The sequence below is a fragment of the uncultured Cyclobacterium sp. genome (assembly GCF_963977555.1).
In the GTDB taxonomy this organism is placed as follows: domain Bacteria; phylum Bacteroidota; class Bacteroidia; order Cytophagales; family Cyclobacteriaceae; genus Cyclobacterium.
In genome coordinates this window covers 57,672-115,342 of the sequence record NZ_CAXBPD010000020.1, presented here as the reverse complement: position 1 = coordinate 115,342, position 57,671 = coordinate 57,672, and the positions used below count along the sequence as shown (strand labels likewise).

Here is a 57,671-nt window from a genome sequence, read left to right as displayed (position 1 = left end):
TTGGTAGAATTCACCCACTCATTACCCATTATGGAAAGAAGCTGAAAGATTGGGAGTTGTTTTCAATTATTATATTCTGCCCCATCAAAAGCCAATGCTGGAAGACATGGCTGAAAGGTTTCCAGGCGTAAAAATTGTTATAGACCATGCTGGTAAAGCAGACTTAAAAGCTGCAAATTGCTGGGAGGAGTTTAGAAAGCATTTTAAATTGAAACGTTTTCCTCAGGTTTGGATAAGCAATTCTGAACCTTATGAGATGTCGGAAATAAAAGAATACCCCTATGAGGACACGCTCCCATTTTACAAGACCATCTATGTCCTGAACAGCTTATTTGAGGCACAGGTTATCCAAGTGGGAATTACCAATGGAAAAGGAACTAGAGTTTGTAGAAAAATATTTCTCCTTTTACACGGAAGATGACAAAGACTTATTAATTGGAAAAAATGCACTAAAAATCTGGAATATCCAAATAGGGTTTGACACCGAGAATATAGCTAACCATCCATGGTGTGTTTCCTCATGAAAGCGAATTTTTACCGGTGCTTGAGCAGAATCAAAGGCAGAGGAGCCAAAACGGTGGCTGAGAGCAGCCGACGCTTTAACGGTGGCTGAGCGGAGCCGAAGCCTTAGTTACACGATTGCAAGTTGAAAGGAATTATAAATTCCAGAAGACAGGAAAGTTTAATTGCATTACGCCTTGGCAGGGAGCTGAAACCTAATTTCAAGATCGCGTATACATTTTATGTTTTTATAATTTTCTCAAAGAGAAAGGAAAGCTATTTACGGTCAAAGTTAACCTATAAAAGTATTATTTTTTATTTACATTACAAATCAATAATTTTAATCTGAAAGAATAACAAATTATGAAACAATTTGTACTCACCATTTGCTTTTTTATATTAAGCCAGACACTATTTTCTTATTCTCCCAACTGCAGAGACTTAAAAAAATGGATTTCTATCGCAGATGAAATTTTACCGGAAGAAAAAAACAAGGTACGCCTAGAAAAAGATTTTGTTCGGGTTTATGCCATTGCCTACCACGATGTATATTTCAAACCCATATTTGGTAAATCGTATGCGCAAATGTCCTCAGAGGAAAAAGAAGCTATATATAAAAAACTAAACAAATGCGCTAAAGACATCTGGGTAATACATGGCTTATCGAAAGGATTTAGGCACAATGTTCAATACAAGAATCTCTGGTATTCATCCATAGTAGGGATCAATAGGATGACAATCGAACAACATCGCCAATGGCAACAAAAGAGACAAGCTCGATTAGATAGAACGCTCAACCCAACTCCAGAAGATCTTAAGAAATACCGAGATCGAAAGAATTTGCAACGTCATATAAATAAAATTAGAGCTCAAGAAGAGGCCGATAAAAGAGCTAAGGCCCGAGCTAATGTCCCGATTGAAACCCTACGCAAAGAAGCACATCAAATGGAAAGTGTGCTTAACCCAGTCAAACACCTTGATGCACCAAATTTTGAATTCAAAGGCTACAAAAACTCGAAATTTCTAAAACAAATTTACAATGGGGAATTCACTAACCTTAACATTTCTTCTCTCGGGGAAATGTTCAATCTTTCTCTTGATGAATCCTTGGAACTAACACGAACCATTCAGAAACGAGTAGATTGGCTATATTCTTATTTGAATTACTTTTCTGATATTTGCGCCCAAAACAATCCTGAGAATTTCACGGAATTTTCTCCACAGTATATATATACAGATACAGACATAAATGGAAGGCAAACTGAACGTATAGGAAGCAAAAAAACCTACTATATCAAAGCCCAATTTTATAAAATATTTAAAGATATGGATGAAAATCAAGCTGCTGATCAAGGCCTTGGGTTTTTGACCCGTATCGACAGAACTGACGAAATTTTAAAAGAAATGCCCGAAGATTTGAAAAGATTATTTACAGAATTTGGTTGTGACCACCCCATCCTTCAAAAACTAGAAGTCAATTTATTTTTGGCAGTTAAGGGAAAATCTCCTCTTCAAAAATTGATCCCACTTATGGATTAAAACGAAAGTCCTAATTTGTAAATAAAGTAAATTAACCACAGGAAGGAATAAGAATGTTTTTTGGTAACTTACTCTATGGAAAAGTCAAAATGGTAAAAATAGACACGGTGACTGAGCAAAGCCAAAACGGTGGCTAAGCGGAGCCGAAGCCTTAGTTTCGGTGTCGTAATCGATTGGCGCACGTCAATGGAATTACAAAGCCCACGAGATAATAAGTTGTAATTTGCAATTACAACTAGAAGAACCTTATCTACGACATTATCGTAGATAAGGTCAATTTTTTTATTCTTTAAGGTAGGTCAAACGGATTTTGCCTTCTATTTTTCCCTCAGGAGTATCCATTGAAACTTTATGAACTGTAACCAAACGGGTATTTGTAACTTCTTCAATAAGGTATTCCTCCTTATTACCATCTTGATCGTTAAGCACCAGATTTTGTCCCTCATAATTCCAGTTTCCTTTGCCGTTCATGGTTTGGGTGGCATCCAAAATACGGTAGGTTTTATTTTCATTCAGAATCAATTTACCATCCATATGGAGTTTTTCACCACCTTCCACTAAAGCTTTTAAGTAGGGACCCTCTTCTAATGTAAATTCAAAATCAGAACCTACCCAGGTACCTATCACATTTTTTGACTGCTCTGCGGTATTCATTGAAAATAATCCGAGCATCAATATCAATAGAGGAACACTCATAAAATACCTCCATTTTTCTAAATTTGTCGATTTGCATTTGTTCATCATAATTATTCGATTTTTGATTTGAAATTGATTAAAACTATTTATTACTAAATTATGCTTGTTTTGAATTAAATTGTTCACCAGTATTTTACCGTAAATTTTAGGACTGTTTGTATGAATCACTTTATTATCTGCCTGGTATTCATGAACTTCTCTTAAAGAAAGTTCAACTAAGTAAACAAATGGATTAATCCACAGTAAGGATTTTACAAAATGTAAGAAGAGTAAATCCCAGGAATGCCCCTGGCGAACATGCTCTGATTCATGCAAAAGAATTTGTTGATGACCAGTGCTTTTAAGGTCAAAAGCGGGCATCAGGATCTTATTGAATATAGAAGAGGGATTAAAGTAAGGAAAGACATAAACCTTTATCCCTCTAAATGATTGAACTTTTGCACGTTTAATCTTCCTGAATACCAAATATATACCAACACCAAAAATTAAAAGTTTTGCCAGGGCTACACTAACATAGAGATATCCAAATGCCTGAGATATTGAAGTTATTGGTAAAGAACTTGATCCTTGAACAATGTTTTCAACAGGATTATTAGACAAGATATAAGCTTGTATGGGAACTGTTTCGTATAAGGCTAGATCTATTTCTAACAAGGGAAATAGCAGGGACAAAACCATTCCTGCTAACAGGAATATCCGGTTCCACCCAAAAAAAGTAAGGTTCCTGAGAAAAAGCCAATATACCAGCCAAACAAGGGACAAGCATATGCTTGCTTCCAAAAGAAAATTCCAAAATGGGCTCATAATTTGCCTCCCTTCTCTATTAATTTGTTTACTTCTTCCAATTCTTTACTGGTCAGTTTCTTTTCCTTTACCAGAAAAGACAAAACATTATCAACCGAACCCTCGAAAAAATCTTTAATGATGTTATTAAATTTTTTCTTTTTATACTCCGACTCCAAAACTTTTACAAAATACTCATGGGTTTTACCATAGGTCTTATGTCCAAGGTAATCCTTTTTCTCCAGTGATTTTATGGTAGAGGCCAATGTGGTGTATGGTGGTTTAGGTTCAGGCAATTGATCCAGAATATCCCGGACAATCCCCTTTTTAATCTTCCAAAATACGCGCATGGCCTGTTCCTCCTGTGGTATCAAATCTTCCATATTTCGAATATAATTTGTTAAAATTAGAAAACCTACGATTTCATCATTTTATTACGATATAGTCGTAGGTTTTTCATTTTTTACTCTTGCAAGATAAACCTACCTCCTCTATTAGCTGTTCATTTCGGAGAATTTGAGGACATAAATTTTAATTTGGGGTATAAGAGGGAGAAACTTATAAAACCTGCTGACTAGATTTGGATGAAATTTGTTAGCATTGTTACGTATAAAAAGCGGCAACACCTAGAAATAAAATCATTGCTATCTAGTTTAAACATTAAATCCTGTCAATAAAGATTGTTTAAAAAGATATTCAAATGATCTTTACATAATGCTTTAGATTCAAAACTTCTTTAAAAAAATAAAAACCAAAGTTCCAATTATCTATTGACTCTTGGACAACTAATGAAGGTATCCATAAAATATAGGATGAAAATGGGGCAGGGAAATCAACGCTTTTCAAAACAATAGTAGGCATCCAAACTATTCAAGGGAAAAAATTCTATTAGAGAAAACAGATTTTAAAAAGGATCTGTTAACATTCCGCAAAAAGGTCAATTATGCTGAAGTAGATCCCCTTTACCCAGAATTACTAAGTTTGAGTGAGCTTATCTTTTTTGTAAGCAAAGCAAAAAATGCATTATCGGATCGAATTGAATATTTGAAATCGGTCTTCGAGGTTGGTAATTTTATGAAACAACTGGTTACTATCGCCAAAACTTCAGCTTTCTGATCATAATTGGTTTTCCAATCTAAATGGAATTATAATTCACATAGAAGAAAAGATATATTAGCAAATTAAATTTAGAGGGGGCCGAATTGTCTTAAATCCGATAAATAATACCTTTGATAACAAAAATCTTCACCACGAAGCGAATCTCCCTTCATGGTGAAGTCAAAAAATTTAGGTAAAAGATACTTTCACTATTTCAAATCCCCCAACAAATCCAACAATTGCGCGGTGATCTTGTCTGAAGCCACTTCTTCTACCCTATTGGTGGACAACCATGTTTCGTAACCACCCAATTTATGTTGTGCCGGAGTGGGCAAGTAGCCATAAAGGCCATTGGCCAGGGCTATGGTAAAATGGTCTTTCATTGGGCTTTTTTCTTTCAATTCTAAGCCTATCTCTACAAAGGTTTCAAAAGGAATGGCTCCTATACTCAAATCCCCAATTTTAAAACCTTGTATGATTACATCAATGTCATCCGGAAAAGTTTCCATCTGCTTGATCCTTGCAGCATAGGTTTTTTCAAGACTATGTCTGCCCTCTACAGATTCCGGTCTGGCAATTACTTCTTCAACAAATTTTGCCAATTCAGGGCTTGGCTTTCTTACTTTTAAGTTTAAATAGGCTTGTTTAGCACCCAAAGGCACCCAATCTTCATAGTTGATGTCATGGTATCCTTTCATTACTGCCTTGGCCACATCATCTGCTACCAGTTTCATTTTACCATAAGGTGGATGGTCCACTCTAGGCCCCCTGAAGTTGATGTTGTTAATGTCTCCTGAAGTGCCATTTGACATCATGGCGACAAAGCCAGGATTTTGACGATCTGCCCCAAGCAATTCCTGCATTTTGTCAGCAAACATCCCAAAATAATCAGCAGATATTTCACCATTAGGAACACCACCTACGTAATGAAGGGAGTAATTGGCAAGAAGTGCCAAAGGCCTTCCATCAATGGCTTGGATGGAAAGGTAAGATACTTCAGGATCCGTAGGGCCGGCAGGTTCCAAAAGGTTTGGGTTCCCTACGCCTGGATTCATTTTGGCAATATCAGTACCACCCAATGGATTTGGATTCGGTGTACCTGGTTTCAATTTCCATCTTCTGTTGAACACATGCTGGGGTACATCCACGGATCCCCAACCAATTCTGGCCGGTTCCAAATTTCTTAAGGCTACCTGAACTCCATCTGCTATTCTGCTCGCCATAAATGCTTGGTAGTCATCCAAAGGAGCACCTTTATGCCACTCTCTCCCTTTATCGCCTTCTCCACGGGCACTCGTGGCAGAATGGGTATGAGTTGAGGCTATCATTACATTTGAAGCTGGTATTCCTGTCGCTTCCTCAATGGTTTCTTTGGCTGTATCAAAAACATCCTGATCGACGCCCACATTATCTACCGTTACTATAACCAGTTTGGTTTCTCCATCATCTAGTACTACACTTCTGGCATACAGTTCGTCATGAATGTAATCTGCAGGGGGAGAATTCCACCCACCGATAATTGGACCCCCTAGTTTTGGGGTAATGTTACTTTTATGGGCGCCGGCTTGAAAAAACCTGTTTCCCTGGGAATAAGCAGGGATGCTAATCAGGTAGGCCAAAGCGACCATGCAGACGGTTATTCCGTGATTCCTAAGCTCCCTTCGGAACAGCATAATTTTTTTTGATAACATCATTTTCATAGTTTTAAATAATTATGAGGGGTCAACTTGTTTGTATGCTTCTAAAACTGCTAGTTCTCCAGCTTTCCCGGGTTTACTGGAACCATGTTCCAGACCTAAAAACCCACGGTAACCTTTGTCCCAAATATGTTGCAATAAATTTTTGTAATTGATTTCACCCGACATGGGCTCAAAACGGCCTGGGGTATCTCCTATTTGAAAATAAGCAATTTGATCCCAAGCGTAGTCAATGCTGGGCATGAGGTTTCCTTCCTGTATTTGCACATGGTAAACATCGCAGAGGAGTTTGACACTCGGACTGTCTACCGCCTTGGCCATGGCATAAGACTGAGGCAGTGAATGCAAAAACATGCCCGGATGGTTTATTTTATGATTCATGGTTTCCATCACCATCACCAATCCATGAGGTTCATAGATTTCTGCAATCCGCTTTAAAAGTTCTGTTGCATTGGCCAATTGAAAATCCCAAGGCAACTTTGGATCTGCCATTCCCAAAACATTGTGAATAAACTTGGTATTCATTCGCTTGGCCACTTCCACAGAGGCCTTAACCTCTTTAAGCACATTGTCTCTGATACTTTCATTCCTTCCTGCAAAAGTCACTTGCTTAAAATCCATGGTACCTACAAATTGGCCAAATTCCATCCCCAGTTTTTGAAGAGTATCGCTGATACGTTTTTGTTCTTCTAATGGGCGTCTTTGCAAAAAAGTACATTCCCAAGCGTGAAAACCATTGTCATGTCCCCATCGAATCTGATTTTCAGGGGCTTTCCCGGCTATTTCAGCAAACAACCCGAAATCAGGTGAAAATTTCATATTAAAAGGGCTGGCCTTTGCTACTGCCTCTCTCCCTAATGGCAAACTAAGCCCAGCAAAAGTAGCGGCACCTGCAACAAGGCTATTCTTAAAAAAAATTCTCCGTTTCATAGTATTGGTTTATTTTGGGTTTAAATCAAGGAGTCAGGTTGCCAAAATACTGGACAGCATGCTTGACATCTTCAAGATTGTCCTCCATTTTGTGTTCACACTCTGCATAAATCTCACCATCAAACTGCTGCCTTTTAAGCTCTTTGACTACTCCTTCGAAATCAATAATTCCTTCACCTACCATCACATCTTTGGCAGATTGTTTGGCAGCATCCAGGTCCTTGAGGTGTATGCTAATAAGGTGGCCCTCCAGCTTTTTAAGGCTTTCTATTGGGTTTAGCCCACTTCTAGTCCAATGTCCTAAATCCCCACAAGCACCAAAATTAGGATGGTTTTTAATGGCTGACAGAACAGAATCTGGATGCCAATAAATGGAACCGGCTTCTTTGGAATGCTGGTGTAGGGCGATCTTGACCTTATACTCTCCGGCAAGCTGGTCAACCATGTCCCAATTTTCTCTTTTTGGTTCCGCTACCAGGTACTGGATTTTTAAAGATTTGGCCAGCTCAAAAGCCTTTTGCCAACTTTCCTTGTCATTCGCTTTGCCAACGTACATGGATTTCATTTTCAATCCATTGGCTTTCAAAAGTTTCCTTACCGCCTTTGCATCTGAAGGGCTGAGGTCCGACATGGTTTTTTCACCAAAATCCCCACCAAGCTTATGAAAATCAAAGCCCTCAACGTAATTTACGCCGGTGGTTTTCGCTTTTTCCAAAGTGACTGGAAAAGGGAACCTATTAAAGGAGTACAAAGCAACCCCAATGTTCCAATCACTTTTTTTAAGGGACAATTCATGTGCAGGCTTTTTTACCATACTTGCCAAACCAAGCAACAATACAGGCAAAGCGATAAACACCCAATATTTTTTAAACATAGTTTTCTATTTTGCTAATGATGAATTATTTTTTATTCTGAATTGCGTATAAAGGCCATTAAGTCAGCAATTTTTTGCTGGTCAAGCTGTCCTGCCAAGCCCGGCATGAGTGACATATTCATTCCCTTAATGGATTCAATATCTTGTCTGTTAATTGATTTTTCAATTCCCGGCGAAGTTCTGAGACTAATGGCCGCTGAGGTTTCATTCATGATCATGCCTTGAATTGTCTCACCATCACTAAGGGTTACTTCCCATAAATCAAAACCCGGGGCAATCGACAAATTGGGATCTAAAATATTTGCCATAAGGTCTTTAGGATGCCAGTTGTGCAAGGTGCCCAGGTCTGGGCCAAAGGCCACACCGCTCTTCCCTCTAAATTGATGGCATAGGGCACAATTTTCTAGGTATACTGATTTCCCAGCAATGGGGTCTCCATTTATTTCCAAGGCCTTCTGGTAGTTTTTATTGATCTCCTCTCCTTCATCTTTGGTCAATAATTCCCTGGCAAAATTTCGGGTTGGCTCGTCACCATTGTTCATTAGTTGCACCCGCATTTTCCAGCCTATTGCTTCCGTTGGAATTTTTCCTGACTGAATGGAAGTTAACAATAGTTTAACCCGATCTACATCACTCATGAAAGTAGTTAAAGCGACCTCCCTAATTTCATGCGTTAAAGAACTCCATTTAGTAAGCACATATTCTTGCACCACTGTTCCTTCTATATTTCCTAGCGCTTGCATGGCTGCTATTTGTAGAACAATGGGTTCAGTAGTAGCTATCATACCTTTCAACTGCTCCGCATATGGGGCAACATCACCTTTTGGAAGAAACCTGAGCACCTCTGCTCTTCTTTCCTCAGGAATCGATTGATCTGTGGCGATGGCCATGGCTTTTTCCATGCTGGCTTTTAGCAAGACTTCGTCCTTAAAGTCCATAGTTTGGATCAGGTTTAAGGCAGCCTTTCTTAGCTTGACATCCTGATGCTCAAAAAAGGCAAACACAATTTTATCCAGGTAAGGAGAAAGCGCTTCTTCATTCTTTTCGTTCCGCTTAATCCCAGCAGCTATTCCCTCCAGGACAGGTGCTTCCCAGCCTTTACCACCTGATAAATTGAGGGCAGATTGAAGCAATTTTTCTGCTTCATCTTCATTTTCGTTTGCTGTAATCATGGCTGTTAATCTGCGAATCAAACTGCCATAAGCAGGCACATCCTTGTCAAAACGCTTAAGTACCGTTTGGAGCAATGGTGTAGTTTTGGAAGAAGAGGCAGACAATGCTGCAATTTGTACCCATTCATCTGACAAGTCTCGAAACAGCAATTCTTCCGCTACTTGCGCCGCTTCAGGTGTCTCTATAAATCCTAGCGTACAGAGCAGTTGAAACCTTACCCTGGCATTTGGATCCGCCTTTAATTTAAGCAATTCGGCTATCAATTCACTCGATTCACTTAGATGCATTTCGGCCAGTTTAATGGCATTTTCCCTGACCCCAGCTTCTGGGTCACCAAGCGCATTGATAATAAGATCGGTGCTCAACCCTTTTAGGCCTTCTAAAGTCCATAAAGCATGCAATCTTCCTTCAGCAGAAGCTTGGTTAATGGCCATTTCTTCCAAATCCGGAAATACTTCTTGACTTTGGGCAGTGACGAGTAGTCGCTGAGCATTGTTTCTCCACCAGTTGTTTTTACTAGCAAGGTGTTTGACCCATTCTTGAGGGCTTTCGTCCCCAAAAGTTAATCCTGAAGTCCAATCTGCCTTCCCTGTTCCTTCAGGAGTAATTCTATAGATTCTTCCCATACCTACCCCATCAGATAATCCACCAGCAGCGACGGCTTCATCAGACATCCACTCAGGATGCTCTATTATCCTGCGGTAATAATCCAGCACATACAAAGCTCCATCAGGTCCCACATACATGTTTACTGGTCTGGACCAGGAATCTTTGGAAGCCAGAAACTCCTTGTTATCACTTAGCCTTTCTGCAACGAAAGTGGCTCCTTTTTCCTTTAAAATATCCACATGAACCAGGTTACTTACAGATTCGGCAACAAATACAGCCTTGTCAAATGGGGCTGGAAAAGCTCCACCTAGGTAGGCCGTCAAGCCGCTAGAAGAAGTAGTCAGCCCAACCGGAGTAAAAAGTTGTCGATCCGGGTTGGTCGTTATTTGAAAAACTTCTGCCTCTTTACCATGGTCAGAAATAGATTCACTTGCGTTGGAAACTATTAATCCGGGATTTCTAGAAAGGTATGGCGCAGCGATCACCTCATGGTATATATGGTTTTGATTGTGGGTCAATAAATACCTACCCCAACGGTCATAAGTATGACCAAACTGAGACCGGGTGGATGCCAATTCAGCCACTTGAATGTCTGGTCTGAATCGAACTGAATGTCCATTGGCATTTTTAGGTAACTCAGTGCTTCCTTGACTGTTTGGGAAAACAATTGTGGTTCCTTTGTCCCCAAACTCTTCCTCATATTTTCTGGTACCAATATGGCCTAGATGAGACAGATGTATCCAGTTGTCTAATCCATATACCGGATTGTTTACATTGACATGGGGATTTGAAAGGGAAAACCCAGTCATCATGACCTCTCTAACATCTGCTACTCCGTCTCCGTCAGTATCTTCCAGATACAAAACGTCTGGTGCATCAGTAATTAATACCCCATTTTTCCATCTTAAAATACCATTCGGCAAAACCAGGTTGTCTGCGAAAATGGTGCTTTTATCCATTACCCCATCATCATCTGAATCTGACAGCAATTTGATCCTGCCCGTACCGCTTTTGTCTATCGGGTAACCGGGCATTTCCACCACATACAATCGCCCAAATTCATCAATTTCCATGTCCACCGGATCACTGACCAGAGGTTCATTGGCAATTAATTCCATTTGGAAACCTGGTGCGAGCTCGAAAGAGGCAACACCATCCTCTGGGGCAACCGATCCATGGGTAGAAGGTCCGCTACTGGTTCCTCCACATGCTTGTAAAAAGATGGCCGAGAGGCAAGAAAAAATAACATGGTAACTAAATCTTGTGTTTTTCATTCTATTGTTTTACTAAATTCTCCATTACGCTTTTTGCTATACTATTGGAGCTACAATTTTTTCTTTAAGCGAACAGCATTCTCCTCATCCCAAAACCTATCCATAATCGCCAGGGTTCTATCCACGAGCACCTGCCCCCCTTCTGCACCTACTACATTGCTTTGGCAAACGGCACTGTAGCCACCACCTGCAATGGCTTTGTCTGTAGGTAAATACGTTCCTGGACCTGCTAACTGAACCACGAAAGTTTGTACAGCCTTGCTCCTGGCTTGAATGCGAATACCGTAATCAGTAAACAACTCAAATTGATTGGTAGCGATGGCTGCATCACCGATTCGTAATACGTGTATCTCTGAAGTGTAGGTAGCTTCTGGGTTTTTCTGCTGTGCCTTATACCTTTTTAAAACATCTCCAAACCAAGTCATTTTGGCGTAAAGCAACCTTGCTTTGTCCGGATCTGCGGCTATTTGTTCCTGACAATCTTTGACTACCTTTTCTGATTCTATGTATTCTTCTTTTGTAATGATACGCATTGGTAGTTCCAGGTTTTCCATTTCATGGTGAAAAACCACGTTGCTATGACGGTCATTTTTCACGATTTCATAGGTGTTTTCCACTGCCCTTATGATTCGTTCGGCAATGTCATCCATTCGTGTCTTTTGGGAGAGCTCTTGCATTCTAGCCAATCCAGCTTTTCTGTACATGCTGTGCGGCGATTGATCACCTGCAGCACCAATCCAACCTAAAACACTCACATTCTCTCCGAAACGGTCTTTTAATTTCTCTCTAACTGGATGCCAATAGTCAGCATTTACTGTGGTCTTGTGTTCAAACTCCTGCGCGGGACAAGCCACATCCACACTCATGGCTAATAACTCATCCGCTTCATTCCAAAAGAATAAGGCGTTTATATCATGGTCTTCATAGCCTTCAAGGTTTTGAAATTCCTCCTTGTTGGTGTTTCCATACATTACACTTGTTCCATCTTTGTAAACCGTACGTCTATTGTATCCTACGGCAGCACGTTCCATGCCCCAAGTAACACTTCCTTTGCCACGGTTCGCCCAAGCTTCCTCGATGGCATCGGCGACATTGCTAACAAACAGCGCCCTGTAGTCCTTCACTATGGTGACTCCCTCTTTGGGAATTGGATAGATAAAAGAGGATTCTTCCAGATCATCCTCCAAAACGGGCGCGGTATGGGTATGTGTGGCACTAACAATGATTTTATTTACATTAAAGCCAGGAATTCGCTTGGCTACCTCGTCTCTAAGTTCCTTACGCAAACGGGCGGAAATATACACCAGGTCACAAGAAACAAATACAGCCGTATCCAATCCAGTTTGACCCTCCCTTGACTCGATGGCTACTATTCCAGCATACAGAGGGGTATCCGCTGTCTCTGCAATTCTCATGTGAAACTGCCCCATTAGCGCCACAGGTAATTTGGGGCTAATGTCTGCTGTAGCTGCTCCCAGGTACAAATCATTGGCCTGCAAAGGCACATTTAACCAAAAGGCCAGTGCCAGTAACATACATAATCTCACCATACTTTTATTGTTAGTCATTTGCTTTATTTGTCCCATAATTGATCAATCACTTCCAATGTTCTGTCAACCAAAACCTGTCCTCCATGAGGTCCTACTATATTGCTGTGAATAATGGCACTATAAGCCCCACCATTTACGGCACGCTGCGTCGGTAGATAAGAGCCCCAATCAGAGCTACCTGCAAGCTGTATTACAAAGGTTTGTAATGCTTTGCTTCTGGCCATTATCCGTATGCCAAAATCCGAAAACAGTTCAAATTCATTGGTACAAATGGCAATGTCTCCCAACCTGATCACATGCAGGTCCATAGGATACATTGGCTTGGGGTTTTCCAATTGCTGCTCGTAGCGTTTTACTGTTCTATCTTGCCAGTTCATCATCCGATAAAGCGCATCTGCTGCCTTTGGATCCTCAGCTATTTGGTCTTTTGCATTTTGAACAAATGCTTTGGCTTCTAAATAGTTTTTTTCGGTTACCCACCTTTCCGGCAGAAGCAATTCTTCCACATGGTGCTCAAAAATTAGCTCCGAATGCCTTTCTGCAGCCACTGCAGCAAAAGATTCATCTACGGCAAGGTTTATCCGCCGCGCCAGCTCATCTACCCGACTTAGGTTTCTTAGGTTACGCATCCTGTCATCTGCGGCCTTGCGGTACCTCATGTGGGGAGTAATATCTCCGGCAGCAGCTGCCCAACCTAAAACATTGACATCTTCGCCATATTTTGCTTTGATACCTTCTCTCACCGGATGCCAGTAATCTGCATTGACAGCATATCGCCCCTCTACTTCTTGTGAAGGACTGGCAATTCCTACAACTACCGTCGTTAGCTTTCCTTTTTCATCCCAAAAAAAGAGTGTATTGACATTGTGGTCTTCTGAACCTTCAAAACTTCTAAATTCGGGTAAATCTGTTTTACTGCTCATACCGGATGTGCCATCGGAATAAACAATTCGGCGGTTATAACCTGCCACAGCATACCCCATTCCCCAAGCCACAGAGCCTGGAGCTCTGTCTTCCCAAGCCTCAACAATGGCCCTACTTACTTTATCCACGAAAAAATCTCGATAGTCTTTAACCTGAGTCACCCCATTTTTTGGAATCAGGTATTCACCTTCCAAAGCCAATACAGGGGCTGTATGTGTATGGGTTGCATTTAGAAAAATTTTGTTTTCGTCTATATCCGGCAATTGCTTTTTGACCGCCTGCCTCACGAGCGCTACCAAATCAGTGGGGATATAAAGGGCGTCACAAGAAACCATAATGGCAAGATCTCCTTCTGCCCCTCTGGTTTCTAAAACCATAGCAGTAGCAATCAAAGGGGTTTCGGCAATTTCAGCAATCCGCAGATGGAACTGCCCCGTAACTGCTACAGGCAATTGCGGGCTGATGTCTACCGTACGAGACCCTATAAAAAGCTGCGAAGCCACAACAGAGGCAGCTTGTAAAAGGAATAAACAGGCTACTGTTACTAATTTTTTTAAAATTTTATTTACCATTTTACCGCAATTGAATTGTGAAGCATCTTGATCTCAATGAGTTTGTCAATTATTCTGGCCAAAGTTTATTGATCATTGCTACAGACCAATTTACTAAAAGCTGTCCTCCTTCAGGCCCTACTTCATTACTCTCTACAATCGCTGAATAATGACCTCCCCGAACGGCTTCTTTGGTCGGTAGATAATTTCCTGGCCCCACCAATTGAAGCACAAAAGTCTGCATGGCATTGCTTCTGGCTTTCATTTGGATCCCATATTCAGTAAACAACTCAAATGGATTGGTACAAATTACCACATCGCCAATTCGCAATGCATGAAGCTCTACCGGATACATGGGCTGTGGGTTAGATTTCTGAATTTCATAACGGTCTACTACTTTACTGTACCAGACAATTCTACGACTGAAAATTTGGGCGCTTTCGGCATCTTTCATGTCCTCAGCCCTCATTTTAAGGGCATGATTGTATTCTGTTTCAGTTACTAATCGCATTGGTAACTCAATATTGTTCACCTCATGCTTTAAAACAGGAGCTTCATGCTTGTCAATATTCACCGTTGCATAGGTTTCATCTACTGCCCGGATAATTCTTCCAGCGATCTCATTGAGATGGTATTCATTTCTGAAATTTACCTCACCAGTATGCTCAGCAAAATCAGGACTCTTTTTTTCGTTGCGCAATGCGATCATTCTCCATTCTGCAAATTCATCATACCTGGGTCTAGGCGTTTGGTCACCTGCGGCCCCTATCCAGCCTGCCACTACCAGTCTTTGACCATATTTTTCCTTTAGGCCTTCACGAACAGGGTGCCAATAGTCTGCATTTACGGTAGACCTATTTTCCACTATTTGTGCAGGGCTTGGCACATTGATACAAGTGGCTACAAATTCTCCCTTTTGGTTCCAAAAAAACAAGGATTGAATGGCCTGGTCTTCATAGCCTTCTACTTTAATGAAATTTGCTTCATGGGTACTTCCATACATTTTAGCGGAGCCATCTTCATAAACAGCCCTTCTATTATAGGCTACTTTCGCATGACTAATGCCCCAAGAAACACTACCTCGCTCACGCATGTTGTATGCTGAAAAAATGGTCTTAGCTACCTGATCTGATACAAATTTCAAATAATCCTTTACCTGTGTAACTCCTTCGGGAATGTTGTATCGATTGTCTCTCACAACTGCACCTGTATGGGTATGGGTAGCGTTTATAATAATTTTTTTTGTATCTAATTCAGGTAGGCTTTTTTTCACCTCCATTTGAATCATTTCTTTTAATTCCGTCGGAATGGTGACCATATCACAGGAAACCAATACTGTCGTGTTGGCCCCCTTTGATTCCAAAACTATGACATTGGCTGTCAATGGGGTTTCAGCAACTTTTGCAATACGGACTATCATCTGACCATCTACCGCTACAGGTAGCTTCGGGGTTATGTCCACAGTGGCCGCACCAACGTACAAATCCTGCCCATATACGCCGTTTGGGAACAACTGAAAAGTAATAAATATTGTAAAAAATGAAATGGCTAAAAATAGGTTTTTCTTAATTTTTGAAACTCGAAAATCGGTATGCGTTTGTTTTTCCATAATGATAAATTAATGATTAATTTTATTTATCAGGTCCGTTTTTATATGAAGCCTTGGTTTATATCCATGGCTGAAACTTTTCTGATTAAAATGGTATTTTACGCCTTACCACATGGATTTAATAATCGATAGTGTTTCGGCTACCAATTCATTTCCCCCTTTTGGACCCATTAGCGTACTCGCCGGAACAGCGCCATAGGCACCCCCTTCTATGGAGCGCTTGGTTGGTAAATAGGATCCTGACCCTGTAAGCTGAACAATGAAAGTTTGAATGGCTGGGCTCTGAGCTTTCATTTGCATGCCATAATCAAGGTAAAGCTCAAAAGGATTGGTTGCAAAAGCAGCATCACCTATCCTTACTACATGCACTTCTATGGGCATTTTAGGCTGTACATTTTCTAATTCATACCTTTCAGATACCACTAAGCCTCTTCTTAATTTGCTGTAGCTTATGGTAATGTCTCTATACCACCTAGGCGTTTCAATAATTGTTGGGTTGTCGCGAACCTCAGCCTTTAATTTGTCATATTCAGCCTGCCATGTTTTCGCCTCTTCAGTAGCCTCAACTACATCCTCTTCACGAAGTAGCCTCCTTGAAAGGGGTACCGTTTTCATTTCGTGTTTGAATACAGGTTGCCAATCTATATTGGCTTTCATTACAGGAAATAAATCAATTACTTCATCGGCTATTCGCTTGGCAATTTGCTTGCGTTGTCCTAGGCTGCCTCTGCCAGTTCCCTCTTCTTCAAAGCCTAAAAGATGTTGCATGCGTTCTTCGGCTTTTGAGCCTACCATTACATGAGGAGATTGGTCTCCTGCTGCACTGGCTTGCCCTAAAACATAAACTGAATCTCCTAAACTTTTTCTTATGGCCACTTTGGTGTCAAACCAAAAGTCTGCAGACAGTTTGTAGGAATGTTCACTTACCTGGGAGGGAGCGGCAACATTTACTATTACACCTGTCAATTGCTTGTTTAAATCCCAAAAATACATCAGGTTTAAGCTATGGTCTTCATGTCCTTCTATATGACTGAAATCTGGAGAATTTGTACTGCCATACATGCGTGATTTACCAGGTTTTAGGGCCTGAAGCCTATTTAAACCAACCACAGCATGCCCAAGTCCAAGGCTTATTCCGCCTAATTTTCTTTTTTCCCAGGCCTTGATAACTCCTTGTGCAATTCGGTCCGCTGCAAATGGAATATAAGCAGCTGGAGACATGGCTGGCTTGCCATCTGCCATTTGTTCCAGGCTTACCCCGTATATATCCTCTACCGAAGCAGTTGATGCTACATAAGGGCCTGCATGTGTATGGGTAGCATTAACAATTATTTGTTCTGGCAAAATGGAAGGAATGACTTTTATGACCCTATTCCTTATTTCATCTCTCAAATTAGCCGTAGCCCTCATCCCATCGCTGATTCCAACCAAGTCACAACTTATCCAAATCGTTTTCTCAGAATTTGTTCCATCTCCTGAGTCTAGTGCCAAAATTGTGGCTGTGACCGGATCCATCACCCCTTCAGATAGTCTGGCATGAAACTGTCCGGCAACCAATACAGGTAAATCTGGCGTAATGTCCGCTGTAGACCAGCCTACTTTTAAATGGTCTTCAACTTCTATTTTAGAAAACACCTGAATAGGAAATACAAGTATAAAAAATAGCACTAGGATTTGATGTTTAAAAGCAATCATCTTTGGGTTAATTTGAATTCTAAGAACAGTGCAGCAATCGCTGAATCCAGCCATCGCCACACTGAAATATTCACTAAATAAATCAAGACATTTTTAATCCCAACCTGGGTTTTGCGTAAGTTGAGGATTCAAGGAAAGTTCTTGAACAGGAATAGGATATAAATACAATTTATCATCCCATGTTCTGGTATTTCCAGGATAAATCACCCGATAGTCTCCTGTTTCAGGGTCTACGGCACCTAAATAAGTTAATGGGTTTTCTATAAGTCTTCCAGCTTTCCACCTGACAAGGTCTTCCCACCTGGTACCTTCTCCGGCTGTTTCAATTCTTCTCTCTCTACGGATCTCATTGATTAGTGGAGTCACAGGAACCTCCCAATCTGGCCAATTTGGGTCTTCAAAACCTACATTCATTTCTAAATGAGGCATGCCTACACGGTCTCTCAATAAATTAATGCTATTGTCCAGCACTTCTTGGGTAGCTTCGCCAAGTTCTGCTTTGGCTTCAGCATAGGTTACCAATAGTTTTCCGTATCTGTAGGTAAATACATCTATGGTTGATTGGTTTTGCAACCTATCCACCTCATAAGGTGAGTACCCCTTGGTAATGTAATAACTAGTGGTCACATAGTTATTGTCAAATTCTGGCATGGTGCGGTAATCAATGCTGCCATCAGAATAAATTCTATAAGGACGGTCTGGGACATAAATGGATTGCTTCATCCTTGGATCCCTGTCTACAAATTCATCTTCAAAATTCTGGTCTCCTTGGTACAAAGGGCTTAGGGCTATTGGCAAACCATCTTTACTCAAATAGGATTGTACAAAATCTTTGGTGTATCCGGTATGAGGTTCACCCAGGGATCTTACATTGTTGTGCATCCTTATTCCTGTGATAAACCTTTGAAAAAAGATGGCTTCAGGGTTACCTGTAAGGTTTTGCTGTACAAAAAGGTCAAAGTAATCTTGCTCCGGATTCCCAGTGGAGTATAGACTAAACATTCCTGAATTAATCACTGCCTCTGCAGCCTCCGCAGATTCAGCTAATATTGACTCATGATCACCTAAGCCATGGTATTTTCTAAAGGTTCCTTCAAATAGGCAAGCTTCTGCTTTAAATGTTAAAGCTACGTATTTGGTCAACCTATTTTCGCCAGATTCCTCTGGTAAGTTATCAATAGCAAAATCCAAATCGGCGAGCATATTATCAAATACAACCTTTCTGGAATCCCTGGCTTTCACCAAACCTTCAGAGTCAGTTTGTAAATCTACCTCATACCAAGGAACGTCACCAAAACGCTCGATCATTTTTTGGTAATAAAAAGCTTTAAAGAACCTGATCTCCCCTTCATACCTTAACACAAGGTCATCTTTCTCCATTGCACCTATTCTAGCCAATGCATAATTACATCGCCTAATAGGTTGCCAGTCACTTTTTCCCCAACCGCCTCCAGTAGCAGGGATTACATATTCACCCCAGAGGTAAGAATTTCTATCACCTGGCGCATTATTGTCTGAATTATCGTCAATTCTCCAATTCACCTGAGGGTTCCTCAAGTCAATATAAAATTGATTCGCATAAAGTTCAAGGTCAGTGGAGGTACTCCAAAACTGGGCATCACTAATCTGATCTAGTGGAAACCTTTCCAAATATTCATCATTACAGGCAGAAGCTACTACAAGTAATAGTACGGATATATATATAGTTATCTTTTTCACGACAGTATGATTTAGAAATTGATGTTAGCACCTAAAGAAAATGAACGGTAAATAGGATAATACTGAGACCCATTCATTTCCGGATCAGATACCTTTTTGTACTCATGAATGCCCGTTACTTCCCAGATATTATTCCCTGAGATGTATACCCTCACCATTTCCATTTTAATCCTCTGGGTAAGCGCCTGAGGAATTGTATAACCTAAAGTCAATTGTTTAAGTCTTAAATAGGAAGCATCTTGTAAATACCTGGTTTGAACAGCAGTAACGTCCGAACCTCCTGAGACCATAGGTCTAGGGAAGTAAGCATCCGGATTTTCTGGAGACCACCAGTCTGTAAGCACTTTATTGTGTGCATTCCATTCACTGGTGTATCCCCCAAGCCAAAAGTTGTTATTGAGCCATAAATCACGTTTGGCTACACCTTGAAAAAATATATCAAGATCGAAATTCTTCCATTGGAAATCTGTTTTCACACCAAAACTGTATCTCGGTGTATTGTTTCCGATAATTTTTCTATCACCTGAATTATCCAGGGTTCCATTACCTGGAGAGATTTTACCGTCGTTGTCAAGATCCGCGAACAATAAATCTCCTGCTTTTCTCTCTATACCTACCAAGTTTCTATGGTCCAATTCCTGCGCTTCCGCATCTGTTTGTGCGATTCCTGTTGTGGTATAGCCCCATATTTCCCCTATTTGCTTCCCTACATAATAATCAGATATTAAACCTACAGGATTACTAAATTTGGTGATTTCAGAGGTGTAATCTGAAAAAATAAGGTTAACACCCCACCTCAATTCATTGCTCTGTTGCCTCCAACCTACTGTGAGATCCCAACCTGTGGTTTTTAAGTCAGCAGCATTTTCACTTGGCTCGCTTTCTGCTAAAACAGCTGGCAGGGTTTGTGACCTTGTCAACATATTTTTGGTATCCCTTCTATACATGTCAAAGGAAGTGTTTAACCTGTTTTGAAAGAGGGTAAAATCCAATCCAAAGTTTCTCTGGGTAACAGTTTCCCAAGTTAAGGTAGGGCTTACCAAACCAGGGGCATATACTGTAAGTGGCCTATCCTCATTCAAAATATAGTTGATCGTACCGGCAGAAAAAGTAGCGATATAGGGATAATTTCCAGGAACATTCTGGTTACCTAGGTTACCATAAGATAGCCTGACTTTTAACATGTCAAAAGTACTGTCTAGATCCCCGAAAAATTCTTCGTTATCTATCCTCCATCCTAAAGATAAGGAAGGAAAAAAGGCAAATCTGTCAGTTTTTGGGAATTTCGAAGAGCCATCATAGCGCCCATTGAATTCCAAAAGATACCTGCCATCGTAATTATAATTAAAACGGGTAAAAGCTCCTCTAATGGCATATTGCGACGCTCCATCTCCTACATAGCGCTCTCCATATGCCAAATTCATAAACGGTATGGATTCCACTGTAAGGTTTTCTCTTTTTGAATAGAAATACCTTGAATCAAGGTTTTCTTGGTTAAACCCACCCATTAATTTTATGTCATGCTTTCCAAAGGTATTCGCATAATCTGCATAAGCATTGAGCACATAATATTTATCATTGTAGTTGGTCTTGGTCACTTGACTAGGATTGGTAAAAGGGTAATAACCACTTACAGAACCATCTACGAAATACATGGGTAATGTCTTGTAATAATCCTCTTCTTCGGTATTCTTAATATTTGAGGTATATTCAAAATTGATGGTGGTATTTTTAATTGGGGTTAATTGTAATGACCCAGTAATCCATGTGTCTTGAATTTCTCTTTTTCTATATCCTGCTTCACTGTAAAACTGAACCGTATTGGGTACAGATCCACCTGATGCATAGTTACCGTCAGGAAAATAAACTGGCCAGTTGGCCCATTGGTGCCATTGAAAGGGGCTGTTTCCCTCAGGAAAGTGATTGGTAGAATTGTTTGGTGGATAAATATGCTTGCTATTGTTCATGGAAATTTTTGTTCCAATTTTTGCCCAATCTGTAATTTTATAATTCAGATTTGTCATGAAATTGTAACGTTTGTACTTCTCATCAAAGACTTTATTTATCCCCTCCTGGTACAAATAATTTAATGAAGTGTAATAATCAAACCTATCATCGCCTCCTGTGATACTAGCCGTATATTGACTCATAGGATAACTGTCTCTCATCAGCTCTTCTGCCCAGTTGGTATTGCCACTCATCAGCCAAACATTGGCGTTTTGAGGATCTGGGAATGCTGAAGGTTGGGTAGGATCATTGTAATGGGCAATTATCTTGTCCTGATAAATATCCGTAAACTGATAATAAGGCACACCATTTCTTGCAATATTGGCGGTATTCATATAATCCATCCGTTCCAAAGCATCCATGGTTTCAAATTTTACAACGGGTGTATTTACTGCCGTATTGAATGATAAGGAAATGGAGGGTTTGTCACTTTTACTTCCGGATTTTGTTGTGATCAAAATGACACCGTATGCTGCTCTTGCACCATAGATGGCAGCAGATGCAGCATCTTTTAAAACAGATATACTTTCGATATCATTGGGATTGATCAGGTTTACATCCATCGGCACATTGTTTACCAATATTAATGGTGAGCCACCATTAATGGAAGTAAATCCTCGAACGTTAAAAGTGGCGCCTCCACCGGGGGTTCCTGTGTTCTGGGTGATATTTAAGTTTGAGATTTGCCCTTGAAGGCCTTGACCAATATTGGTAATCGGACGATTTTCAAGCACTTCTTTGCTAACACTAGACACGGCTCCAGTAAGGTTTTCTTTCTTCTGAGTACCAAAACCTGTCACAACCACCTCGTCCAAAGCGCCAATTTCTTCTTGAAGGGTAATATTTATAATTGTTTGTTGCCCTACGGCTATACGCTGGGACTGAAAACCAATAAATGAATAGACCAATGTAGCTTCTTCAGGGACAGTCAAGGAATAATTACCGTCAATATCAGATGCAGTTCCTATGGTTGTGCCTGGAATTGCAATGGTCACACCGGGAAGCGGTTCACCATTTTGATCTACTACTTTACCAGAAACTTTCACATCAGCTACCTCAGTAATATCCACCCTTTCGGCGCTGCTTTCCTTAGGGTTAAGCTTAACATGAATATTGCCATTTACCTGGGTGAAACTCAGCTGTGTCTGTCTGGCAACGTTCTCAAGTACTTTATAAACCGTAATGTTTTCTTGGCTAATGGAAATTTTTTGGTTTAGCATTATCTTGTCATCATTGTAGGTAAACTTAAAATCAGTTTTTGATTCTATGTTCTTGAAAAACCGTAACAATGTCTTTTCCTTTAAATCAAGTGATACCTTGACCTCATCAATCGTTTTTCTTTGTGCATTCCCGGTGTTGGCCAACATTACCGTACAGAAAATCAATTGGATGGCAAAGCCATAAAACAATCTCTTGGACACCATAATAAGTTGTCTCAGTATATATTTATTCATAATATTGTGTGGTTTAAGTTTTAGACGACTTAACTATTGCCTTCCTTTTTTGGTGGAAGGCTGTTCAAAGCAGGGTCTCATTCCCCCCAGAATGGGCCCTGCAATTGGTACTGCTAACTTGAGTCAATATTTGCCATGTGTTTCGTTTTAATTGTACAGTTCAACATTTCTATTTTCAATCCTAAAATTTAGACCTGAAGTAAGGTTTACTCCTTTCAAAACATTTTCAAGGGATTCATTTTTATAGGTGCCTGAATAGACCCAACTTTTTCGGATTTTCCCTGTTAATTTTAATTCTACACCGAACCAGTCTTCAATTTTTTTTCTACAATTTTCAAAATTATCTGAGCTAAAAACGAGTACATTGTTTTTCCATCCTGTCACCTCAAGGTGATCAAATTCGCTTTTATACAAATCCCCACTTTTTTCCATTATCAGCATTTCTTCAGGCCGGAGGGCTACTTGGTTCCCCTTTTCATCTTTCACCATCACTTTCCCCGTCAATAAAGCAACTGAAAGTTTTCGCTCTTCTACCTTTACATTAAAAGTGGTTCCCAAAACTTCAATTTTCGTATCCTCTATTAATACAGTAAATGGTTTTCCATTTTTCTTTATTTCAAAAAACCCTTCACCTTTTAACTTTACCCATCGATCTGCAGTGGCAAGGTTGGAAGGGTAAGTGATTTCACTGGAAGAATTAAGATAAACCTTACTGCTGTCTGCCAAAGTAATGATTGAACGATTGGCTGTACTTGTACCTCTTTTTATAATAAAAGCTGCGTTGAATTCAGTAGAAGGCGAAGAATAAATGAATGCATGGTAATACCCCATCCAGGCGCAAAACCCGAAAACGAAAATGGCAGCCACATTTTTTAAAAAATTATTTTTTTTTGGATGGATAAATGTTCTGTTTTTATTGGAGCGGTCTATATCCGCATTCATCACATTCTCGAAAATATCTATATAGGTGCTATCACTCATGCTTTCACCTTCCCCATAACTTACGGACCTAATTATGGCAATGGCCTTTAATACAATGGCTCGCTTCTCAGGGTGTTCTGAAAGCCATTTTTCCCAAAAATGGTGGGTATTCTTATCAGGATTTTTTACCCAAAGGATAAAAAATTCATCGGTAAGAAAATCTACTAATTCAAAGTCTTTATACCTCATTCTATTACTATCGCTCTTCTGAATTATTTTTGATCAACAAAAATCTCTTTTAACGTCGCCATGGCCCTATAAACAATTTTTCTGGCTGATTTAACGTCTGTAAACTCCATCGTTTCAGCCACTTCTTTATAGCTCATACCCTCTTCATACAATAGCAATATGGCTTGTCGTTGTCTGGCTGTTAACTTTTCTAGCGCTTCTCTAACCATTTCCTTATTGGCTAAATCACTTTCCCTCTGAATCAAAATAGATTCAGGGCAAATAGAAATAGGGAAAAATTGCTCATTCATATCATCATACCTTGTTTCCGAAAGTTTTTCAACTCTTAAGTTTTTAACAATCTCTCTTGTTAGAATTTTAAACAAATAAGCCTTAATGCACAATATCTCTCCCAAAGAACCCCTTCTACGCCTTAGGTAGATAAAGATATTCTGAACGCAATCTTTAATCAATTCACCATCTTTGGTTATCTGAGAACCATAATGAAACATCCTTTTGACATAAGTGCGGTAAATAAAATTAAAAGCCAATTCATCCCCCTTATCAAAAGCCATCCATATCTCTCTATCAGGTTTTCCCTTTATGGCTTCTAGCGGTTCTTGATGACCAGGTGGCAACTTAGGCTGAACGGAATAATTATTTTTGTTAACTATTGATTTCATTGCTAGTTAGTGGTAAAGGTTGATCATAGTCCTCTATAAAAGAAGAGCATTAAAAGGCGAAAAACAACCCCATTAAAAAATTATTTTTTTTATAAATGAATTAAATAAATATAAAAATAATATTTTTTTAAAATTTACCAAATTTTATATAATTATACTTTGAATTATAAAATATTATAGGGTACGTGCCCGAAAAAATTTCCTCTAACTATAAAGTTATTGGTAAAAAATAAATAAAACTTGACATAATACTAAATAATATTTTGTCTTTTGGACGGATTTAAGGGAATAAGTAATTTCAAAAGAGTGTGCTATGAATGGTCGTTCATTGGTCGCAGCACCTATTTTAAGCATATCGGGTTGTGTAAAAAAGAATACTTAAAAACATTTTAATCAAAATTTTATATTTAATTTTTCTTAAACAATAAAATTTATGAGTTCAGACGGTGTTATGCCTATCGGAAAATCGCTTAACTACTTGATACCAATCACATCAGTAAATCGAAAAAATACTATTGATTTCAGCGTATAAGTGGAAATAGGCTAGGGCACGAAAACACTTATTACCCAGCCCATGGATGTAGCGCATTCAAAAAGGTTTAATTGAATACTACTGGATTGCTCAAACTGCTACGCCTTTTAATAGATAAAAATTTTATATTGGGATCTTTACATAATTTAGCTATTTTGTGACGTAAATTTAGAAAATATCAATAATATTATTGGTAATCCTTTGAAATCTAAGCCACAACATTTGCTCCAAAGTGGGCAATCGTGAAAATATTAAAGTAACAACGTTAAACATGAAAAGCATAAAAAAGCATTATTTTAAAGTATTTATTGCATTGTTTTTTTTCCAAATTATTGGCTGTTCTCAGAAAAATGAAAACAGCAAACCGGAGGATTACCCGGATCCAGTAAACAATCCAAGCTCCAAATTAATGCTTATGGGAGACTGGTTTGCACTTCCCCATGATATTGATTTTGATAACCTTCCCAAAATCCCATCTAGCCATGCCCTTGTAAGTGATGTGACCGCGGAAGGGGTAAATCACCCTACTTTTTCCGAAGCCAAAAAAAGTGGTGGTGTCAACCAGCATTCCTATATTACTTTTTATCAAGACAAGTACTGGCTAATGTGGAGCGATGGGCCCGGTGTGGAAGACAGAGTTGGTCAGGTGGTAAAATATGCCACTAGTGCGGATGGGCTCATCTGGTCTGAACCAGATTTTCTTACTTCCTACCCAGAAGGAGCCGGTCCCGATTCTGAACATTACAATACCCGAACAGAAAAAGGGAAGCGTTGGATTTCCCGTGGATTTTGGCAAAGGGATGGAGAGCTTTTGGCCTTGGCTTCCTTGGATGAAGCAGCAGGATTTTTTGGACCCAGCCTTGAACTTTGGGCTTATATATGGAATGGCAAATCCAATTCCTGGGAGGAAAAAGGGATTGTTTATAAAAATGCAATCAATAATTTCCCTCCGAAACTTCTGCCATCAGGAGAATGGTTAATGTCCAGAAGAGCTTATGATTATAAAGAATCGGGCATTGAATTTTTGCTCGGTGGAATTAAGGGCTTTGACCAATGGGAATCTTATCCTGTAACAGGCTCTACCACAGAAATGGATCCAGAAGAACCTTATTGGTGGGTGCTTCCCGACGGAAAAAACCTAATGGCACTCTTTAGGGACAACAGGAAAAGCGGATACTTGTATAGGGCTTTCTCCGTTGACAATGGACAGACATGGAGCAACCCCGTAAAGACGAATTTCCCTGATGCCAGGTCAAAATTCAATGGTTTAAGAATGAGTGATGGCAGGTATGTGCTGGTTTCTAACCCTCACCCTGAACGAAGGGATCCCCTCACATTGGCCATTAGCGATGATGGAATGGTATTCACCAAGATGGGCTTCCTGACTGGCGGCCGACACATCGATTACCCACATGTGATCGAGCAGGATGGCCATTTGCTAATCGCCTTCGCTGGATCAGTAAAGCAAAAAATCGAAGTTTTAAAGGTGAAAATTTCCGATTTGGACAAGCTGGAGATGCCTCCATTGAAAAAGTAATAGGTTGTTCATTGCTTTGTTCAGAATGTATGAATAAACGGAAATTAAACAAATAACCTGGTTCGCCTTGCCTTAAGTCTTTGCTTGGATTGAAATATTCAAATCCTTATGGTCATTCATATGGACCATAAATACCGCTAATAAACACTTCAAGTTTCGTTGCTTGTTAAAATGTTAATTTAAAAATGGATAGAAGAAATTTTATAAGATTAAGTTCATTGGGAACCTTAATTACGGGTAGTGGAATAGCTACTTCCTGTGTATATAAAAGCACTGATTCGGAGGGGGAAGATTTTGCTGATATTGCTGTGATAGGTGGAACACCTGCAGGAATAATGGCGGCAATTGCAGCGGCAAGAATGGGTTCTAAAGTAATTCTTACCGAATACCATTCTCACTTAGGGGGGTTGACCACAAGTGGATTAGGTAAAAGTGATATAGAAAACAAAGAGGCCATTGCAGGTCTTTTTAAGGAGTTCACAGAAAAGGTGCTCCAATACTATACCGATAAATATGGCGAAAACTCCAAAGAGGTATTGCTTAGCAAAGAAGGCTATTATTACGAACCATCGGTTGCCGAATTGGTATTTAACCAAATGATAGCGGAAGAGAAAAACATCATGGTGCTATTCAATTACCAAATAGAAGAAGCCGAGATGATCTCCGAAAAGATTTCCAGGTTAAGATTTAAGGACCGTAGCGGTGGCGACAATATATTCCTAAAGGCTGAAGTATTTGTAGACGCTACCTATGAGGGAGATGTTTTTGCCCTTGCGGGTGGAGCTTACCGATTGGGAAGGGAAGGAAAAGAGGAATTTGATGAAGCGCATGCAGGCCAAATATTTTTTGACTTTAATGAAAAAGCATTTTTGGAAGGTGGCAGCGGCGAAGAAGATAGCAGGTTACCTGCTTACACTTATCGCTTGTGCATGACGGATGAACCTGAAAATAGCTATGTACTTTCTGAACCTCCTCATGGCTATGATAGAAACAACTATGTTGAATATTTTAACGATTTAAAAGACGGAAGATTAAGTGCCCCCAAGGTGTTTAAGGAAGGGCATGGTTATTATTCGGATCACTTTGACACCATGGTCCGGGTTTTCTCGTTCACCGAAATACCAAACCGAAAGTATGATGTCAATATCAATCCAAGACCATTAGGATTCCCATTTGTAGGAGAAAATTATGCTTATCCTGAATCCGACTGGGCTGCTCGAGAAAGAATATTTCAGAGGCATAGAGAACTGACCCTGGGCCTGATTTATTTTGTTCAGAATGATCCGGAAATTCCGGAGGAACATAGAAATCTTGCAAAGAAATACCATTTACCCAAGGATGAATTTACGGACAACGAACACTTCCCTTGGCAATTGTATATCCGCGAGGCCAGGAGATTAAAAGGAAAGTACACCCTCACCGAAAATGACGTAACCCTACAAGGAGACGCAAAAAGAACCACCGTTTTTGAAGACACCATTATCACAGGTGAGTTTCCAATTGACAGCTTTCCAGTTTCCAAAGTTCCATCAAAAGACAATAAGGTATTGGAAGGCTATATAGGGATGTATGAAATCTCTCCTTACCAGATTCCCTACAGGATTCTGGTTCCTGAAAAAGTCCTGGGATTGATTGTTCCGGTAGCTGCCTCCACTACCCATGTTGCCTACTCTACCGTAAGGATGGAACCGCTCTGGATGGGAATTGGACAGGTAGCAGGCATCGCTGCCCACTTGTCCCGTAAATTGCAGGTCGAGATTAAGGATGTACCTGTGCTTCAACTCCAGGACATTCTAATAAAGAACCAGCAGATTTTAACTTACTTTAAAGACATAGACAGAGCAGACAAGGCTTTTGATGCGGTACAGTTTTGGGGTACCAAAGGATTTTTTGACTCCTATTTGGCAAGGCCACAGGAGAATTTGTCTATCGAAGATTTCAAGCTGTGGATGGGCATTTTTAAAGACATTACCAACAATACAGAAATCGCCAAAAATCCAGAGCTAAACAATAATGGCCTAACTGTTCCAATTTCAACAGTACAAAACATCCTTCAAACCATGAATAAATCCGACACAAAAAGCCTGCTTCCGGATTCCTGGCTATATGAAAAAAGAGCGCTCGAATCCAATATACTGAGAGGGGAAGCCTGCATGGCCATGTATCAATTGTACCAGGAAACTGAATTGGCTTTGGACAAAAACACCTAAACCCAAGCAAAATTGAAAAATCCATTTTACAAATTTCTGTAAGGACTGGAAAAATACTAATCGGCTTTGATCCACACGCACCACCTAATTCTATTATTGGAATAGGGAATGAAATATAGCGCCTGACTTTTAATTTTCCACTTGATTTTCGATAACGTTTCCGTTACTATTTTTAGAATATTGTTTCTTTATTTATCTGGTAATGACTATATAGTAAAGAGATTACCACATACTAAGAAATTTCATTGACAGAAAGAACCCTCTTTAGCATTCCAATTTTTACAACTTATTTTGACCACAAAAGATCTTGAAAAATGAAAAATAACCGTAGAGAATTCATCAAAGTTGCCGGTATGGCTGGTGCTGGCATTGTTGTAGGCGCCAGCAGGTCTCAAGCTGAAACCCATAAGAAACAGTTACACAAGCAATCTTTTAACATGCATGGTTATGCCGCACCAAAAATGGACAGGGTGCGGATGGGTTTGATTGGAGTGGGAAGCCGGGGTTCAGGAACATTAAACCGTTTTGCAAGCATAGCAAACGTGGACATTATAGCTTTATGTGATATCCTACCTGGAAACATTGATAAAGCCCTTAAAACAATAGAAGGTTTTGGGCATCATCCAGACACTTATACAAATGGAGAAGAAGCATATAAAGCCCTTTGTGACCGCAATGACATAGACTTGATTTACATTGCTACTCCATGGAAGTTCCACGCTCCTATAGCAGTGTATGCCATGGAAAGAGACAAGCATGTCTATACCGAATTGCCAGTAGGTATTTCGCTTGAGGAATGCTGGCAGGTGGTGGAAACTTCAGAAAGGACAAAAAAGCATTGCTTTATGGGATGTGGTTCCTGTCACGACGGAATGGCGGCTACCGTTTTAAACATGGCTAGAGATGGCTTTTTTGGCGAATTGATTCACGGAGAGGGTAATTATATTCATGACAGGGTAAATGGCCCAGATAGGTGGGAAAGAGATGCCGACAATTGGTTTGGTTATCGCCCATGGCGCTTAAAGGAAAACGTAGGCAGGAATGGCAACCTCTACCCGCAACATGGTTTGGGACCAGCTGCCCAGATGATGGACCTCAATTACGGTGATCAAATGGAATATTTGGTTTCCATTTCTAGTGGTGATTTTACCATGGCGCCTAAAATGAAAGAACTGGATGAAAAAGACCCTTATTTCGAACCTTATAACGGGCTTAAATTTCGCGGGAACATGAATACAACCTTGATTCGTACTTTTAAAGGGAGAACAATCATGTTACAACATGATATCAGCTCGCCTAGACCTGGTTCCAGGTTCCAAATGATCAGTGGCTCCAAAGGCATCTATGAGGCTCGCCCACCTAGAATTGCGATTAGTGAGGATTATATGGAAGAAAGTGAATTCAAAGCACTTATAGAGAAATATACGCCAAAGATGACGAGAACCTTCCAGGAAAAAGTATCTCAAGCAGGGGGAATCAAGGGAAGCAGGTCCTACGAAAGAGTAACGGCCAGTGATTGGAGGTTGATCGACTGCTTAAGAAATGGGTTGCCTTTGGAAATGGATGTGTATGATGCAGCCTTGTGGACAGCAGTAACCCCATTGAGCGAGCAATCCGTAGCCCAACAAGGAAAGACAATGAAAGTCCCTGACTTTACCTCAGGCGCTTGGAAAACAAATAAAAGAGGAATGGACATTGATTTAAAAGAAGGTGGAACAACCAATTTAATTTAAGGGTTGGAAAGTGAATTTTCATGAGCAATAAAAGCACCTATTCGCTAAAAGTATTCTCCTTATGCCTTTTACTCCAATTTTCCTGTGGAAGTCCAGAGGAAAAGAAATCTACCCAAAAGCTTGAGTCGGAAAATGCCATCTCAGGGAAGGAACTGTCAGAAAAGCATTGCCAAAGCTGTCATTTGTATCCAAAACCTTCTGAGCTGGATAAGAATACATGGGAGCGATCGGTATTGCCACTGATGGGCAGATTATTTGGGATATATGAACTGGAGGTACCAAGAAGCAAAATCCTAGAAGGTGCTATAGACAAGAAGACTGTTGAGGAAGGCAATATGTTTCCTGAGAAACCCAGCATTGCTGCTGTAGACTGGGAAAAGATAAAAGCCTTTTATTTAGCTGAAGCACCTGAAGTGCTAGACCAAACCGTATGGGAAGAAAGTAAAATTAGCCATTTGGAAGGGTTTGAAATGGTGGAGCCTGAAGAAAATGGGAAGCTTCAGAACATTACCTTTTTAAAAACAGATCCAACTCATAAAGGCATCTATGTAGGTGGTGCTTCTGGGGAGCGAGGTTCTCTGGCCATTTTAAATAGTGACAACAGAATTTCTCAGATGATCCCTCTTCCTTCTGCCCCCACAGATGTAGCATTTGGAAAGGACGAGCTCTCCATCACACTGGCTGGTTCCCTCAGGCTCTCCCCCGGGAAAAATAAATTTGGAGATTTGATCACCTTGTTCAGAAATCCTGGAGAACTTCAGTATTCCTCCTTTAGGAAATTTTTGAGCCAATTGAACCGACCTGTTCAAACTTTTTTTGAAGATATAAATGGCAATGGACTCACGGACATTCTGGTAGCAGAATTCGGCTATTATACTGGAGCCCTAACTTTATTTGAAAACACAGGACTACCAGAACAACCTTATAAAAAGACCTCCCTAAAAAATGTCTCAGGGGCCATTCACACCGAAGTTCAGGACATGAACGGAGATGGGAAAAAGGACATTGTCGCCCTCTTTGCTCAAGGAGATGAAGGGGTTTCCATCTTTTACAATGAAGGAGAAGGTCAATTTACCGAAGAAAGGGTTCTCCGATTTCCTCCTACTTATGGTTCAGTTTCTTTAGATTTAGTGGATTTCAATCAAGATGGACACTTGGACATTCTTTATGGGAATGGAGACAATGGAGATTATCCTCCTATAGCCAAATCCTACCATGGGCTAAGAATATTTGAAAATGATGGAGAAAATAACTTTAAGCAGGTTTATTTTTTCCCTATGAATGGAGTCAACAAATGTGCTGCAGCAGATTTTGACCAGGATGGCAAACTTGAAATTGTTGCGGTAGCCTATTTTCCAGATTTTGATTTACTAGGAAGGCAGGATTTCGTTTATCTACAACCGGAGGGTCTATATGCTTACAAAGCCCATATTTTAGAAGAAAAATTAGATGCCAGGTGGATTACTTTTGAAATTGGAGACATTGATTTGGATGGAGATTTGGATTTATTACTTGGATCCAATGGGAAATACTACTCCAAACCACCTACCTCAATGGAAATCAAAAAGCCAAAAGGCCCTCTAATGATTTTAAAAAATCAAATGAATCTAAAGTGAAATAATCCCTATGCTATCACGTAAACAACAAAACCGTTATTCTATTGAAAAAAGGGAAACACACTAATTCTTAACTAATTCCAGCCAATCCTTATCCAAAATAACAATAGGCCAATCACCAATGGGTATATTTTGGAATAATAAAACTTTACCATTCTTAGTGTAATTGTCCTCATTAAGGGCATATACAGTTCCATCCAAAAGGTTCAGGAAAACCGGATTTTTTATTTTGGCATGTGTTATCGTAAAGTTTACCAATTCGGTATCCATTAGATCTTCAGGTTTCTCCCCCCCTTTCCATACAGTAATGGCTGTCCCCTTTTTACCTTTTTTATTGTAAGAAAAAACCATCAAATCTTTAATATCCTTTTGAACTTCAGCTTTATCTATTTTGCTGATTTCTCCTGAAAAAACACTGACCGTATTTTGAAAGGCTTTATAGGATAGTTTGGGCCTTTCTATACTTCCATCCGGGGCCACTTTCAGAAGACCTTTAGAATTGAGTCCTGCAAAATGGTCTCCCTTGGCATACTGCATGTCTGAAATCTGAAATACACTCGTAACATCTACGTTGTGGCCCATATCCCCAAGCATCCTTCTCAGCACCCATTTGGCCTGTGAAGTTTCAGACCAATCATATTTGGTCATCGCCCCAACAGATTGGCCTTTGGGGGTACTTGGCGCACCATTTTCTCCTTGCCAAAGTTCAATTTCAGGGTCAAAGGAGCTCACAAGTTCTCTTAATTTAGCCACTGCGGAATAGGATCTCTCCGGCACAGAATTATAGCCATGGAAAGAAAGCACATCAAATTGATCCAATTTATCTTTAGACTTTAAAATATCCAGAATAGACTTTACATATTCCGTCCTACTCAAGCCTGCAAGTCCCAGCGCAATGATTTTGGCATCAGGTTGGATTCTTTTTATGATATCTCCAGTACGAACATGAAAAGCAGCAAACTCCTCGGCTGACATTTTTTTACTGATATCCGGCTCATTCCAAATTTCCCATTCCTTGACTTTGTCCTTGTACCGAATTACCATGGATTCTACCCACTGGTCCCAAGCTTTCAATGCCTCTTCTGAGGTCGGAATACCTCCGGCCAAAGCTGCCTCTCCACCACCTGGATAAATGGGATTACCATAGGAAACCTGTAGCCAAGGTTGAACATCTTGGTACAAAGCATCATCAATTATTTTATCCAACCATTCAAAATCGTAAACCCCTTTCACCTGCTCAGATTTTGCCCATCCGCCTTGTAGACGAATACGCTTGGCTCCCGATGGCCCAAGGTATTCTTTATACGCATGGTAATCTGCATAATCCCGATCCAAGGTTTCACCTCCTATGGACCACCTGGAAGATTCTATTTCACTGGCAGAATAAGTTTTTAACTTCCCAAGAGTCTCAAAAGAATAATTTTCTTGGGTAAATCCTTTTTCATAACTAAGCCCAAAAAAAATAAGGCCTATAACGAATATTTTAAGGTATCTCATGGTTAATGTTTATTGTTGTATCATTTTATACTTTAAGGTCTTTCTTATCTATTTCAAAGGAAATGCTACCATTTATCTTATCCTATCCAATTATTAATTTTTATCCGGAAATTTGGTCAGCATTACTCCTTATTGAACTCAAATTTCCTCTTATACGGCGTAAAATTTTAAATGACAGATTAGATACCAGATGCATTATTTTTGAAGTAAATGACATTGATTCAGATGCGACTTGAATTTATCACTTTGCTTAAATGGGAAATACTCCTCCAAAATATCTACTTCAGGTAAATCAAAAAGTCAAATAATACTTTTGCAAAATTACATTCGAAATAGGCAATAGGTAAAATAATAGGGCCTTGACACTTTTCCTAAATAATAAAACTAGCCCTATCATTTATTTTGTCCCTTCAATTTTACTATGGATAAGTTCATGAATAAATGCCAGTTTTTTGCTAACTGATGATGAAATGACAAAAGGATAGGTGTCCGGAAGACCCATACTCCTATTCAGGCTATTTAAGGCTAAAGACAAGGATGTCCATTGATTGAGGAGCACTGAAAAATCAACATAACCGTAGGCATCTTCCGAAAATTGAGTGGAAACAATATCCTGAATCCCTGTTAGTTTGGGATTTATACTCAAACCAAAAGCGTAAGCAGTCTCCAGCGTATCCACCATGTGCAGGTAATGTGCCCAGGACTCTGCCCAATCTTCCCACGGGTGTGCAGTGGCATAAGAAGAAATAAAGTTCTCCTGCCAGTTGTCGGGAGCCCCATTACTGTAATGTAATTCCAGCGCATCGGAGTAAGACTTCCTTTCGTCTCCAAAAACAGACCGGAATTTTTCAAGCCAATCCGATTCTGCAATCAAAACCTCCCAATAATAATGTCCGATTTCATGCCTGAAATGTCCCAAAACGGTCCTGTAAACTTCGTCCATTTGTTTTCTGGCCATGGCCCGTTCTACATCGTCAGCCTCGGCAATGTTCATGGTAATAATACCGGAAGCATGGCCTGTCAATACCTTTTCCTGTTGTTGACTGGCCTTGAACTCAAAGCCAAGCCCCTTTCCGGAGGATTCATCCCAGGGAAAAAAGGGAAGGTTCCAACGCAATAAGGCATAGACCAATCTGTGTTTAGCTTGTTCGATTTTTATCCACCTTTTCCTATAAGCAGGGTTCACCAAATCCGGTATAACCCGATTGAGGGAACAGGCCTTACAGTATTTTTCGGTGGACGCTTGGGGTATCAACCAGTTGCAGGCGTCCAGCTTATTGTTTTCGCAAAAGCGAAAGGCAACTTTAGCTTCATTTTTTGTGACAAAATAGCCATTGGATGCTTCAAGAGCTAGCAGGTCCAAACTAATTGGATCAAAACCCAATGAGGACTGACAATGGCTACAATGGGTATTTTCAAAAAATGTCAGCTGCCGGCAATGGCCACATTGGAAAAGTTTCATGGTTAATGTTTTAGGAAATGTAAGGAATTTCAGCGATAAAAAAACAAAACAAGAGGCTCGAATTCAATAGTATAATTAGGATTGCAAACCTATATCCATTGTCATTAAACCAGTATAGTGGATTATCGCTTATGACTTTGAAATAGTCATAAGCCTTAATAATGACATTTAAATTTGATCTGGAACAGCAAAAGGCTCTCTATAAACCCTTGAAAGCAGGGTGTCCGCTTCAGGATCATTGGCGAATTTCTCATAATCCCCCATAAACTTCAGTTCCCGTTTGACACGGTAGGAAATATTGGCCAATAAAGGTAAGGCGGAAGAGTAAAAGCCATCTCGCATATTACATTGAAGCATGGAATGGTCACCTGAACGAATTGTTTCGATAAAATTAGAAAAGAGCGTTGCTTTTTGTTCCGCTCCGCCCTCTTCGGAACTTGCAAAAGGTTTTGTATCGCGGTGATGAAAAGCCCTCCAGGTAGTGCCGCTAATTTCTAACCAGCCATCTTCACCATAAAACAAATTACCTACTTCTTTGCCATCACTCCCTTCATGGTTGGTATACCTTCCACGGGCCTCATATTCAAGCATGGTCCCATCGGCATATTTAAATAAGCCAGATTGTATATTCGGGGTTTCCTGACCTGACTTGTCATGCCCATAAGTGTTTACATCACCATAAACCATGGTGCCTGGGGTACAGTTTTCAGTTTGGCAATCATCCTGTTTGAAGCCATAAATTCCTCCCATAGAGTAAATGGTTTCTGGGTGTTCATTTTTCTGAAGTCCCCAACGGGCAATATCCAATTGATGGGTTCCAGTATTACCTGAGTCACCATTTCCAGTATCCCAGTACCAATGCCAGTTGTAGTGACTTCTCTTCTCATTGTAAGGACGATAACCTGCTGGACCTAACCATTGGTTGTAATGAAAACCTGCAGGAGGAGTACCATTTTCTGCTGTACCATAAGAATTTCGGAATTTATAAGTAAGGGCTCTTGCCATATAAAGCTTTCCTATTCCACCCTCATGTAAAAATTGCATCGCATCTCTGACATTATTGAAAGCACGGTTTGTTAATCCTACCTGCACCGTCAACCCACTTTTCTGGGCTGCCTGAATCATTTTTCTTCCTTCCCATATATTATGTGAAGCTGGTTTCTCAACGTAAACGTGCTTACCTGCCTGGCAAGCCCAAATTGAAGCCAAGGCATGCCAATGATTTGGCGTTGCTATGGACACTGCATCTATTTCCGTATTGTCCAGCACTCTTCTTAAATCCCATTCCAATTCGGGTTTTACACCAGTTTTATCACTTACGATTTTTGATTTGGCATCGAAAAGATTTTCATCTGTATCGCAAAGCACTTTCAAAACAACATTATGGCTATTCTTAATATTACAATAGTTGTTGATGTGTACCGCACCTTGATTTCTGATGCCAATTTGAGCAAGGTTTACACGCTCATTTGAACCTATTATAGCGCCATAACTTTTAGCACTGAACGCAATACCTCCTACAGCTATTCCAGCGGAACCTAAAGCCGCTTTTTTAATAAAATCTCTTCTTTTAGTCATAATGTTGATACAATAATTGGGTAGTTAGAATATTAACCATTTATTTCAATTAATTAAAATTTAAACTGGTTTTTTTAGCGTTATTCAGTGCTTTCTTTTAATAATATAAAAGATAATTGAAATTAAATACCTTGCGATTTTTAAAAAGCGCTTTTCTTTTAATCAACTTAATTAATACAGAGAAAAATTTATTGCAAAACAGGCAATTCCATTCTATGTAATTGCGTGGTGATCTTCTTGGGAAATAATAGAATTAGCCTATTAGAAAGCCTTAGCTTCGACTGAGGTTAAGCAGTTAACGGGCTAAGCTATCCCTAAAACAATTAAAGGATTCCATTTTCAATCGATTTTAATCAGTGAACAAAAATTAAAATATGTTTTATGAAGCTTAGCAAAACTTTCGATTGATAACTTTTTTTTATACTTTTAGTGTCTTCTGTAAGACATCACAAAATCAAAGGAATACCTCAATAGGAGTAACAAAATAACCCATAATTTTAAATTGAAATGCAAAAAATATTGTTAAAGCTACCTCATGTCATTTTAAGAAAAAGACTTTTTGGTATGACAATTCTCAGCCTCACTTTTTTTACAATGGCATGTAAAGAAGAGGTACAGGAAGAGCCATTTTCACTAAATGAAAAATATTTCTCAGAAAGCACCCAGCTATTTTTACCCGATGATTTGGAGGCAACGCTTTGGGCTGAATCACCTGAATTTTTCAATCCTACCAACATGGATGTGGATGCTCAGGGCCGAATTTGGGTAACTGAAGCGCTAAATTACCGAATGTTTCGGAATGACCCAAACCTATTTAAACATCATGAAGAAGGTGATCGGGTAATGATACTGGAGGACAAAGACGGTGATGGAGTGGCAGAAAGCTCCAAGGTTTTTGTACAGGACAAGGATTTGACTGCTCCTCTTGGCATATCAGTGATCGGAAACAAGGTGATCGTTTCAAGTGGTCCTTCCGTCATCATATATACAGACGAGGACGGAGACGACAAGCCTGATAATAAGGAAGTATTTTTGACAGGTTTTGGCGGATTTGACCATGACCATGGATTGCACGCCATGGTGGCAGGACCAGATGGAAAATATTATTTTAATGCAGGAAATGCTGGGCCACACATAGTAACAGACAAAAGTGGCTGGACCTTGCGTTCTGGAAGTTTGTACAATGGAGGTTCTCCCCATATGATAGACAATGAGCCGGGAATGGTCAGTGATGATGGAAAAGTATGGGTTGGAGGAATTGCCATGAGCATCAACCCTGATGGTACAGGCTTAAAGGTTTTGGGCCATAACTTTAGGAACTCCTACGAATTGGCACTGGACTCTTACGGGAATATGTGGCAAAATGACAATGATGACGATGGCAATAAAGGCGTCAGAGTTTCCTGGCTAATGGAAGGCGGTAATATGGGCTATTTCAATACAGATGGCTCCAGAAAATGGCAGGCCGATAGACGACCGGACCAATCTATTCCTATGGCGCATTGGCATCAGGATGATCCTGGTGTAATCCCATTTGGAGACAATACCGGTTCAGGATCTCCTACAGGCATCACTTTCTACGAGAGTGATTTGATAGGAGAGAAATACCAGGGAACACTCCTCGCAAGTGAAGCAGGAAGAAATGTGATACTGGCATACAAACCAGAACCATCAGGAGCTGGCTTTACCATGAACCGCCATAATTTAATCACCTCGTTAAAAGAAGAGGATGTTGAGGATGCAAAAAGCAGGGCCACGGATGAGGACAAAACAAAATGGTTTCGCCCGAGTGATGTGTTAGTAGGAACAGATGGTGCCATCTATGTTGCTGATTGGTACGACGGTATGGTCGGAGGCCATCGAATGATCGATAGCACTGGATATGGAAGAATTTACAGAATTACCCCTAAGGGAAAGAATTTACCTAAACCCACCATCGACCTGTCCACTACTCAGGGACAAATTGCAGCATTGATAAATCCTGCTGTCAATATACGTAATTCGGGCTTTGCATTACTGGCAAAACAAGGCGATAATGCCGTCGACGAAGTGAAAGAGGTACTGAAGGATAAAAACCCTTATCATCAGGCAAGAGCCATCTGGCTGTTGTCCAATATGGGTACTAAAGGCGTACAAGCTGTAGAAGACCAATTGGAAGCTGACAATCCTAATTTGCGATTAACCGCTTTCAGGGCATTGAGGCAGGTTAAAACAAGTATTTTACCTTATGCTGATAAATTAAGTACTGACCCGTCTGCAGCGGTACGTCGTGAGGTCGCTGTGGCCCTGCGGGACATGCCTATGAATGAGGTGAAAGATATCTTAATAGAATTGGCATCCCAGCACAAAGGCGAGGATCGTTTTTATGTAGAAGCCCTTGGATTGGCCATGGATGGAAAAGAAGAAGAAATCTATACTGTCCTTAGTCAGGAATTGGGAGCAGAACCACTTGACTGGAACGCAGGATTTGAAGACCTTACTTGGCGTTTGCACCCAAAGCAAGCCATTAACGGATTAAAAGACAGGGCCATATCCCAACAGTTAACAGATGCGCAGCGAAAGAAAGCTGTAACGGCCCTTGGATTTATCAATGACCAAGGGGCCGTTAATGCTATGCAAGAAATTGCAGCCAGCGAAATCGCAGGAGTTAAAGACCAAGCTTTGTGGTGGCTGAGGTACAGAAGAAACAATGATTGGAACGAGTTTGCCATAGATATCCCTGAGCTAAAAGCCAACATCAGTCCGGAAATCCAGAAGGAGATGCTGGCATTTAAAGGCACATTGGAAAGCAAGAACAGCTCAAAAGCAGATAAAATCAGCGCTGCCAAAGCCATGGCCAAGGATAAAACCGGAGGTTTTATGTTGCTTGGTCTGGCAGAAAATGAAGCCCTTTCTGAAGAATTAATCAAAGAAATTAGTCCTGTAATCTTCCAAAATCCAGAACAAGCCATCCGAGTGTTGGCTGGAGATTACTTTACAAACCCTACAGAATCCAGCGCAATGGCATTGTCCGATGTTAGCGCTATAGAAGGAGATGCTGCCAAAGGAAAACAGGTTTTTATGGGCAAATGTGCAACCTGTCATCAAGTTGGTGAAGAAGGTCGAAACCTTGGGCCTAACTTAAGTATGATTGGAGCAAAACTAGACCAAAATGGCTTACTTGATGCCATCACCAATCCCAGTGCCGGTGTGGCTTTTGGCTATGAAATGTGGTTGATCACTTTAAAGGATGGTACAGTGGCATCTGGTTTCCTTCAAGCAGATGGACCAATTGTGGTATTGGAAGGCTTGCAAAATGAAGTTTACAATATTCAAGCCAGTGATATTGCTTCGAGAAAAAGATTTGCAACCAGCATCATGCCTAAACCTTCTGGTTTAGAATTAACGGAGACAGATATTTCAAACCTTACCTCTTACCTAGTTGGCTTGAATTCTGAGGTCAATTAATATTGATAATCTATTCGTCTTTATAAACAAATCATAAAAAATCGCCAACCTTTCATCAGTCGTTTGACTTAAGAAGGGTTGGCGATTTTATTTTGTTTTAAAACAGGATACTAAACCCCATTGCATTTATTTATCCAATTTCATCTTTTTACCTTTCATTACTTGAGGTAGCATGGATACATTTCCCTCCTTATCACTAATATACAAGCGTGATTCAGAAGATTGTCTACCGTGTCCATCAGCCCAAATGGCATAAAAATCAGGATGAGCATTCACAGGTCTTCTTGCATAGGTGTGGTTATAAGGACTATCCATGGTCATCTGCTTCACCATATTCCATGTTTTTCCTTGGTTATTGCTTTGCCATAATGCTATTTCACCTCCAGGATTGTATGGTTGTGGTCCTACTTCCGTGGGTGCAATTATCAGCCAATTGCCACTTTCTTCTATAAAAAGAGAACCCATATCGTAATTATTATCAGAAGTGGTGACATCGTTAATTTCCCATTGTACACCGTCCCACCGGGCAGTTCTCCAGGTTCTTGGTCCATTCTGAGGTCCCGCTTCAAATCCCTTAGAGGTAATGTATAGAATTACGGGTCTGTTGTCCTTATCATAGGTAATATCCTTCATGTAAACATTGAGGTCTTCATCGTAATAATCATGAATCAGCGCAGCATTTTCAATTGTCGTCAGCGGTAAGTCAAGAGAGGTGCCATCTGCAGCCCTCCATGTTTCACCCAAATCAGGAGATTCTACGTAATAAAGGTTGGTTCTCCAATTTAACCCATTTTTCTCCTCAGAATCTGGATGGAAGTTAAAAGCGGAACCCACTAATCCATCTCCTACAGCACTTATTTGGTAATGCCCTTTTTTAATGGCAGCGATACGCTTCCATTCAGACCAATTTTCCCCATCAGGACTGGACATAAAACAAATGGTACGGTCAGCAGGATAATTGTAGCGTGTAAAAAAACTTACGAAACCCTTGTCAGGAATGTTCCAGGTTTGCATATAGGAGAAATTATCCAAAGGTGCTTTTTTCCCATCCTTAATCTTGGTAGCATTTACCACTTCAAAGGCATCAATATTATATGGCTCCAGGCTTTTATGAATATAAGATGGTCTTGAGGTACCGTGTGAGGTAGAGAACAAATAGATGTACCCGTCCTTATCTATAGAGATTATTGGGTTATCATGGGCATCAATTGTCTTTTTATCCATCACCAAAGTAGGTTTTGGCACCTCCCCTGTCTCGTGATCATAATAGGAAACCATGTGAAACAAAGTGGAATTTACGCCATCAGTACCTCCATAGCAAAAGAAGGTTTTATTCACCTCTTTACTATAGATGGCTATTGGATTGTGTTTGGCAGTATAAGTACCTAGACCACCACTATATTTGAATTTATACTCATTGTCTAATGGTTGGTTCATGTACCATATCCCATTGTAACCGTCCAATTTTTTATTGATCAATACACCTTCATGATGTTGCAAATCAGTATGTAATTTGGCATTTTCATCGTTTACTTGGTTCCCCTTTGACGCGACTTGTCTTTGAACCGAACACCGGATAGAGACCAAAAAGACCAAGAACAATAGAAAGATTGATTTGTTTTTCATTTATTTTTCTTATTAATTATTACTGTCATCCAACAAAAACACGGGGGGTTTATTAGACTCTTGAAAAAACACAATAGCGAGGTTTTTACTCCTCGCTATTGTATATGATGTTTGAAGTTACCACACCAAAAACATCATGTCCAAAAATACAAATCTTACCTGTCAACCCGTAATTTGCCAGCTACTTTCTTTTCTTCCTCGTCAAATAGTTGATACTAGCGTATCACCGCAGCAGAGTGAGCGGTATTATAAGACCATGACTACAGGGAAGCTATTAAAGTTCAAGCTCTATGGAGTTGTTACAAAATGTTACTCGCTCAATATTCTTTGCGAGAATCTACTTTTCCTTGAAGACAGCTTCAAGGTGAAAAAAGGGCGATTTATGTATTCGATAAAGGGTATGTAAAGTATCAAAAGTGGAATGAACAGTCAGAAAATGGAACTTACTTTATTACCTGCCTCAATGACAATGCCGACTATCAAGTTCTAGAAAGAGAGTCAATCCATATTAGTGAGTAGGCTATTGGAGGTGTGGTTTCTGATCCGGTAATCATACTTAATCCTTACAAAAACCCTTTGTGAGCACGGTTGATCATTTATAAAGACACTGTAAGTGGCCAAGTCCTTGATTTTGTATCCAATATGTTTAAACTAAGGCGGGGGGTGTTTATTTAAAACAGCCCCCGCCTAAATTTTAAATTAATAATAATTTTAGCCAAATTAAACTATAGTCGGATGACAGTAGGTAATTTCACAATCCCTCTAATACCCAGGATTTTGTTCAATTAATGAATTTTGATCAATGACAATCTGTGGGATTGGAGCCAGGTAGTTCCATTCGTTAAATTGAGCAGGCTGAAAAAATTCTACAGAATAGGATTTCTCACCCGTGTCAGGATTTCTGGTTACATTCATCCTCATCCTGTCTTGGCTTAAAACCTCTGTTGCCGTTTTCCAACGCCGGACATCAAAAAACCTAAACTCTTCAAAAACCAATTCTACTCTTCTTTCCTGCATTATTCGCCCCCATAATTCATTTCCACTTTCTGTAATTAAGGGCATTTCCACCCCTGGTCGGGACCTCACTTTATTTACATATTCTTTGGCAGTAGCTTCATCTCCCAATCTATACATCGCTTCGGCATAATTCAATAAAGTCTCACCATACCTGAACCAAATCCATGTAGGAGAGCTACTCCCTGCTTCATTGCTGGTACAACCACATTGGGCTTCGTCTACAAATTTCCTGATATAATAACTGGTTTCACTTGCATTCCAAGCCGACTCAAAGCCATCTGGTGAATCCTGTCCTCCTGGGGTAAATGTTTCAATGGTCCGTTCCTTGAAAGGTGCTCCATCGTATAAAATGGTATTGTAAAAGCGGGGATCACGGTTAATATAGGGATCTTGAGGATCGTATCCAGAGCCCTCTTCCTCAATTTTCAATCCATTTTCCATTTCAAAATCATCCACCAGATTCTGCAAAGGATGAGAGTGACCAAAGCCCAACCAACCATTGGGATAGAGCAATCTTTCTACCCTAGCTTCTATGTCCACATTAATGTTTAAGGGTCTTCCCCATATAATTTCCTCTGTATTGTATCCGCCATCAACTGTAAATAGTGCTTTGTAATCATCATGCAATGCATACATTCCCAAATCAATAATTTCTTTGGAAGCATCTGCTGCTGCCTGCCATTTTTGCTGGTTATTTTCTGGATTGTTCAATGGACTAGCAGCATACAATAAAGCCCTTGCTTTAATGGCCATGGCCGCCCCTTTTGTAACCTTACCGTCATTGGATGCATCATAATCCAGAGGCAAATCCGGAATAGCTTCATCTAATTCAGCCACAATGAAATCCATTATCTCATCATAGGTATTCCTTGCAACCCTAAATTCATCTCCCAAATTGAAAGGGGTAGTTATCAACGGTACTCCGCCATAGTGGCTTATGAATTTGAAATAAGCATAAGCCCTTACCGCCTTCATCTCAGCCGATAATTCTGATTTCAGTTCTTCACTTATGGAAGAATTTTGGATTTTATCCAAAAATATATTGGCCTGGTTGATGGGTTTCCAATAGGTCCAGTCATCGGGCCCAGTCCAGACATCCATTGGGCCTAAATAGGATGAAGAGGCGTTGCCATTTATTATAATTTGAATATTGGAGGCAGAGTTTCTAGAATTGGCCTCGTCGGTCATGTTTGCATAAGGCATAAATCGCCAACCATTCACGTTTTGAAAACCAAAAGGAATGTCTTTATAAGCGGCATTTGCAAAAGCCTGGATCAAAGCGGCATCGTCCCAAACAGCTGCATCAGAATAGCTGTCTATGGGTGTTTTTTCCAGTACTTCTGCACAAGCACTGAGAATAACGACAGAAACAAGACTTAATAAATTTATGGTCTTTCTTAATCTATTGTAAATGCTGGGTAGGATAGTGTTTTTCATAACTTTTCTATTTAGAAATACAAAGAAGATTTAAAAAGTAACATTCAGTCCAATATTGAAAACCCTTGTTTGTGGGTAAAAATTACCCGTAGAGTAACTGAACCCTGCATGGGAACTGGCTTCTGGAGTACCTTCAGGATCAAACCATTTAATGTCCGATAGTGTAAAAAGGTTACTTCCATTCACAAATAGCATAAGGCTACTCAATTTGAACTTACTCAGTAACTCTTCTGGCACTGAATAATCAACCTGTAATGTTTTTAGCCGAAGGAATGAAGCATTCTGAAGCCAAAATGTACTTGGCATGCCACTGACCTCTCCTTCACCAGCTCCGTCTTCCTGAGGCAGAATAGGATATTTGGAATCCATACTTCCCGGAGTATATCGATTTAGCAACAATTCCCTCAAACTATTTTGAGTAGTTCTGGCATGCTTGTGAAAATAGGTCCAAGCCCTTGCTTGCCCCGCAAAATTAGCAAATAAGGAAAACCTCTTATAAGCAAGGCTTGTATTGAACCCAAAAGTTATTTCCGGAATCACACCTTTGTTTTGTCTTACCCTATCCGCTGCGTTAATGGTTCCATCTTCATTAACATCTCTGTATTGTAAATCGCCCACCTGAGTATTGGCCATAATCGGATTGGAATCTACCTCTTCCTGGGTTCTAAAGATCCCAATGGACTCATAGAGCAATTGGGTGCCTATCATGTTACCTTCCGCTTTCTGATAACTGGGCATATCCTGGGGTTCACTGATATCTACGATGGTGTTTTTTGCATAGCCCATATTTCCTGACAGAGTATAGGAAAAGCCATTTGAAGGGGAAACATTATTTCCATGAGTTAGACTTACTTCAAAACCTTGATTCTCGATGATGCCAATATTTTCGTCCGGTAGCACAAGTCCTGTATAAATGGGAACTTCCGTACTCCTGGCAGTTAGGATATTGGATCTTCTTTGTTTGAAGAAATCCAAGCTTAGGTCTAAACCTCCACGCCACAAGGTGGCATCAAGACCTACGTTAGCATTCTCCGACACTTCCCAAGTAATGGCCTCATTAGGTGCCACTCCTGGGTATAAAACGGCCTGAGTTCCACCTCCAAAATGAGTCCCTATTGGGTTGAGATTATACATAGACATAAACTGGAATGGATTGATCTGGTCATTCCCCATTTGCCCATAAGACGCCCTCAATTTTAAATTATCCACGTTGGGGGAACTCTTAAGAAAATCCTCTTCAGAAATCCTCCATCCTGCAGAAAATCCTGGGAAAAATCCCCACCTTCCACTTTGTGGAAAGGCATACGAACCATCGTACCTCAAATTGGTTTCAAAAAGGTATTTTTCTTCATAATTATAATTGATTCTTCCGAAAACATTTTGTCGTCCCCATTGTCTTCTGGTCCCATCAGCCACCATATTTTCTCCACTACCTGCAAACAATTCCTCTATGGAAGAAGATATAAACCCCCTTCTATAGGCAGTCATGGTTCTGAATTCTCCTTCAGCCTGTTCAAATGCCGCAAAAGTTTCCAATAGATGATCTCCGAATGCTTTTGAATATTTAATTTTAAAATGCATCAAATAATCCTTTTGCTTATTGAATACTTCCTGTAAGTCTGGCTGACTAACCTGACCTCCTTGTTTCTCCAAGAACTCATCGTTTGCTGCATCATAATTATAAACCAGCCAGGTGTCTCTCCATCGTTTGCCCTCGGTATACTCCTGTCTATAAGAAACATAACCATCCAAACTCAATCCCTCAACTTGGGGAATGTTTAAATTAAAGGAGGGCTTTACGAAAGTCCTGTAAATATTATCTGAAAAGTACCCCCCTTCGCCAGCAAGATTAATGGCTGGATTTTCACCTGCATCGCCCGGAAGAGAAGCTGGCAGTCCATTGGGATAAAATGCGGGAATCAAAGGGCTTCCTTCGGTACCGAAGCCACCCAAAACTGGTCTTTTTCTATTGTCCATTTCCCCGTTTAAATCCAAGCCAAAACGGAAATTATCTGTGATATCAACATCTACATTTGTCCGCAAAGTAAATGCATTGCTTTCATGAGATCCATTTTTAACAATGCTGTTTTCGTCAATATAAGAACCTGACATGGAGTACCTTGCCTTTTCTGTACCTCCCCGGACATTTAGGTTATTCATACTTTGAGGAGTGAATTTCTTAAAAATAGTGCCCACCCAATCAGTATTGGGATAGTTTAGCGGATCAGTACCATCCCTCATGGTCTGTATTTCCTGATCGGAATACAGGGCAGGTAAATTCTGTATCGTAGTCCGATATTGGTTCACATAATCTGCAAATTCCCATGAATTGGCCATTTCTGGAAGTCTGGTTGGTTGGGTAATTCCCTGATTAAAAGTATAACTGAAAACCGGTTTTCCGACGGATCCTCGCTTTGTGGTGATCAAAATCACTCCATTGGCAGCACGGGCACCATATATAGATGCCGAGGCATCTTTTAAAATGGAAACCTGTTCAATGTCATTTTGATTTATTCTTTGCCAGGCACCTGTTTCATCAGGCACGCCATCAATCACTATCAAAGGACTTGTATTGCCTGTAGTACTGCGGCCTCTTATAAAAATTTGGGCATTGTTTTGACCTGGCTCTCCTGATCGATTTAAGGTAGTCAGGCCAGGTAACAGCCCCGATAATGAATTGGAAAGACTTGTTACCGGGGATTTTTTGAGCATTTTTTCATCTGTACTGGCAATCGCACCAGTTAAAGTTGCTTTTCTTTGCTCACCATAGCCTACGACGACTACTTCTTCCAAATCAGCCGTGTCCCCATCCAGGGAAACGTTGATTTTGCTTTGGTTGCCAATTATGATTTCCTTGGTTTCCATCCCTACAAATGAAAAGACCAGGGTCACTGCATTTTCGCTTACTATAAATGAATAATTCCCATCTACATCTGTGACGGTACCATTGGTAGTTCCTTTTTCCAGAATTGTCACTCCTGGCATAGTAATTCCTTCGCCATTGGTAACATTTCCTGAAATTTCTCTAGAATTTTGGGCTCTCAATCCTGCTGTAATCATTATGGTCATTACAAACAGTAAGGGGATCAACTTTTTGGTAAATGTGTTTTCCATAATATGATTGGATGAAGGTGAATAATAATTTAAATACCTAAAGTATAATTAATCTCTATATCCATAATTTTAATTGAATTAGAAAGTAGTTTATTAAATAAAATAGCGAGAACGTTATCGGAATAATTTCAAATAAATTGTTTTATTTTAATTATTAGATCATAATATTTATTTTTTTTAAACAATTAGATATTTTATATGTCTTTTTTAAATATAGAAATAACAAAACAACATCGAATACCTTGAATTCAATTGCGACAATTGGTCTATTACAGTGAAAGTCCTGGAAAGACCTATTCCATAATTTCCATTCTATAAAGAAATGGTTTTGACAGAGATAAGTCCAAAAAAAAGGGGTGGGGACTTGCCACAGTCCCCACCCTTTTTGTGTACGTCTTGGAAAGTCTATGAGTAACATGGGTTATTAAGTTCACAAGGCTTGCCTTTTCCCTATGCTCATGCCATCCCTAATCAATACCCAGGATTTTGCTGCAATTCAGGGTTGATGTCAATTTCTGATTGTGGAAATGGAAATAAATAATGTTTGTTTGGGTCAAAGCTTCTATTGAGTTGAGAGGCAGGTTCCACCAAAGTAGGAATATATACCTCAGCTGTTTTCCACCTTTTAATGTCCCGGTATCGCATTCCTTCAAAAGCAAATTCTACCCTCCTTTCATTTCTGATCCTCTCCCGCATTTCTTCCTTACTAAGCCCGCTTGGTAAAGGGGGCATATCCACACCTGCTCTTGTTCTTACCCTATTCACAGCTTCATACACCTCTGGGGTAGGTCCGCTGACTTCATTGGCAGCTTCAGCATAGTTCATCAAAACTTCAGCAAAGCGGATAAGAATTACATCATGGTCACTTTTGGTAGAATAATCAATTGGAAGGGTTTCAATATTTCCTCCTTTGGCAGGCATCAATCCTGTCATGGAAACGCCATTGTAGGCAAACTCAACAACTTCTCCTGACTCTTTTACAGCCGGATCCATAAAGTTTCTCATGGTTTGTCCCAATCGGGGGTCCCTATTTTCTTTCCAATTGTCTCGATTATATAGGGGAGATTCTGAGATGGGCAAACCATCAACACATTCAAAGGCATTTCTCAACTCTTGTCTTGGATTCCAGATGCCATGCCATAGTATTCTAATATCCTGCTGACTGGAATTGTCTGGATTCAGGTACCTGGTTGAGAATATTACTTCTTCATTATTATTCTGTCCCTTCGCTATAAACATGTCCCCCCATTTTTCCTGATAAAGGGAAAATTGTCCATCATCCATCACTTGTTTGGCAACAGAAGCGGCTGCTGCCCAGTCGCTTTGATGCAATAATACCCTGCTTTTGAGTGATAAAGCAGTTCCTTTTACTGCATGTCCTTCCGAACTGTAACCAGTATTCGGTAGATTTTCTATAGCAAAATCCAAATCTAATAATACCTGGTCTATCACCTGATCATAGGAACTTTGTGCTACTTTCGCCTCTTCAGCAGATACAGGACTGGTATACAAGGGAACCCCTCCATAAAAGTCAGCAAGGTTAAAATAAAACAAGGCTCTGAGGAACCGAACTTCCCCCTTGTATTTTGTAATTGTAGCAGGAGGAATGTCTACCCTGTCAATATTGTCCAGAAAATAATTACAAGAGGCAATTCCCCTGTAGCAATCGTTGTATATATTGGCCAACAGCCCACCAGAAGTGGATTCCATTATACCCATGGCAAAAGTTCCAGTAGAGGACGCCCCTAAGCTTTGACCTCCTTCGTTAGCATCACCGGCCATGACATCAAGTGAGTAAATTCCTTCGTAATTGAAACTATTCACATTCAGTCTGGAATAACAACCCGCTAGGGCCATGTCAGCATCGTTTTGCGTTTTCCAAAAGGTCGGGCCTGATATTTCAGTGGTTGGATTTCTATCCAGAAACTCCTCACAGGAGTAAAACACCAAAGAAACAACTACAAACAATAAGGCCTTAAAATGATTTTCGATTGTCTTTTTCATGATGATAAGGTTTATTATAGTTTGACTTTTAATCCCAAGGTATAACTGGTAATCTGAGGGTAGGCCTGAAACCAATTGGTATTGGCCCGCTCAGGATCGGAACCCGGCCAGTCAGTGATGGTAAACAGGTTGTCTCCTGATAAATAAAGCCTGGCAAATTCGAGTCCTATTCCCTGCAATAAAGTAGAGGGTAAATTATAGCCTACTGCAAGATTTTTTAACCTGAGATAAGAAGCATCCAATAACCAATAGGAGTTTCTAGTGCCTGTAACCGGAGCATATCCGGAAATATACATGGCAGGATGGGCATTGGTAGAGCCTTCGCCAGTCCACATATTGTTAATAAAATCTATGGGTGGAGGAGATCCCTGAATATAGGGAACCAATCCCCAGGTCAACCCCTGAGTACTTTGCTTGTAACCTTCCACTCCTTGGAAGAATGCATTTAAATCAAAATTTCTCCAAGATAAATTGATTGTGGAGCCATAGTAAAATTTGGGGTATGCCCCATCCATCACAACCCTGTCTTCAGCATTAATAACCCCATCATTGTTCTGGTCTTTAAATTTTAAATCTCCAGGTTTTGGGTTGAATTGGTGCGTAGGGCTATTGGCAACTTCTTCTTCATTTTGGAATATCCCTATCCATTCTACCATGTAGTGGGAATTGAAAGGTAGGCCTTCCTGGATGGTATAATTTCCATAAACAGGAGACAATATTCTCAGTACCTCATTGTTATAGGTCGAGAAATTCACACTTAAATCATACCCGAAATCTCCAAATTGTTTTCTAGAACCAAGTTCTACCTCTATTCCAGTATTTCTCATTTTACCATAGTTAACAGTAGGTGGAGACAGGCCCACACTGGCAGGGATTGGCACATTGTACAAAATGTCATCTGTGACTTTATCAAACCAATCAAAGGTAACATGAATCAATCCTTCCTTTAAAGTCAAATCAAACCCAATATCTGTCATAGTGGTGGTCTCCCAGCGCAGGGATGGATCTACCAATCGATTTAATACAGCACCTGGATAGGCAGTATTAAAAGCATAGGAAGTGGTTGACAATACTTCCTGATAGGGATAGAGACCGATATTTTGATTTCCTAATTGACCCCATGAAGCTCTAATTTTCAAATTCTCCACCCAGCCACTTTGCATTAAGAAAGGCTCCTGCGAAATCCTCCAACCTGCAGAAACAGAAGGAAAAAATCCCCATCTATTGTCCTGGGTAATTCTGGAAGTGCCATCATACCTGGCATTGGCTTCAACCAAATACTTTTCTTTATAATCATACATTGCCCTACCAAAAAATGACATAATGCTCCACTCACTTGAACTTCCTCCGGTACTTTGATCCAAAGGAGCTCCAGCATCCAATTCTTTAAGGTCATTTGTAGGGAAATGTACCCTACTTCCTCTCAATTGTCTACTTAAATTGTATTCTTGGTTATACCCTCCTAGTATATTCACATTGTGAACACCGTTGAATATTTTCTTATAATTTAAGGTAGAGTACAAGGTGGTCCACATGCTCGAATACCAGTTTTCTCTTACTCCTAGCTGCCAAGTAGAATTATTATGTGCGTAGGTTCCATCATTAAAGAAATAATTGTCAACAGGATTTTCATGATTTTTATAGGCCCTTGAATCGTAGGTCACGGCACCTTTGGTATACCAAGTCAGGTTTTTCACAGGTGTGATTTCTGCATAAAACTGAGGCAAAACGTTCATATTGATGTCTGTCTGAATACCACTTACATTCTGGGCATCTGGATTACGAACGGTCCATTCTCCAATATTTGAACTGTACCTGGCAACATATCCGGTAGAGCCATCTGCCAAAGTCATGGTAGGGGTGTAATTAGGTGCCGCTCCATAAATAGCCAATACCTGATAATCTACATTTCCATTGTCCCAGTTACTGCGCTGTATATCTTTATTGACAAGCTGAATATCGCCACCCACTTTTAACCAACTGTTTATTTTGGTGTCTACAGTTAATCTGGCATTGTATTTCTTAAATTCATATAAACTGGTAATTCCAGGCTGATCAAAATACCCTAGAGATAGTCCGACGGAAGTTTTTTCATTCCCACCACTTATCCTGACAGAATGCATCTGGGCCACAGCAGAACTAAATGAATGGTCCACCCAATCAAAATTGGGATAATTTATCGGGTCATTAGGGTTGTTTCTAAAAGCATCTATTTCCTGTTGCGAAAAATAGGGGGTTTGACCACTTCGAGCCCGACCTTGGTTCCAATACATCATATAGTCAGCTGAATTGCTTAGCAACTCAGGCAATCTAGTGGCCGAGTGAACTTGAACATTGCTATGAATTTCTACAGACAATTCTCCAGCACTTCCCCTTTTTGTGGTAATCAAAATCACACCATTGGCTGCCCTCGCACCATAGATGGCACTGGAAGCGGCATCCTTTAATACAGATATGGATTCAATGTCATTCGGATCAATATTTGTCATATCACCAGCAATTCCATTAATCAGAACCAATGGCTCACTTCCTGCAGCGCTAAAAGTTCCCAATCCCCTAATTCTTAAAGCATTGTTCTCACTGCCTGGTTTACCAGAATGAGAAGAAACCTGTAGGCCTGAAACTTTTCCTTGTAACAGTCCTGCTACATTATTCAAAGGCCTTTTGATTATCTCGTCCCCTCCTACTGTGGCCACAGCACCTGTCATATTGGCTTTTTTCTGAGTGCCATAACCTACTACTATCACCTCATCAAGGTTAGCTACATCTTCTTCCAATGTCAAATCGATGATAGACTGATTTGAAAGAACTACATTTTGAGATTTAAATCCGATAAAGGAAAAAACCAATGTACCTCCCTCTTCAGCATCAATCGAATACCTTCCTTCTAAATTGGTAACTGTTCCGACATTGGTACCCAAAACGGTAATGGTGACTCCCGGTATTGGTTCACCATTTGAATCTTTCACCTGACCAGTAATCTTTTTGAATGCTTTGACTACATTCCTTTCAATCCGAGATTTGTAAGTCATCGGAGTGACAGGCTCTTTTTTTGAGTATGCAGGCTTTGTCTCTACGGCAAGCGTAGGGTGATTTATAGTTAAATTAATGCTGGAGGTGTTGAGTAGTACCAACGGGTTATCAGCTTTCGTTGCTTCAAAACTATCTTCTTCTATTTTAATTCCAGATGATATTGGATGGGCGAATAATTGAGAACCTATAAATAAGGGAATCAATAAGGCATAAAACAGCCTAAGTAGTACTTTTTTCATACGAACGGGTTATTTTGGGTTATTAATAAAGTGAATATTGAAATTCAAATGGAAATCCAAGGTTTATAAAAAATCCACCAACCTTAAAGCTGAAATAAACAAACCACTGCGCTTGTTTACCCCAATTTAATCCATTTGAGATGCGGCTAACTAGTATCTATCACTTCCATACAATCGGGGTTTGGTGAAACCCGAAAAAGGCAATAGCCATTCTATTATGAGCTGAAATCACTTAATAGTCAGTCAATTGTTTCTATCTCACAGGAATGGCAACAAATTTTCCTATTTAACAATTTACTTGATTTTGGTAATAACGATCCCCACAACGAACCTACTCCACATTTCAGGTTAATTAATGTGTAATATAAATTGCCGATTATGGTGGGTGAAGGTGTTAGATTTAAGGCCAATTTCTAAACGTCCTATGCTTTCAGCATAGCCGTTTTTGAAGTAAGGTAAAAGGCATTAATTCCTATTTTTAAACACCATAAAACAAGCAAAAATTAATTATAGATGGAGTTATCAATTTTATATGATGACGTATTTATCTCTTTCAGTTAAAAAAAATCTGTGACAAGGAAAGCCTAAAATTCACCCAAGATTTCTACCTATCAATTTGGACTTCTTTCACGCTGCAATCTTTAGACTTGCATCAAAACCCACATTCCTGCCTTCGATCCAATACAAAAATGCAAGTCAAGGCCATTACTTACCGAAAAAACGCTCTACGGCCCATTTTAATATGGCGATTCCTCCTGTTATTTGATGGTTCTTTCTCACTATAAGCAAAACTAAATCTTAATTTTATACTATAGTATCAAATCTAAGTATTCGGCACATGGAAATATAGGTTTCCTATAATCTCCTTAATCCCTTAGCTCACAATATCCAAAGATGTGAGTAAGGAAATTGGAATCAATTTGCCTTCCCAACATCCTAATAAATTTAAAACAATAAAACTACATTTCAATGTAAATTTTAAAAATTTTGCTACAAAACAAATAAAATATTCACCTAATTACTTATTAATACTATGTATTATTAAAAAAAATTAAGCTATTGTACTATTAACATTAAATGTAGGGAATTGATTAAGTTGTTAGCAATCTTAGCTTAGGTTAAAAAATTGAACCCAGTCCCTTCAGGGATTAAAATGTATTTTGTATATTCTATTCCACCGCTATAAATGCACTTACTCATTATTCTGGGTTACTCAAATTTTAACCGGATAAATCGTGGACGGTACAGGTGTGGTTGCTTTTTTATTGCTGGAAAAAAATCAAAAGAATTGATGTTATAACTAATTAACAACTCATTTTCCCCAGACAAATGAGGATGGGCTTTGGCATTATAACTAATCAGTTGGATCCCGTCTTTAAGATCGTCGACTGCATCCCAAACAGCTATAATAGGACCAAAAGGGCCTACAGGAGACAAACCTAACCTCAATCCAACTTCAGTCCCGATGGCATCTTTTTGAAAAATCATGGCGTACCTTCCATCTTGTAAAGGTGTAACGCTTAGTTCATTGGAGGCACGGTCAGCAATAGGACTTGCCTTTAGCATTTCTCTCTGCCAATCGACCCCATCCCAAAACCTCCATGAGGAGAATTTCTCAATGTCTTTTGGCCTTACTCTGGCCACCAAGACTTCCTTTTTCACTCCCTTCACACCGTATATGTACACAAATCCATCAGGGTTTGCTGCTCCTGAATTCTGGGTATTCACCAGGACACCTGCTCCAAAAGAGCCTGTGGACTCAGGGCTCCCTTGCATGTAAAAAGGAGTATCAATTTGACGATGATCAGAAAAAGGAGTCCTACTTCCCTGAGGAATAACAATTAGTACATTCCCTACTTCTTTAAATGGAAAAACTTCAGCAGCTGTTGTTTGGATCCGGTACCCAAAAAGATAAATATCATTTCCCTTTTCATAATTCACAAATCCATCACCGAGCCAGAAATATTCTCCAGGTTTTGAAGCAAGGGTATTGGGTATAAAAATTGACTTAGGCTTATCATTTTCATCTTTGGCCCAATGGAAAGACACCTTACTATCTAATGGCGCTGCTCCTTTAATCATCGCCACAGAATTGTTGATCATCTGGAATGTTGAATCAACTTCTCCATCCTTGATTTCGCCTATTAAACTATCACTAAATAGCACTAATGTTTGGCTATCTGCGTCAGTGTTTACGGTATCCACACCGTCTAGTGGAAGTGTGAAAATCCCATCTCCGCCAAACCACCCATAGTTGCGTATAAACAGGTTGTTCCAGTCCTCCGCTTCTGAAACTGTATATTTTATTTCAGTTATGGAAGGAGGGGCTGATTTGATTTTTACCTTGTAAACTGTACAGCCTGTCATTAGTAAACTGAAGGCCGTCAAAGGCAAAAAACTACGGAAAATTTCCAACGCACTAAGGCCAGTAACCAGATTATCTATTCGTTTACTGAATATCATTTTATCGGTTAGTTTAGAATGAGAAATCAAAATTATACTTATCGGAATACTATCGAATTTAAACTAAATTAAACATTGAGTTTGGCATCAATTTAGAATAAAATAACAGCAATCCGATTATTAATAATTTCACTAAATAATTAGTAGGTTTTCAATTGGTTTATTACAATTTCAGGAACTGTTTCCGGTAAATTACAGGTATTGTTTTGACAAACATATATATAAGTTTCCTCATCCACGTACCTATTTAAGAACAAAGGAAGTGAACTTTCTGATGGACTAGCCACCACCAAAGTATTGGGTAAGTAGACCTCTTGAAAGGAGCTTAACACAGCTCTTGCATTTTTTCCAACTACAGCAATTTCATAAAAGGGATAGGTTTGATTCATCAAGAGATTGTTCCACCTTCCATAGCCTGATGGATTTTCATTTGCCATTGACAAAATGGTGGAGCTCATATTCTTGGACTTCAATATAAGTTTTGGATCGTATAACAAATGCCCAAGCTTAAAGGCATTTTCTGCCATAACAGCATTTGGTGATGGAATTACGCCATCATGCGTGTTTATAAGTGTTGAAATAAGTGCATTGTTTTGATTATACCGATATAGACCTGAGACCTCATCATGGAAAAGCTTGTTGGCCCTTTTGTGCAATGCTTCAGCCTTTTCTAGATAAGCAACATCCATAGTAGCGCTGTATAATTTTATTAAAGCATTTACCATAAAGGAATAATCCTCCAAAAAACCTTCTACCTTACGTCCTCCTTCTTTATAAGAATGTATCAGTTTTAAGTTATCTAAGGCATTTTTATCGATAAAGTTAAAAGTCTCAATTGCACGCTCCAGGTAACGAACATCTCCAAAAGCGAAGTAGGCATCTAAATAGCCATTGATCAGTAAGGCATTCCAGGAAGTTATGATTTTATCGTCTTTATCGGGGGTGGTTCTTTCTTCCCTTTTTTCCAGCAAAAAGCTATTCCAACGCTTTTTTATAACAGCTAAATCTTTTAGAGTCAATTTATTACGAATTGAAAATATTGAATCATTCACTTGACGATACAATACAAAATTCCCACTCTCTTCTGGTGCATTGACATTTAAACTATAATAAGATGAGAATAGGGAATAGTCTTCTCCAAGGGTCTGTTCTATCTCCTTCTGATTCCAAATATAATATTTACCTTCTTCCCCATCCGTATCTGCATTTAAAGCAGCATAATATCCTCCATCTTCATTTTTCATTTCCCTTTCCAGAAAATCAATAGTGGTTATAACTACCTCCTTATAAAGCGGGCTTTTAAAAATTTGAAAGGCTTTGGAATAAATGCTTATCATTTGAGCATTGTCGTAAAGCATTTTTTCAAAATGTGGATATTTCCATTCTTCATCCGTGCTGTATCTGAAGAATCCTCCTCCTACCTGATCATAAATCCCACCCAAAGCCATTTTATCGAGTGATTTTTTTAAATGGGTCTTGGCATCTCCCTCTTTTTCCAAAGCGGCATAATTTATTAAAAAATCAAGGTTGGAGGGCATCATAAATTTTTGCTGTCCCTGATCTCCTCCATGTACACCATCCCACGAAGGCTTCCACTGGTTCACAATATCTTTAGCGATATCCTTTGGTATTTCATCTTGATTTTGTGTAGCTTGGATCTGATTGGCTTCCTGTACCCCAATGGCAACCTTATCCGCATATTCATTTGCCTTCACCGGATTGTCACGATAAAAGTCTCTAACCTGCTTCAACACCTCTTGCCATTCCTCTTTGGTATGATAAGTACCCGCATACAATGGTTTTCCATTAGGCAAGGTAACCACATTCAGTGGCCAACCACCACTTCCCTTCATTAGTTGAAGTGCTGTCATGTATACCATGTCCACATCAGGTCTTTCTTCCCTGTCTACTTTGATATTAATAAAGTTGTCGTTCATGAATGAAGCGATCTCTTTATTCTCAAAACTTTCCTCTTCCATCACATGACACCAATGACAAGAGGAATAGCCAATGCTTATAATTACAAGTTTATCTTGTTCTTTTGCATTACTTAATGCCTTTTCGCTCCAGGGTATCCAGTCAACTGGATTGTGGGCATGCTGCAATAAGTAAGGGCTACTTTCATTTACCAAGGCATTGGTAAATGCATGGCTTTCATTTTCTTGATGCCGTTGGCTGCATGCCGATAACCCTAAAAAAAAGAGGATACATAGAATTGTCAAAACTGGACAAAGCTGCGCAATTCCTATTTTTGAACAATTGAAAGGGTATAATTTCGAAACTTTAAATTTGCACATCCATCTCTTCAATAAGCTATTGCATCCAATTTATGCAATAGCAATGCTATTGTAAATTTTGGAAAAGTTCTATTTAGGGGTTTACTTTAATTAATTGAAGATAGCCGTTATTTTTTGCAAAAAGAATCCCTTCTTCACCACCAGCCAATCTAATTTTCTGTGCGTCTTTCACTTCTCCTTTTACATACAACCCACTTTCATAAGGCATTTGGCTTTTAAAATCTCCTTCACCATTTCCCAACATAAGTCCACCATAAGAGGCATCATTTCTAGGGGTTTCAACTTCTGACCCATATAGATTACCCGCGTACACA

32 protein-coding genes (1 of these 32 only partly in view) are annotated in these 57,671 nt (G+C 39.8%); 7 read left to right on the top strand and 25 right to left on the bottom strand.

Features of this window, described 5'->3' with window-relative positions:
• Nucleotides 1–49 precede the first annotated feature (49 nt).
• Nucleotides 50–421 (top strand): amidohydrolase family protein, encoded by a 372-nt coding sequence (locus AAC073_RS20730; RefSeq protein WP_339925728.1) that lies wholly within the window; start codon nucleotides 50–52, stop codon nucleotides 419–421.
• A 443-nt stretch (nucleotides 422–864) separates the two neighbouring features.
• The gene (locus AAC073_RS20725; protein ID WP_339925727.1) at nucleotides 865–2,040 is read left to right on the top strand and encodes a hypothetical protein; all 1,176 of its coding nucleotides are present in this window, start codon (nucleotides 865–867) and stop codon (nucleotides 2,038–2,040) included.
• A gap of 282 nt (nucleotides 2,041–2,322) precedes the next feature.
• On the opposite strand, the gene AAC073_RS20720 is transcribed toward AAC073_RS20725, so the two are convergent.
• From AAC073_RS20720 to AAC073_RS20655, 14 genes are all read right to left on the bottom strand, one after another.
• Nucleotides 2,323–3,540, bottom strand: coding sequence for a M56 family metallopeptidase (locus AAC073_RS20720; protein ID WP_339925726.1), 1,218 nt, complete (start codon nucleotides 3,538–3,540; stop codon nucleotides 2,323–2,325).
• Nucleotides 3,537–3,902: a BlaI/MecI/CopY family transcriptional regulator gene (locus AAC073_RS20715; protein WP_339925725.1), complete on the bottom strand. Its 366-nt coding sequence runs from the start codon at nucleotides 3,900–3,902 to the stop codon at nucleotides 3,537–3,539. The genes AAC073_RS20720 and AAC073_RS20715 overlap by 4 nt, the downstream gene beginning before the upstream one ends.
• Before the next feature lie 924 nt (nucleotides 3,903–4,826).
• Nucleotides 4,827–6,311, bottom strand: a complete 1,485-nt coding sequence (locus AAC073_RS20710) for a neutral/alkaline non-lysosomal ceramidase N-terminal domain-containing protein (RefSeq protein WP_339925724.1) — start codon at nucleotides 6,309–6,311, stop codon at nucleotides 4,827–4,829.
• 18 nt (nucleotides 6,312–6,329) lie between these two features.
• Nucleotides 6,330–7,244 carry a TIM barrel protein gene (locus AAC073_RS20705; RefSeq protein ID WP_339925723.1) on the bottom strand — a complete coding sequence of 305 codons (915 nt, stop codon included), beginning with the start codon at nucleotides 7,242–7,244 and terminating at the stop codon, nucleotides 6,330–6,332.
• 25 nt (nucleotides 7,245–7,269) lie between these two features.
• Nucleotides 7,270–8,118: a sugar phosphate isomerase/epimerase gene (locus tag AAC073_RS20700; RefSeq protein ID WP_339925722.1), complete on the bottom strand. Its 849-nt coding sequence runs from the start codon at nucleotides 8,116–8,118 to the stop codon at nucleotides 7,270–7,272.
• Nucleotides 8,119–8,150: 32 nt separating this feature from the next.
• Nucleotides 8,151–11,174, bottom strand: coding sequence for a PVC-type heme-binding CxxCH protein (locus AAC073_RS20695; protein WP_339925721.1), 3,024 nt, complete (start codon nucleotides 11,172–11,174; stop codon nucleotides 8,151–8,153).
• A gap of 50 nt (nucleotides 11,175–11,224) precedes the next feature.
• Nucleotides 11,225–12,742 carry a hypothetical protein gene (locus AAC073_RS20690; RefSeq protein WP_339925720.1) on the bottom strand — a complete coding sequence of 506 codons (1,518 nt, stop codon included), beginning with the start codon at nucleotides 12,740–12,742 and terminating at the stop codon, nucleotides 11,225–11,227.
• A gap of 5 nt (nucleotides 12,743–12,747) precedes the next feature.
• The gene (locus AAC073_RS20685; RefSeq protein WP_339925719.1) at nucleotides 12,748–14,220 is read right to left on the bottom strand and encodes a hypothetical protein; all 1,473 of its coding nucleotides are present in this window, start codon (nucleotides 14,218–14,220) and stop codon (nucleotides 12,748–12,750) included.
• Between the two features lie 49 nt (nucleotides 14,221–14,269).
• Complete coding sequence (locus AAC073_RS20680; protein ID WP_339925718.1) at nucleotides 14,270–15,808, bottom strand: hypothetical protein; 1,539 nt, start codon at nucleotides 15,806–15,808, stop codon at nucleotides 14,270–14,272.
• 105 nt (nucleotides 15,809–15,913) lie between these two features.
• On the bottom strand, nucleotides 15,914–17,503 hold the full coding sequence (locus AAC073_RS20675; RefSeq protein WP_339925717.1) for a hypothetical protein: 1,590 nt from the start codon (nucleotides 17,501–17,503) through the stop codon (nucleotides 15,914–15,916).
• Between the two features lie 93 nt (nucleotides 17,504–17,596).
• On the bottom strand, nucleotides 17,597–19,222 hold the full coding sequence (locus AAC073_RS20670; protein WP_339925716.1) for a RagB/SusD family nutrient uptake outer membrane protein: 1,626 nt from the start codon (nucleotides 19,220–19,222) through the stop codon (nucleotides 17,597–17,599).
• Between the two features lie 11 nt (nucleotides 19,223–19,233).
• On the bottom strand, nucleotides 19,234–22,683 hold the full coding sequence (locus tag AAC073_RS20665) for a TonB-dependent receptor (RefSeq protein ID WP_339925715.1): 3,450 nt from the start codon (nucleotides 22,681–22,683) through the stop codon (nucleotides 19,234–19,236).
• A gap of 147 nt (nucleotides 22,684–22,830) precedes the next feature.
• Complete coding sequence (locus AAC073_RS20660; RefSeq protein ID WP_339925714.1) at nucleotides 22,831–23,853, bottom strand: FecR family protein; 1,023 nt, start codon at nucleotides 23,851–23,853, stop codon at nucleotides 22,831–22,833.
• Between the two features lie 23 nt (nucleotides 23,854–23,876).
• On the bottom strand, nucleotides 23,877–24,515 hold the full coding sequence (locus AAC073_RS20655) for a sigma-70 family RNA polymerase sigma factor (RefSeq protein ID WP_339925713.1): 639 nt from the start codon (nucleotides 24,513–24,515) through the stop codon (nucleotides 23,877–23,879).
• Nucleotides 24,516–25,318: 803 nt separating this feature from the next.
• Here AAC073_RS20655 and AAC073_RS20650 point away from each other — a divergent pair.
• The 4 genes from AAC073_RS20650 to AAC073_RS20635 all read left to right on the top strand — a co-directional run bounded on the left by AAC073_RS20650 (nucleotide 25,319) and on the right by AAC073_RS20635 (nucleotide 32,143).
• Entirely contained in the window at nucleotides 25,319–26,584 is a 1,266-nt protein-coding gene (locus AAC073_RS20650) for an exo-alpha-sialidase (RefSeq protein WP_339925712.1), read from the top strand.
• A gap of 185 nt (nucleotides 26,585–26,769) precedes the next feature.
• Complete coding sequence (locus AAC073_RS20645; RefSeq protein WP_339925711.1) at nucleotides 26,770–28,794, top strand: FAD-dependent oxidoreductase; 2,025 nt, start codon at nucleotides 26,770–26,772, stop codon at nucleotides 28,792–28,794.
• Nucleotides 28,795–29,108: 314 nt separating this feature from the next.
• A complete protein-coding gene (locus tag AAC073_RS20640; RefSeq protein ID WP_339925710.1) occupies nucleotides 29,109–30,527 on the top strand; it encodes a Gfo/Idh/MocA family oxidoreductase in 1,419 nt (472 codons plus the stop codon).
• 20 nt (nucleotides 30,528–30,547) lie between these two features.
• Entirely contained in the window at nucleotides 30,548–32,143 is a 1,596-nt protein-coding gene (locus AAC073_RS20635) for a VCBS repeat-containing protein (protein WP_339925709.1), read from the top strand.
• Between the two features lie 63 nt (nucleotides 32,144–32,206).
• Here the strand turns inward: AAC073_RS20635 and AAC073_RS20630 are convergent, their stop codons facing one another.
• The 3 genes from AAC073_RS20630 to AAC073_RS20620 all read right to left on the bottom strand — a co-directional run bounded on the left by AAC073_RS20630 (nucleotide 32,207) and on the right by AAC073_RS20620 (nucleotide 36,680).
• A complete protein-coding gene (locus AAC073_RS20630; protein WP_339925708.1) occupies nucleotides 32,207–33,640 on the bottom strand; it encodes a hypothetical protein in 1,434 nt (477 codons plus the stop codon).
• Between the two features lie 397 nt (nucleotides 33,641–34,037).
• The gene (locus AAC073_RS20625; protein ID WP_339925707.1) at nucleotides 34,038–35,102 is read right to left on the bottom strand and encodes a putative zinc-binding metallopeptidase; all 1,065 of its coding nucleotides are present in this window, start codon (nucleotides 35,100–35,102) and stop codon (nucleotides 34,038–34,040) included.
• A 168-nt stretch (nucleotides 35,103–35,270) separates the two neighbouring features.
• On the bottom strand, nucleotides 35,271–36,680 hold the full coding sequence (locus tag AAC073_RS20620; protein WP_339925706.1) for a Gfo/Idh/MocA family oxidoreductase: 1,410 nt from the start codon (nucleotides 36,678–36,680) through the stop codon (nucleotides 35,271–35,273).
• Nucleotides 36,681–37,187: 507 nt separating this feature from the next.
• Here AAC073_RS20620 and AAC073_RS20615 point away from each other — a divergent pair.
• Nucleotides 37,188–40,127, top strand: coding sequence for a PVC-type heme-binding CxxCH protein (locus AAC073_RS20615; RefSeq protein WP_339925705.1), 2,940 nt, complete (start codon nucleotides 37,188–37,190; stop codon nucleotides 40,125–40,127).
• A 126-nt stretch (nucleotides 40,128–40,253) separates the two neighbouring features.
• On the opposite strand, the gene AAC073_RS20610 is transcribed toward AAC073_RS20615, so the two are convergent.
• The 8 genes from AAC073_RS20610 to AAC073_RS20575 all read right to left on the bottom strand — a co-directional run.
• Nucleotides 40,254–41,753 (bottom strand): BNR-4 repeat-containing protein, encoded by a 1,500-nt coding sequence (locus AAC073_RS20610; protein WP_339925704.1) that lies wholly within the window; start codon nucleotides 41,751–41,753, stop codon nucleotides 40,254–40,256.
• A gap of 762 nt (nucleotides 41,754–42,515) precedes the next feature.
• A complete protein-coding gene (locus AAC073_RS20605; protein ID WP_339925703.1) occupies nucleotides 42,516–44,207 on the bottom strand; it encodes a RagB/SusD family nutrient uptake outer membrane protein in 1,692 nt (563 codons plus the stop codon).
• A 30-nt stretch (nucleotides 44,208–44,237) separates the two neighbouring features.
• Nucleotides 44,238–47,321, bottom strand: a complete 3,084-nt coding sequence (locus AAC073_RS20600; RefSeq protein ID WP_339925702.1) for a TonB-dependent receptor — start codon at nucleotides 47,319–47,321, stop codon at nucleotides 44,238–44,240.
• A gap of 471 nt (nucleotides 47,322–47,792) precedes the next feature.
• Nucleotides 47,793–49,325 carry a RagB/SusD family nutrient uptake outer membrane protein gene (locus AAC073_RS20595; protein WP_339925701.1) on the bottom strand — a complete coding sequence of 511 codons (1,533 nt, stop codon included), beginning with the start codon at nucleotides 49,323–49,325 and terminating at the stop codon, nucleotides 47,793–47,795.
• 14 nt (nucleotides 49,326–49,339) lie between these two features.
• On the bottom strand, nucleotides 49,340–52,597 hold the full coding sequence (locus AAC073_RS20590; RefSeq protein WP_339925700.1) for a TonB-dependent receptor: 3,258 nt from the start codon (nucleotides 52,595–52,597) through the stop codon (nucleotides 49,340–49,342).
• 1,209 nt (nucleotides 52,598–53,806) lie between these two features.
• Nucleotides 53,807–55,060 (bottom strand): DUF4185 domain-containing protein, encoded by a 1,254-nt coding sequence (locus AAC073_RS20585; protein ID WP_339925699.1) that lies wholly within the window; start codon nucleotides 55,058–55,060, stop codon nucleotides 53,807–53,809.
• A gap of 140 nt (nucleotides 55,061–55,200) precedes the next feature.
• Nucleotides 55,201–57,282 carry a thioredoxin domain-containing protein gene (locus AAC073_RS20580; protein ID WP_339925698.1) on the bottom strand — a complete coding sequence of 694 codons (2,082 nt, stop codon included), beginning with the start codon at nucleotides 57,280–57,282 and terminating at the stop codon, nucleotides 55,201–55,203.
• Nucleotides 57,283–57,430: 148 nt separating this feature from the next.
• Nucleotides 57,431–57,671 carry the end of a VCBS repeat-containing protein gene (locus tag AAC073_RS20575; protein ID WP_339925697.1) on the bottom strand. Its footprint extends 3,143 nt past the window's final position, so 241 of the gene's 3,384 nt are visible here — the last part of the coding sequence; the start codon falls outside the window, past its right edge; the stop codon is at nucleotides 57,431–57,433.

Bases quoted from the DNA above. Each gene is read 5' to 3' on its own strand.
- AAC073_RS20725 (WP_339925727.1), top strand. From the start codon at position 865: ATGAAACAATTTGTACTCACCATTTGCTTTTTTATATTAAGCCAGACA.
- AAC073_RS20590 (WP_339925700.1), bottom strand. From the start codon at position 52,597: ATGAAAAAAGTACTACTTAGGCTGTTTTATGCCTTATTGATTCCCTTA.
- AAC073_RS20625 (WP_339925707.1), bottom strand. From the start codon at position 35,102: ATGAAACTTTTCCAATGTGGCCATTGCCGGCAGCTGACATTTTTTGAA.
- AAC073_RS20595 (WP_339925701.1), bottom strand. From the start codon at position 49,325: ATGAAAAAGACAATCGAAAATCATTTTAAGGCCTTATTGTTTGTAGTT.
- AAC073_RS20715 (WP_339925725.1), bottom strand. From the start codon at position 3,902: ATGGAAGATTTGATACCACAGGAGGAACAGGCCATGCGCGTATTTTGG.
- AAC073_RS20655 (WP_339925713.1), bottom strand. From the start codon at position 24,515: ATGAAATCAATAGTTAACAAAAATAATTATTCCGTTCAGCCTAAGTTG.
- AAC073_RS20605 (WP_339925703.1), bottom strand. From the start codon at position 44,207: ATGAAAAACACTATCCTACCCAGCATTTACAATAGATTAAGAAAGACC.
- AAC073_RS20630 (WP_339925708.1), bottom strand. From the start codon at position 33,640: ATGAGATACCTTAAAATATTCGTTATAGGCCTTATTTTTTTTGGGCTT.
- AAC073_RS20585 (WP_339925699.1), bottom strand. From the start codon at position 55,060: ATGATATTCAGTAAACGAATAGATAATCTGGTTACTGGCCTTAGTGCG.
- AAC073_RS20665 (WP_339925715.1), bottom strand. From the start codon at position 22,683: ATGAATAAATATATACTGAGACAACTTATTATGGTGTCCAAGAGATTG.
- AAC073_RS20705 (WP_339925723.1), bottom strand. From the start codon at position 7,244: ATGAAACGGAGAATTTTTTTTAAGAATAGCCTTGTTGCAGGTGCCGCT.
- AAC073_RS20620 (WP_339925706.1), bottom strand. From the start codon at position 36,680: ATGACTAAAAGAAGAGATTTTATTAAAAAAGCGGCTTTAGGTTCCGCT.
- AAC073_RS20650 (WP_339925712.1), top strand. From the start codon at position 25,319: ATGAAAAGCATAAAAAAGCATTATTTTAAAGTATTTATTGCATTGTTT.
- AAC073_RS20640 (WP_339925710.1), top strand. From the start codon at position 29,109: ATGAAAAATAACCGTAGAGAATTCATCAAAGTTGCCGGTATGGCTGGT.
- AAC073_RS20675 (WP_339925717.1), bottom strand. From the start codon at position 17,503: ATGATTGCTTTTAAACATCAAATCCTAGTGCTATTTTTTATACTTGTA.
- AAC073_RS20720 (WP_339925726.1), bottom strand. From the start codon at position 3,540: ATGAGCCCATTTTGGAATTTTCTTTTGGAAGCAAGCATATGCTTGTCC.
- AAC073_RS20610 (WP_339925704.1), bottom strand. From the start codon at position 41,753: ATGAAAAACAAATCAATCTTTCTATTGTTCTTGGTCTTTTTGGTCTCT.
- AAC073_RS20680 (WP_339925718.1), bottom strand. From the start codon at position 15,808: ATGGAAAAACAAACGCATACCGATTTTCGAGTTTCAAAAATTAAGAAA.
- AAC073_RS20690 (WP_339925720.1), bottom strand. From the start codon at position 12,742: ATGACTAACAATAAAAGTATGGTGAGATTATGTATGTTACTGGCACTG.
- AAC073_RS20710 (WP_339925724.1), bottom strand. From the start codon at position 6,311: ATGATGTTATCAAAAAAAATTATGCTGTTCCGAAGGGAGCTTAGGAAT.
- AAC073_RS20645 (WP_339925711.1), top strand. From the start codon at position 26,770: ATGGATAGAAGAAATTTTATAAGATTAAGTTCATTGGGAACCTTAATT.
- AAC073_RS20700 (WP_339925722.1), bottom strand. From the start codon at position 8,118: ATGTTTAAAAAATATTGGGTGTTTATCGCTTTGCCTGTATTGTTGCTT.
- AAC073_RS20600 (WP_339925702.1), bottom strand. From the start codon at position 47,321: ATGGAAAACACATTTACCAAAAAGTTGATCCCCTTACTGTTTGTAATG.
- AAC073_RS20695 (WP_339925721.1), bottom strand. From the start codon at position 11,174: ATGAAAAACACAAGATTTAGTTACCATGTTATTTTTTCTTGCCTCTCG.
- AAC073_RS20660 (WP_339925714.1), bottom strand. From the start codon at position 23,853: ATGAGGTATAAAGACTTTGAATTAGTAGATTTTCTTACCGATGAATTT.
- AAC073_RS20685 (WP_339925719.1), bottom strand. From the start codon at position 14,220: ATGGTAAATAAAATTTTAAAAAAATTAGTAACAGTAGCCTGTTTATTC.
- AAC073_RS20635 (WP_339925709.1), top strand. From the start codon at position 30,548: ATGAGCAATAAAAGCACCTATTCGCTAAAAGTATTCTCCTTATGCCTT.
- AAC073_RS20615 (WP_339925705.1), top strand. From the start codon at position 37,188: ATGCAAAAAATATTGTTAAAGCTACCTCATGTCATTTTAAGAAAAAGA.